This window comes from Paraburkholderia sp. GAS32, assembly GCF_050434225.1.
Taxonomy (GTDB): domain Bacteria; phylum Pseudomonadota; class Gammaproteobacteria; order Burkholderiales; family Burkholderiaceae; genus Paraburkholderia; species Paraburkholderia madseniana.
The window spans coordinates 170839-228509 of sequence record NZ_JBNPVS010000009.1 but is presented as its reverse complement, the minus strand read 5'-3'; the positions used below and the strand labels follow the sequence as shown (position 1 = coordinate 228509).

The following is a 57671-nucleotide window of genomic DNA, read 5'->3' as shown; positions in this document are numbered from 1 at the left end:
CCCAACAAAATCCATGAGCACCACCGCCCGGCCCACGCGCCGCACCCTGGATAGCTTCGCCATCCTGCTGATGATCGGCTTGTGCGCGATCTGGGGACTCCAGCAAGTCGCGATCAAGAGCACCAACGCGGCACTGCCACCGGTATTCCAGGCGGGTTTGCGCTCGGCAATCGCGACTGTGCTCGTATGGGGCTGGGCGCGCTCGCGCGGTACGCCGCTCTTTCGCGACGACGGCACATTGGGCGCCGGCTTGCTCGCGGGCGTGCTGTTCGCGGGCGAGTTCGTGTGCATTTTCCTTGGCCTGACGCTGACCAGCGCTTCGCGTATGGCGGTCTTTCTGTACACCGCACCGTGCTTTACGGCGCTCGGGCTGCACTGGTTCGTCGACGGCGAGCGGATCCGGCGCATTCAGTGGCTCGGCATCCTGGTGGCGTTTGCGGGTATGGCGCTGGCGTTCGCCGACGGCTTCCCGCATGGCCACGGGGCGCAGGGCTCGACGCTGAAGGGCGTCGCCGGCGACGCGCTCGGCGTGCTGGGCGGGATCACATGGGCCGCGACGACCGTGGTGGTGCGCGCCACGCGTCTCGCTTACACGAGCGCGAGCAAGACGCTGTTCTATCAATTGGCGGTGTCGGCGGTAGTGCTGCTCGCGCTCGCGCTGGGGCTCGGGCAGGCACGTGTGGAAACCGTCACGCCGCTGGCGGTGATGAGCCTCGCCTACCAGGCGGTGATCGTGGCGTTCGTCAGCTATCTGCTGTGGTTCTGGCTGTTGACGCGTTACATCGCGTCGCGCCTGTCGGTGTTCTCGTTCCTGACGCCGTTGTTCGGCGTGACCTTCGGCGTGCTGTTGCTGGGCGAGTCGTTCAGCCTGCGCTTTCTGATGGCCGCGGCGCTGGTGCTGGCCGGCATCGCGCTGGTCAATCTGCCGGCGAAGCGGGTCGCCGCTTAAGACGTGGGATGTTTCACGCGCGCTGCAGGACGCAGCGCGCTTCCTTCAAGACCGTGCAACGCAACTCAGGCGTCGTCATTCCCGGTTTCCGCGGCCGCGGCGCCGCGCGCAGGCGAAGCCGCCACGATCTGCGCGACGCGCACATATTCGGCCACCGGTACATCTTCAGCGCGGCGTTGCAGATCGAAGCCCAGCGCCTCGAAATCCACCGAGTCACGAAACGCGGCCAGCGTATTACGCAACATCTTGCGGCGCTGCGAGAAAGCCGCCGTCACCACTTCGCCGAGCACACGCTCGTCCACGGCCGGCAGTTCATGCAGTTCGTACGGGATCATCCGCACGATCGCCGAATCGACCTTCGGCGGCGGGTTGAATGCATCAGGCGGCACGTCGAGTTGCTTGTCGATCACGTAGCGGTATTGCAGCATCACCGAGAGGCGGCTGAACGCCTTGGTGCCCGGTTCCGCCACCATCCGCTCGACGACTTCGTTCTGCAGCATGAAGTGCTGATCGATCACGCGATGCGCGAATGCGGTCAGATGAAACAGCAGCGGGCTCGAAATGTTGTACGGCAGATTGCCGACAATACGCAGCGACGCCTTCTCGCCAGGTGCGGCCAGCGTGCCGAAGTCGAACGCGAGTGCATCGCCCGCATGCAGCTCGAGCAGGTCGCCGAATTTTGTCTTGAGGCGGCCGATCAGATCGCGATCCAGCTCGACGGCGTGCAACGGCGCTTCGGGCGTCGCCAGACGCTCGATCAGCGGCTCGGTGAGCGCGCCGAGCCCCGGCCCAATCTCGACCATGCGCTCGCCGCGCTGCGGCCGGATCACGTCGACGATCGAATCGATCACGCCCATATCGACCAGAAAATTCTGTCCGAAACGCTTGCGCGCGATATGGCCTTGGTGCCGGCCCGGTTGCTGTCTGCTGGTGGACATCGAAGAAACGCTAAAAAAAGAACTGCCTAAGAATTGGAACAAACCAGGAATACACGCAACGAATGCGCAACGATCGCGCAAACGTCAAGCACCCGGAAGACCCTGGGAAGCGCGGACGAAACCGCGCCGCGATCGCTGGCTCAGCCCGCGCGGCGGTGTTGTGCCATCGAAACCGCCGTATCGATCGCGGCGATCAGACTGCCCGAGTCGGCACGGCCGGTGCCGGCCAGATCGAGCGCGGTGCCGTGATCGACCGAAGTGCGGATGATCGGCAAGCCGAGCGTGATGTTGATGCCTTCGCCAAACGTTGCGTACTTCAACACCGGCAGGCCCTGGTCGTGGAACATCGCCAGCACGCAGTCGGCCTGCTCCAGATAACGCGGCTGGAACAAGGTGTCCGCCGGATAGGGGCCAGGCGCGTCGATGCCCTGCTCGTTCGCGAGCTTCAGAGCGGGAGAAATCACCTCGATTTCCTCGCGGCCCAGATAACCGTTTTCGCCCGCATGCGGGTTCAACCCCGTCACGAGGATGCGCGGCGCAGGCAGACCAAAGTGGTGGCGCAGATCGTGATCGACGATGCGCAGCGTCTCGACGATACCTTCGATCGTCAGCGCGGCGGACACGTCTTTGAGTGGCAGATGCGTGGTAGCGAGGGCAACGCGCAACGGACGCTTGCCGGTGCCGGCCAGCATCATCACCACGCGCGGCGTGTGCGTACGTTCGGCGAGATATTCCGTGTGGCCGGTGAACGGCACACCGGCATCGTTGATGGTGCTTTTTTGCAGCGGCGCTGTAACGATGGCGTCGAACGTGCCGGCCATGGCGCCATCGATCGCGCTGTCGAGCAGATCGAGCACGTAGCGGCCGTTGGCGGCGTCCAGCTTGCCGGCCAGCGAGGGTGCGCCGAGCGGCCGATGCTGCACCCGCACGCGCTTGCCGTCCGCCACCAGAAGAGCCCAATCGACACCTACCGCACGCGCGCGGTCAGCCAGCAAATCCGCATCGCCCAGCACGGTGAACTCCGCACCGGGCCAATGCGTCGCCGCGCCCGCCAGCGCCTGCGCGGTCAGCTCGGGACCGACGCCGGCAGGCTCGCCGGTCGTGATCGCGATCTGCAACGGAAGGCTGGTGGACTGCGCGGCGGTTGTCATGACGTTTATTGCGTGCTCGTCAGCTGCGGCTTCACTTCCACATAGGCGGTGTCGCGCAGTTCGCGCAACCAGTCGGCGTAGGCCTGTTCCGCCTTGCGCTGGCCGATTGCCTGACGCGCCAGATCCATCTGCTGCGAAACCGAGCCTTCCGATTCGCGACGGCTCAGCACCTGAATCAGGTGATAGCCGTATTCGCTGCGCACCGGGTCGCTGATCTGACCGTCCTGCAGGTTGTTCATGGCGCGCTCGAATTCCGGCACCGTCTCGCCCGGGCTGATCCAGCCGAGGTCGCCGCCTTGCGACGACGAACCGTCTTGCGAGTAGGTGTGGGCGAACTTCGCGAAGTCGCCGCCTGCGGCGATCTGGTTCTTGATTTCGAGCAGCTTCTGACGCGCTTGCGGCTCGGACATGCCGTCGCCGACGCGCAGCAGAATGTGGCGAACGTGCGTCTGTACGAGCTTCGGTGCGTCGGAGCTGGCACCCTGGCCCGTGCGACGATCGACGAGGCGCACGATTTCGAAGCCGTCGTTGGTACGGATCAGATCCGGGCTGACCTCGCCCGGACGCAGCGCCGAGGCGGCCTTGACGAACTCAGGCGGCAGCTTGGACGGCGTCACGAAACCCGTATCGCCGCCTTTCGACGCGTCCGGCGCTTGCGAATTCGACTTCGCCAGCTTTTCGAAGTTGCCGCCACCCTTGGCTTCGGTGAGCAGGGCCTGAGCCTTTTTCTGCGCGGCTTCGATGTCGGTTTCCGAGGCGTTCAGCGGCGCCTTCACGAAGATGTGCTGAAGGTGCAGATCGCTCGTCAGACCGGCGTTCGGTCCGCGCTGGCTGGCGATGTAGTTCGCGACCTCGGCGTCCGACACCGTGACCTTGCTGTCCACTTCCTTCTCACGCAGACGCGAGAGCGTGAGTTCGGTGCGTGCGTCGCTCGTGAAAGTGGCCCAAGGCACGCCTTGCGCCTCGATACGGGCACGGTAGGTGTCGAGTGTCAGGTTGTTCGCCTGCGCGAGCCGCTCGAGCGTTTTTTGCACAGCGGCGTCGTCGATGTTGATGCCGTCTTCTTTCGCCTTCTGCAACTGGATGCGTTCCAGCACCATCTGGTTGAGCACCTGCTGGCGCAACTGGTCCATCGGCGGGACCGGCGCGTTCTGCTGGTTCAGCCGGCGGGTGATCAGGCCGATGCGGTCGTCGAGCTCGCGCCGCGTGATGACACCGTTGTTGACCACTGCGGCGATGGTATCGACCGTCCGGCCGCTATTGCCGGACAGCGCCTGCGCCTGAACCGGCGCAACCGACAGGAAAGACGCCGCGGCGACAAGACCGGCCGCAAGCGTTGCCAAGCGAAGCTTTTTCATGATTGCCACAGATACTCCAATGATGTCGGGCGCGCCTGGCCCGTCTTTTCGCATTCTATAAATGATCGGGCGAGCGTCATTCGTAATTGGTGAAACGCGCTTCCGGCGGCGGCGGCGGGGGCAACGGCGTATAGCCCGCCACGCTGCTGCGGAACGCGGAAATCAGCCCGTTGTCGACGCTCGACAAGCCCTTGAACGTCAACTGCGCGAGAAACCGCGTGCTCGACTGATTCTGCCCCGACGTATTCAGACCGTTCGCATAACGCTGGATCCCGGCGCCGAGCGTCCAGCAGTCGGCGTCGTATTGCAGGCCGACCAGACCGTCGACGATCCGGTGCCCGCCCAGGTCGTAATTGAAACGGCCTACCCCGTACACACGGTGCGTCAGCGGCCACTGCCCCGAAATCAGCACCTGGTTGATCGGCTGGTTGTCCAGCGTGGTGTTCGCGCGGGTGTAGCGATACGCGACATTGATCACCTTGCCGCTGGCCGGACTGAACCCGAAGCCGATGCTCGTCTTCGTCAACTGGTTGTTGTCGGCATTATATTGGAACGCCGTTTCCGAAGCGAAACCGGCCCCGAGCTTGAGCGACGCACCCGCGATCAGGTCCGAATGCGTGGCCTGCGTGCTGGTCTGCGTAGGCAGCAGCGTGACGCGCTGGTCCCGAAAGTAATACTGCTGCGCGATCACGAAACGCGCGCGTTCGTCGCCCGTGGCCGGGTTGATGAAGCGCGTGGTAAGCGCCGCGGTCAGACGGTTCGCGTCGGCGATCCGGTCGTTACCGACGAACGTGTTCGGCGTGAAGATTTCCGCCAGTCCGAAGTCGGAGTCGGCCGTATCGAACAGCGGCGCGTTTTCCTGGTTGCGGTACGGCGTGTAGACGTAGTAGAGCCGCGGCTCCAGCGTCTGGATGTAATCCTCGCCGAAGATCCGCACCGAACGGTCGAAAATCAGCCCGGTGTCGAAGGAGAGCGTCGGGATCGACTCGGTGAAATTCTTCGGCGTACCGGGTGTGGCGATATTGTTCAGGTTGTACGACGCAAAGTGCCACTGCACCTTCGGCGTAACGAAGTAACCCGGCCCGACCACCGAATACGACAGGTATGGGTTGAACATCACCCGCTGGCCCTGGGTCGTGTCCGCGGTGGTGATGCGGAAATTCGTGTAGTCGGCTTCCGCGCCGTAGTCGAAGCCGCCGACGTTGTACTTCGCGTACTTCACGTTCAACTGCGGCTCGCGGCCGTACGGCGCCGTGGAAGGCGTCAGCGTCTGCCAGTGCTGTTCACGGGCGAGCACGGACCACGGGCCGTTGTTATAGGTCACCCCGGCTTCCTGTTGATACAGAAGCTGGGTGCCGTTCTGGAACTGACTGACCGACGACGACAGGTCTTCCGGATACGTGTTGTCCGAAACCTTGTTGTAGTAGATGTAACCGCCGAACCCGTTGCCGAAGTTCTGGTTGTGCTGGATGTACAGCGCGTAGCGGTTGGTCTTCGTCAGTCGGTCGTTCGGCAGGTATTCACCGGTGATCGAGCCCGAATAGGTGGGCGACAGATAACGGAAGGTCGACTGCAACTGCACGCCGCGCTTCGAGATCAGCCGCGGCGTCACTGTCAGGTCGCGATTCGGCGCAATGTTGAAGTAGTACGGTACCGACAGTTCGAAGCCGTTCGACGAACTGATCGAGAACGTGGGCGGCAGAATGCCGCTGCGCCGATCGCCCGACAACGGGAACGACAGCCACGGCGAAGCGAATACCGGCACGCCCTGGAAGAACAGCACGCTGTTGTACGCGACGCCTTCGTCCGCGCCGGTGTCGAAATCGAACTCGCTGCCCTTGAGATACCAGCCTGGATTGTCCGTGCACGAGCAAGCCGTGTACGTGCCCTTCGTGAACACCGAGCGCTCGCTGTCGAGCAGATCGACGCGCTCCGCGCTGCCCGAGCCCCCCGTCACATTGAAGTGGTACTTCGGCGCGGACATGAAGCCTTCACTCGAGTCCACCCGCATATGCGCTTCCGGGCCGGCGAACGTGGCGCCGTTGTTGTTCAGGTGAACCTGGCCGTATGCGTCGGCCATGTCCGTGTCCTGATCGTAGTGCAGCGCGTCGGCCTTGATCACGAAGGTATTGCGCCGCACCTCGGCCGAGCCTTTCGCGGCCATGTCCTGGTCGGTGGTGCCGCTCGTCGTGTCGCCGAGCACGAAGGTGGCCGCCTTCTGGCCTTCCGGCAATGGATGTTCTTCGAGCTGCGGGGCGAGCTGCATGCCCCATGGCGCGTCGATAGGCTGCGGCTGCGCGGCCTCCCCCACCAACTGGGCGTGCGCAAGCGCGGGCATCAGGCCCGGAACGGCGATCAACGCCGCGACGAGCCGCCTTTTGCGCGGCACTACAGCACAAGAGGGAGTCGTTTGGGAAAGCTGTCTAGGCGGCATGTATCGTTTGGCGAATCGGCCCGTCCGTCAGCTTTTGTAGTCACGATCCACCGCCTGCACATCCCGACCGTGACAGTCGGCTGCACATCAATATTTACAATCTGTCGAACGATGAGGCGGGCGGTAAAGCGGAACACGCGAAAGCTGGCGTGAGTCGCGTCAAAAAAGTCGTGGGGTATTATATGGCAAGACGTTGCCCCTCTGAATTTGCCGCCGGTTTTCATGACGCTGCCCCCTGCCAAAAACGCTACCCAAGATTCCTCCGACAGCCGCCTTGAACTGCTCAAGGCCTGGCTGAACGCCCACGCAGCGCGCTATGCGCTCGATCTCGACACGCTTCTCCCGGCTTCGTCCGACGCCAGTTTTCGCCGCTATTTCCGGCTTGCCGGTAAGGCGGCGGAAGGCGAAAGCGCCGGCACCCTGATCGCCGTCGATGCCCCGCCGCCCGAAAAGTGCCGCGAATTTGTGCAAATCGCACAATTGCTCGAGGCCGCCAACGTGCATGTGCCGCGCGTGCTGGAGGTCGATTTCGACGCCGGCTTCATGCTCGTCACCGATCTGGGCACCGATTCGTACCTCGGCGCGCTCACCGGGGCGCAAAGCGGCGATGACCCGCGCCGTGCCCGCACCTTGATGCGCGACGCGCTCGACGCGCTGATCCGCTGGCAGCTCACCTCGCGCGAAGACGTGCTGCCGCCGTTCGACGAAGCCTTCCTGCGCCGCGAGATGGAGTTGCTGCCTGAGTGGTTCATCGGCCGCCATCTGGGCCGCGAGGTCGACGACAAGACCCGTGCGCTGCTCGATCGCACCTTCGCGCTGCTGATCGCGAGCGCCCGTGCGCAACCGCAGGTGTTCATGCTGCGTGATTTTATGCCGCGCAATCTGATGGTCGCCGCGGCCCCCAACCCGGTGAATCCCGGCGTGCTGGACTTCCAGGACGCGGTGTACGGCCCGATCACTTACGACGTCGCCTCGTTGCTGCGCGATGCCTTCCTCGGCTGGGACGAAGAATTCGAACTGGATTGCTTCGTGTACTACTGGGAGCGCGCGAAAAAAGCCGGCCTGCCGGTCGATCCGGATTTCGGCGAGTTCTACCGCCAGCTCGAATGGATGGGCCTGCAACGGCACATCAAGGTGCTGGGGCTGTTCTGCCGGATCAACTACCGTGACAGCAAACCGCATTACATGAAGGATCTGCCGCGTTTCATCGGCCATGCCCGCAAGGTCGCGGAACGCTATGCGCCGCTGCGTCCGTTCGCCAAGCTGCTCGACGAGCTCGAAGGCCGCGCGAATGAAGTCGGCTACACGTTCTGACCGATGACGATGTCTCTGAAGAAAGCGATGATTTTCGCCGCCGGGCGCGGCGAGCGCATGCGTCCGTTGACCGACACGTGCCCGAAGCCTTTGCTCGTAGTGGGCGGCAAGCCGTTGATCGTGTGGCAGATCGAACGCCTCGCGCGCGCCGGTTTTCAAACCATTGTGATCAATCACGCGTGGCTCGGCGAGCAGATCGAGGCCGCGCTCGGCGACGGTTCGCGCTGGGGCGTGCAATTGCGTTATTCGGCCGAGCATGAAGCATTGGAAACTGCCGGAGGGGTCGTGCAGGCGTTGCCGCTGCTCGAAGATGACGGAGCTAGCGAAGTGTTCGTCGCGGTAAGCGGTGACGTATACGCGGATTTCGATTACGCCGCGCTGAATGCTCGCGCTGAGACGCTGGCGGCGTTGCGCGAACCCGGCATGCATCTGGTGATGGTGCCGAACCCGGCGTTTCATCCGAACGGCGACTTTGGTCTGGTCGACGGCGTGCTGTCGCTCGAGGCGCAACCGCGCTTCACGTTCGGCAATATCGGTCTGTACGACACGCGCATGTTTCGCGATCTGCCGCGCGGCACGCGGCGCGCGCTAACGCCTTACTATCGCGAGACGATTGCAAACGGTCTCGCGAGCGGCGAGTTGTATGAAGGCTTGTGGGAAAACGTCGGTACGCCCGCGCAACTGCAGACTTTGGATCAGCGTGTGAGCGCGCGCTGAGTACAGCAGGGTGTCGAGCGGCACCGTGCGGTATCGTGCGATAACGCGGCGCCAACGCCGCCGCAAGACTCACCGCCCACCATCCCCCGCCCCGATCGTTTCAGCCGACTCCGGCGCCTCCGCAGCACGTTGCTGCTGCAACGCCCACATCTGCGCGAACAACCCGTTCGCATGCAGCAACTCGGCGTGCGTCCCACGCTCGACGATCCGTCCTTTGTCCATCACGATGATCTGCTGCGCGTGCACGACCGTCGAAAGCCGGTGGGCGATGATCAGCGTCGTGCGCTCGCGGGCGATCTGGTCGAGCTCGTGCTGGATCGCGCGCTCCGAACGCGAATCGAGCGCCGACGTCGCCTCGTCGAACAGCAGGATCGGCGGATTCTTGAGGATGGTCCGCGCAATCGCCACACGCTGCTTCTCTCCGCCGGACAACTTCAGGCCACGCTCGCCGACCGGCGTCTCGTACCCCTTCGGCAGCCCTTCGATGAAGTCGTGAATATGCGCCGCGCGCGCCGCCGCGATCACTTCCTCGCGCATGGCCGACGGACGTCCGTAAGCGATGTTGTAGTAGATCGAATCGTTGAACAGCACCGTATCCTGCGGCACGATGCCGATCGAAGCACGCAGCGAATCCTGCGTGACATCGCGAATATCCTGACCGTCGATGGTGATCGCGCCGCCCGTCGCGCGGTCCAGATCGTAGAAGCGGAACATCAGCCGCGCGAGCGTCGATTTGCCCGAACCGCTATGGCCGACCACCGCTGTGGTACCGCCCGCCGGAATCGTGAAGCTGACGTCGTGCAGAATCTGCCGCGCCGGCTCATACGAGAAGTTCACATGCTCGAAGCGCACCTGCGCACCGCTCACCCGCAACTCGGGCGCGTCCGGCAGATCGGGCACTTCCTGGGCCGCGCCAAGCAGCGTGAACATGCGATCCATGTCGGTAAGGCTTTGCTTCAGTTCCCGATATACGACGCCGAGAAAATTCAGCGGAATATAGAGCTGCAACATGAAGGTGTTGATCAGCACCAGGTCGCCGAGCGTGAGGCGGCCGGCCATCACGCCTTCGGTCGCGCGCCACAGAATGAACACGAGCCCCGTGCCGATGATCGCCTGCTGCCCGAAGTTCAGGGCCGACAAGGAGCGCTGCGATTTGATCGCTGCTGTGCGATAGCGTTTGAGGTTTTCGTCGTAACGGTGCGCTTCCCACTCTTCATTGCCGAAGTACTTCACTGTCTCGTAGTTGAGCAGCGAATCGATCGCGCGCGAATTCGCCTTTGAATCGAGGTCGTTCATCGTGCGGCGAAAATGTGTACGCCATTCGGTGACTTTCACGGTGAACGTGATGTACACGGCGAGCGCAATGAACGTGACGATCGCGTAATACGCCTCGTATTTGACGACGAAAAAACCCAGCACGAGGCCGACTTCGACCAGTGTCGGCAAGATGCTGTACAGCGAATACGAAATCAGTTGCGTGATGCCGCGTGTGCCGCGTTCGATATCGCGCGACATGCCGCCCGTCTGCCGATCGAGATGGAACCGCAAAGACAGTGCATGCAGGTGGCGGAACACTTTCAGCGCAAGTTGCCGCACCGCGCTTTCGGTCACCTTCGAAAACAGGATTTCGCGCAGTTCGGTGAAGAGCGAAGTGGACAACCTCACCACCGCATAGGCGACCACCAGCAAACCGACGCCGCCCAGCAGCACGATGGCCGGCGAATCGTGCGCGCGGCCGAGCGCGGTGAGATGCTGCACCGACGCGAGGCTGTCGACGATCCGTTTCATCACGATCGGCACGCCGAGATTGGCGACCTTCGCGCCGATCAGGCAGCTCAGCGCGAAGCCGACGCGCCATTTATAGGTGGCGAGGTAGGGCAGCAGCGACAGGATCGTTTGCCAGTCGTTGCGCGGCTGGGTCGAGATCGGGGAAGGTTCGGACGAGGGCGTACGGCGCATGGGATCGGCTGGGGAGAGTGTGGAAGCGACGGAGTTCGCAGCGGCGCGCCGACCGGCAGCGTGCCAACCTGGCATCCTGCTTTATGTCGCGCGACCCGGCTGGGCGCTTTCCCGTACAATTCCTGATCTTTCTATTGTCGCAGAAGCTGGCTGGCGCCGCTTTTCATCCCCATGACCGATCTCCTTCAACTTCCGCAAAAGCATTGCGCGCTGCGCGTCGTACCGCAACCGTCGGACGCGAATGTCCACGGCGACGTGTTCGGTGGCTGGATCATGGCGCAAGTGGATATCGCCGGTTCGATTCCGGCAAGCCGCCGCGCCAACGGGCGGGTGGCGACCATCGCGGTCAATTCGTTTGTCTTCAAGCAGCCGGTGTTCGTCGGCGATCTGCTGAGCTTCTACGCGGATATCGTCAAGACGGGCACCACGTCGGTGACGGTGGCGGTCGAGGTTTACGCGCAGCGCATGAGCCTGACCGAAGACCTCGTGAAAGTGACCGAGGCGACCCTGACCTACGTCGCGACCGACAGCGACCGGCGCCCGCGCGCGTTGCCGGTGCTGGATTGAGCGGCAGACTTTGAACGAAAAAAGAGGCGCCTGGGCGCCTCTTTTAGCTTCATACGTCGTACTTTGCCAGGATCCCCAGCACAAGCACGACCGGACCGGCAACCTCCATCCGGCCCGCAGCCGCTTACTGGCTCGCCGCCGCGGCGGCCGCCGCCTTCTTCTGCGCGTTCTGGAGATCCGTCGGATAGTTTGGATCGTTGCGCGCCGGGTTATACCCGTTGCTTTCCAGTTGCTTCAACTCGGCATTTTTCTTCGCCCGCGCCTGCTTGCGGGCAGCCTTACGTTGCGCCTTGGCGGCTGCCTTGGACGCGGCCGATGGCGTGGCGGCAGCGGCTTCATCGGCCGCCGGAGCACTACCGCCGCTTTGCGCGAACGCCGGTGCAACCGAAGCCACACTCAGTACAACCGATGCGAACAGCACAGCCCATTTCTTTGCAGGTGAAGACGTCATTTTTCTCTCCAGTCGGATTGGCAGATATTCGACGGCGAAGCGCCCATGACCCAGGTGCGAGCAGCGAAAACCGGGCGCAACGCCACGTGAATCGATGCTTTGTGGTTCCCAGCGAAGTCAGAGATGGGAATCCCGAATATATACGACTGACCCTCGCGCGCAAACCGGTAATCCCCCGCGAGCGGCAACCTGCACGCGCCAATCGGCACCGAATCTCACCCGCCGCTACGCAAATAGACGTCGACCTGCGCTTCGATCCACTGCGCAAAATGCGCCTGCTTCGCGTTCAGGATTTCGCGTTGCTGCCACACCAGCCAGTACGGGTACCGGTACGGCACGCGGATATCGGTGATCTGTACCAGATCGCCGCGCGCCAACGCATGCGCGACCAGACTGCGCCGTTCGAGCGCGATGCCCTGCCCCAGCAAAACCGCGCCCAGCACGATGTTCGAATCGTTTGCAGACAGCACGACCGCCTCGGCGGCCGGCTCCGCCACCTGCGCCGCCTGGCACCAGTCGGCCCACGGCGTGTTGGGGCTGGAGATCAACGGACACGCGATCACGTCCTCGGCGGTGACGGGAAGGCGGCCGCCCGGCGCGAGCGTGAAGTGCGGCGCCGCGACTACCAGCACTTCGTCGTCGAACAGTTTCTGCTGCGCAACGTCGGGCCAATGCCCTTGCCCCATGCGAATGCCGATGTCGCTCACGCCCTGGCGCAAATCCTCGACCTGCAGACTCGTCAGCAGACGGATTCGATAGTACGGATGTGTCTCGCGGAAACTCGCGAGACGCGGCACGAGCCAATGCTGCGCAAACGACGGCACGGTCGCGATGACCAGCTCGCTTTCGTGTGGGCGCGCCTGCGCGCGGCGCGTCGCCCGCGTAATGTCGCGCAACGCCGACCGTATTTCCAGCGCGTAGAGCCGGCCTTCCTCAGTAGGCCGCAGGCCGCGCGCTTCGCGCACGAACAGCGCAACGCCCATCGAATCTTCCAGCACCTTGATCTGCTGGCTCACCGCAGAGTGCGTGACATGCAATTCGCGCGCGGCCTGAGTCACACCGCCCAGGCGGGCGACGGCTTCGAAGCAGCGCAGAGCAGTGAGGGGCGGGATCGGCTTCATGTAAGAAATTCTGACGTAAACCGTCGATTAATGTCGCTTATTTTGACTTGTCGAGCGCTTTAATCTATTAGTCTGATGCATCACAAGCACCGTCTGGCAAGCGAACAGCCGGCTCTTCGCCCGCTCAGGCCAACCATATAGATCTTCTAACGGAAATGAGATGAAACTGATCGGAATGCTGGATTCGCCCTACGTGCGCCGCGTCGCTATCTGCATGAAGTTGCTGAAGCTCGACTTCGAGCACCAGTCGATTTCCGTGTTCAGCACGTATGAGGCGTTCGCGAAGATCAACCCGGTTGTGAAAGCGCCGACCCTGATCCTCGACAACGGTCAGAGCGTGATGGACTCAACGGTGATCCTGCAGTATCTCGCCACGCTCGCCGCGCCGGATCAGCGGATCTTCCCGTCACAGCCGGAGCACTGCCTGCGCGCCGCGCGCCTAACGGGTCTGGCGCTCGCCGCTTGTGAAAAGACCGTGCAGATCGTCTACGAACGCAATCTGCGTCCGGAGGAGAAACAGCATGAGCCGTGGGTCGCCCGCGTGACCGAGCAATTGCATGCCGCTTACCGCGAACTCGAAGAGGACCTCGCGGCGGCGCCGCTGCCGATCGAGCCAGGCCATTTCGGCGCGGCGGACGTGGCGGTGGCCGTCGCGTGGAATTTCACGCAAATGTACTTTTCGGAAATCATCACCAAAGCGGCGAATCCCCACTTGCAGGCATTTTCCGAGGTCGCCGAACAACTACCGGTGTTCCTCGATACGCCTTCCGTCTGAGTCACGCGCAGCGGGGAGCGGGACGCCGAACTACACCGTCTCCGCTTCCCGCCCCACTCCCCCCTGAAACAACGCCGATATCGCGTCCGTCGACAGCGGCTTCGCAAAGTAGAAGCCCTGCATCTCGTCGCACGCACGCTCCTTCAGAAAGTCGAGCTGCGCCGACGTCTCCACGCCTTCAGCGATCACCTGCAATTTCAGCGAATGCGCGAGCGCGATGATCGCCGAGGTGATCGTTTCATCGTCGCCCGACACGCCGATATCCGACACGAACGAGCGGTCGATCTTCAACCGGTCCACCGGGAAGCGCTTCAGATAGCTGAGACTCGAATAGCCGGTGCCGAAGTCGTCGATGGCTAGGCCGATGCCGAGCGCGTGCAGCTCGTTGAGCATCAACACCGCCTCCTCGGCATTGCGCATGATGGTGCTTTCGGTGAGTTCGAGTTCGAGATACTGCGGTTCGAGCCCCGTCTCGGCCAGCACCTGCATGACGAGCTTCGCGATATCGCGCTGCTGAAAAACGCGCGCCGACAGATTCACCGACACTCGCGCCGGCGGCAATCCTTCGTCCTGCCAGGCCTTGTTCTGGCGGCACGCCTCGCGCAAGACCCATTCCGACAGCGGCCCGATCAGCCCGCTCTCTTCTGCCACCGGAATGAACAACGACGGCAGCACCAAGCCGACTTCCGGATCGCACCAGCGCACCAGCGCCTCGGTGCCGACGATCTGCCCGCTCACGATATCCACCTGCGGCTGGTAGTGCAGCAGGAATTCGTTGTCACGCAAGGCGCGGCGCAAGCGCCGTTCGAGATTCATGCGCGCGCCGGCGCTCGCATTCATTTCCGGCTGATAGAACTGGAACGTATTGCGGCCCATGTCCTTCGCGCGATACATCGCGAGGTCGGCCTTTTTCATCAGCGTTTCTGCGTCTTCGCCGTCCTGCGGGAAGAGGCTCGCGCCCATGCTGCAGCCGACATACAGCTCGGTGCCGTCGAGCCAGACCGGTTCGGAGATCGATGCGCGCACCCGCTCCATCCATGCGATCAACGACTGCTCGTCGACGGTATCGGTCATCACGATCACGAACTCGTCGCCGCCGTGCCGCGCGACCGTGTCGCTGGTCCGCGTGCAACGGGCGAGCCGTTCGGCGACCACGCTCAGCAAGCGGTCGCCGACGCTATGGCCGAGGCTGTCGTTGACGTTCTTGAAGCCGTCCAGATCGATGAACACGACAGCGACGCCCTTGTGATGCCGCTGCGCCACGATCAACGCATGCTGCAGACGATCGCGCAGCAGGTTGCGGTTCGGCAGCCGCGTGAGACTGTCGTAGTTGGCCTGATATTCAAGCTGTTCCTGATAGCGGATCAGATCCGTCACATCATTGATCACGCCGACGTGGTGCGTAATCACGCCCTCCGCATTCGGCACGGGTGCAATGAACAGTTGATTCCAGAACAGCGCGCCGTCCTTGCGATAGTTGCGCACCACGGCGCTTACCTCGCGGTTCGCGGTGAGCGCCTGGCGGATCAACGCGACGCCTTCCTGATCGCGGTCGTCGCGCTGCAACACGCGGCAATCGTGACCGATCACTTCGGCGGGATCGTAGCCGGTGATCCGCATGAACGCGGGGTTCACGTATTCGATCAGATTGCCCGCCGGCGACGGCGCGGTAATCAGAATCGCGTTGACGCTCGCGTCCAGCGCGCGGCTTTGCAGACGCAAAGCCAGATCGGCGCGCTTGCGCTCGGTGATGTCCGTGTAGGAACCGAGCACGCCGATCACGCGCCCGTCGCCGTCGGTGAACGGCAGCTTGCTCGTGACCGTGGTGCGATGAACGCCGTCGATCACCAGGTCGACCTCGAAATTCATTTTCGGCACGCCGGTGGTCACCACCTCCTTGTCGTGCTCGTTCAGCAGGTCGGCGAAGGCGCGCCACGGCATGTCGCTATCGCTCTTGCCCACCACCTGTTCAGGGTAAGAAAGCCCCGCATCGCGCGCGAACGCCATATTGCATCCGAGATAACGCGACTCGTGATCCTTCCAGAAAATGCGCTGCGGGATGTTGTCCATCACCGTTTCGAGCATCTGGTTCGAACGCTGCGCTTCGGCTTCGGTGTTGATCTGTTCGGTGACGTCGTCGGCCAGCACGAAGAAGGCGGCATGGCCCATGAAGTTGAGCGCGTGATACGAAATGTCGGCGCTGATCATCGAGCCGTCCTTGCGCCGGTGATGCCAGACACCCGCCATCGTGCGGCCGTGTTGCGCGGTGTCGCTGCGCTGCATGTGCGATTCGAGGCGCGAGATTTCGCCATTCGGCCGGATCGCGCGAATCGTCATGCCGAGGAATTCGCTTTCCGAGTAACCGTATTGCTGAATCGCGGCCGCATTGACGGCGAGAAAGCGCAACGTCTCGCGATCGACAATGTACATCGGCACCGGATGGTCGTCGAACAGACCGCGGAAGCGCTCGTCGTTGCGGCCGAGCGCACGCACGGTGCGCAGTTTCTCGCGCGCGCTGCTTTCGCGGGCTCCGAACGTGAAGATCAGAAGCGCGCTGCCGGCCAGCATCGTCACGATCAGCAGAAACATGGCGCGTTGGGTTTCGTTCGCGGAACTCGCGAGCGACGCCTGCAACGCCACATTCTCCTGCTTGCGCAACGCCGCCAGACCGTATTCCACACGGCCGAGACCCAGCCCGAGATGCGTATAGGTCGACGCCGCCCAGGCGCGCGACTCGTTCGGCGTGGCGCCGGCACTCTTCAGGAGCGCATCGTCGATATCGTGTTGCAGCGCGTGACTGTCCATGCTCAGCCTTGCGAGCGTGTCGAGCATGGCCGGTTCGCCGGCGAACTCTTTGCGCAACTCGCGCTCCAGAGCTGCCAGCGAAGCCGCCATGGCGGCGGCCTCGTTGACAGGCGCGGCCTCGCCCGTTGCTTCGAAACGGCCGAGCGCGGCCAGCCCGCCGTCGAGCGCCGTATGGTAGGCGTCGAGGTTCTGACGCACGCTCGTCGAACGCAGCATGCGCGCGTCGGCGTCGCGCTGGCCGCAAATCTGCGTATAGGCGACGAACGCGTTCGCGCCGACCGCCGCGGCGACGACCGCCAGATTGATCAGCAGCCGCTTCGATAAAAAAGGAGTCATGGGTTCCGAACGTCAATCGTTCTGAGGGCGGGAGCGCGGGGTCGCTTTCGGTGCGTCGGGTCGCACCGGGTCGAGTCTTTTTACGCGCCAACCCATGGATAACGGCAGGGTTCGGAACAGATTGAGGGGGCGAGGAGAAATAATTCGCACCTAGCCGGCCGCGCCTAGCCGGCCGCGCCAAACTCCTTCATCGCGGGGACGAAGTCGTGGTTGCTTTCCGGCTTGCGCGACAATTTGGCGAGTACGTAGCGCTCGAACGGCTCGAGTTCGGCCCACTGAGCGACACGCGGCGTGGGCAGGCCGGCCAGCCCCGCCTGATGCACTACACCGTCCGGCACGGCATCCGTGCGGCGCCAGGCAGGCGCTTCCTCGGGCGTGAACCACTCCGGCTCGATATTCGCGTGCGTGCGCAACATCTCGAACAGAGCGTGGTCGAAATTCGGCTCGATTTCTGCGTCTTCTTCGACCGGAAATCGCGCCAGCAGCTTGCGGTCTTCGAGCGGCAGCATTTGCCACTGCTCAAGGGTGATGCGCAGCCCGAAGCGATCGAGATTGAAGCGCACCGACATCGGGATGTAGGTGAAATTCTCCGAGGACGCGACTTCGAAGTTGAACAGAAGCGGTGCTTCGTTGAGTCCCATGACAGTATTCCCCTTTGGTGGCGGGCAACGCGCAAGCCCAGCTTGAGGTATTTTAGAACCTTATTCGCGCGATAGCGGCGTGGTCTGGCGCTGCTTCGCGCCGCCGGGCAAGGCTGCAGGCCGTAGAAACGCGCGCAGCACGAAAGGAGTGAAGTCGCTTGAACGAACTGGACACAGACGGGCAGACGGGCGCCGTGGAGCGCCAGGTGCACCGGCATCGCGGCGCAGCGGTCGAAACTGTCACCGATCACGTCGGTCAGGAATGGCCCGTGGCGCTCGTCTTTAATGGCATCTCGCACGCGGTGATGATGTGCACGCCGCGCGATCTGGAAGCGTTCGCGGTCGGTTTCGCGATTTCGGAAGGGATCGTGGAGCGCGGCAGCGACATTCAGGACATCGAGGTCGAGCTGCACGACGATGACGAATTGCCGCACGCCGAAGTGCAATTGAAGGTGGTGCAGCAGGCTTTCGTCGCGCTGAAGGAAAAGCGCCGCGCGCTCGCCGGGCGCACCGGCTGCGGCGTATGCGGGATCGAAAGCATCGATCTGCTGGATCTGAAACCGGAACGGGTGCCGGACACCGGCTTTTTGGAGCGGCTTGCGCCGGATGCGATCGCTCGCGCCGCGCGCGAGTTGCCCGAACACCAGGCGCTGACGCGTCTGACCGGCGGCCTGCACGCCGCCGCATGGTGCGATGCGGCAGGCGCGATCCGTTACGCCTTCGAAGACGTCGGCCGTCACAACGCGCTCGACAAGCTGATCGGCCAACTGGTGCTCGACCGCGCGGATACCCGGGAAGGTTTTGTGTTTCTGTCGAGCCGCGCCAGCTATGAGCTGGTGCGCAAGGCGGCGCGTGTCGACGTGCCGATGGTCGCCACGATTTCGGCGCCGTCTTCTCTGGCGATTGCGATTGCCCGTAAAGCGGGCGTACGGCTTGTCAGCTTCTGCCGGGAAACCAGCTACGTCGACTACGATACCTTGCAGCCGACGCAACCTTGAGCGTCTGAAACATTCTCAAGCGCCTGAGGCATTTTCAGGCACCCTCGAGGAGCGCCTGAACGCAGCCAATCAGTCGAACTGCCGGAAGTCCGGCTTGCGCTTCTCGAAGAAAGCCTTGAACGCCTCGCGCGCTTCCGGCGCGATCAGCATCTTGGCGAAGTGCACCGCTTCCTCGCTCATCTGCGTTCGCAGTTCATGCTGGCTCGCGCGCTTCATCAGACTCTTCGTCACCCGCAGCGACGACGCCGGCAGCGCCGCCAGCTTCGCCGCTTGCGCGGCTGCAAACGCATCGACTTCAGCCGCGGGCAGCACGCGATTCACGAAACCCATACGGTGCGCTTCGGCAGCGTCGAACGCTTCGCCGAGCAGCAGCTTTTCCGCTGCGGCCTGATAGCCGGCCACGCGCTGCAACAGCAAGCTCGACGCCGCTTCCGGACACAACCCAAGTTGCGTGAACGGCAGCGAAAAGCTCGCCGTATTGGCTGCGTAGACCAGATCGCAGTGCAACAGGAGCGTTGTGCCGATGCCGACTGCCGGGCCCGCCACCGACGCCACCACCGGCTTTTCCGCCGAACTGAGCGCACGCAGGAACTGGAATACCGGTGCGTCTTCGCCGCCTGGCGGCTTCTTCATGAAGTCTTCGAGATCGTTGCCGGCGCTGAAAATGCCGGCGCTGCCGCGAATCAGAATCGCGCGGATCGATGTATCGCCATGCGCTTCGACCAATGCGTCGGCCATCGTCTGATACATCGCGGCGGTGATCGCGTTTTTCCTTTCGGGCCGGTTGAAGGCAATCGTTAGCAAGCCGTCGGCGCGCTCGATCAGAATATCCATTGTCATCTCCTCGTACTCCTCGCTACTGCTGAATGAAAAAACGGTTCGCAAGCCTGGCGGCCTGCGAACCGTTTATGCGGTTCCTAAGGGATCACTGCGGGGATCACAGCGGAGACCACTGCGGGAATCACCGCAGCGATCGCGACAAGGATCACCGACGGAACCTGAGCGAACATGATTACAGGCGTTCGATGATGCCCGCCGCGCCCATGCCGGTGCCGACGCACATCGTCACCATGCCGTACTTGAAGTTGCGGCGGCGCAGGCCGTGCACAACCGTCGACGCACGAATCGCACCCGTCGCACCCAGCGGGTGGCCGAGAGCGATCGCGCCGCCGAGCGGGTTGATCTTCGACGGATCGAGACCGAGGTCCTGGATGACCGCCAGCGATTGTGCGGCGAACGCTTCGTTCAGCTCGATCCAGTCCATGTCTTCGATCTTCAGGCCGGCCGCCTTCAGTGCGGCCGGAATCGCTTCCTTCGGACCGATACCCATGATTTCCGGCGGCACGCCGCGCACGGCGAAGCTGACGAAACGAGCGAGCGGTGTCAGGTTGAATTCCTTCAGCATCTTTTCCGACACGACGATCAGCGCGCCCGCGCCGTCCGACGTCTGCGAGCTGTTGCCGGCCGTCACCGAACCCTTGTTCGCGAACACCGCGCGCAGTTTCGCCAGACCTTCCAGCGACGTTTCCGCACGCGGGCCTTCGTCGAGCGCGACTTCACGCGTCTTGATACGCACTTCGCCGGTGGCGAGGTCCGGGAAACGCTCGGTGATCGTGTACGCGGCTATTTCATCGTTGAACTCACCGGCTTGCTGCGCGGCGATGGCGCGGCGATGCGATTCGACCGAGAACGCGTCTTGCGCTTCGCGGCTGATCTTCCAGCGCTCGGCGACCTTCTCCGCGGTCAGGCCCATGCCGTAGGCGATGCCGATGTCTTCATTGCGATCGAAGATATGCGGCGACATCGACGGCTTGTTGCCCATCATCGGCACCATGCTCATCGATTCGCAGCCGCCCGCGATCATCGCGTCCGATTCGCCGACGCGGATACGGTCAGCCGCCATAGCCAGCGCGGTGAGGCCCGAAGCACAGAAGCGGTTCACCGTGACGCCGCCCACCGTGTTCGGCAGGCCGGCCAGAAGTGCGCCCATGCGCGCGACGTTCAGGCCTTGTTCCGCTTCCGGAATCGCACAGCCGATGATGGCGTCTTCGATGACCTTGGTGTCGAGGCCGGGCACTTGCGCCACAGCCGATTTGATCGCGTGCACCAGCAGTTCGTCGGGGCGCGTGTTCTTGAACATCCCGCGCGGCGCCTTGCCGATCGGCGTGCGGCTCGCGGCGACGATGTATGCGTCTTGCAATTGCTTTGTCATTTGAGGCTCCTCGCTTAGTTGCGCACCGGCTTGCCGGTTTGCAGCATGCCCATGATCCGTTCCTGCGTCTTTTGCGTGCCGAGCAGTTCGACGAACGCTTGACGCTCGAGTTTGAGCAGCCATTCTTCGTCGACGAGGCTGCCGGCTTCGACGTCACCGCCGCACACCGCTTCCGCGATACGGCTGGCGATCAGGTAGTCGTGCTCGCTGATGAAACGGCCGTCGCGCATGTTGACAAGCGATGCCTTGATGGTTGCGATCACCGAGCGGCCGGCCACCGGCACTTGCGTGACACGCAGCGGCGGACGGTATCCCGCGGCGGACAGCGCGCGCGCTTCCTTCTTCGCGATGTCGAGCAGTTCGAACACGTTGAAGACGATCGTGTCGGACGGCTTCAGATAGCCCATTGCGCGGGCGTCGAGTGCGGAGGCCGAGACCTTCGCCATTGCCGCGTTTTCGAACGACTTCTGCACGAACTTCAGCAGGTCGTTGGTCGCGCCGGCTGCTGTCGCGGCTTCCGCCGCGCGCAGTGCCGCTTCCTTCAGACCGCCGCCCGCCGGCACCAGACCCACGCCGACTTCCACCAGGCCGATATAGCTTTCGATGTGCGCGACACGCTTCGCGCTATGCAGCGCCAGCTCGCAGCCGCCGCCGAGCGCGATGCCCGACACAGCCGAGATGACCGGCACGTTCGCGTACTTCACGCGCAGCATGCCTTGCTGGAATTTCTTCACGAACGGCTCGATGCCCTTCGCGCCGCCCATCATGAACGCGGGCATGGCTTCTTCGAGGTTCGCACCTGCGGAGAACGGGCCACCCGGCGTGCCGAGTTTCAGCGACGTCGGCTGCCACACGACCAGACCCTTGTAGTCCTTCTCGGCCAGTTCGATGGCTTGCGTCAGACCGTCGATCACCGACGGTCCGATCGTGTTCATCTTGCTCTTGAACGACACGATCAGGACGTCGTTCTCGCCGGCACGGTCGTCGACCCACGCGCGCACGGCGTCGGTTTCGAACAGCGTCTTGCCGTAGGTCTTCGGATCAGCCGACGTTTCGCCAACCAGCGGTGCGCGGAACACCTGCTTGTCGTAGACCGACAGCGACGAACGCGGCACAAAAGTCTTCGAAGCCGGCGACCACGAACCTTCGTTCGTATGCACGCCGCCCTTTTCAGCAACCGGACCTTCCAGCACCCACGACGGCAGCGGCGCGTTCGACAACGCCTTGCCTGCCGCAATGTCTTCCTGCACCCATTCGGCGACCTGCTTCCAGCCGGCCGTCTGCCAGCCTTCGAACGGACCTTCGTTCCAGCCGAAGCCCCAGCGGATGGCCAGATCGACGTCACGCGCGTTGTCAGCGATCGATTCGAGATGCACGCCAATGTAGTGATACACGTCGCGGAAAATCGACCACAGGAATTGCGCTTGCGGATGCTCCGATTCGCGCAGAAGCTTCAGACGCTCTGCCGGCGGGCGCTTCAGAATGCGGCCCACCAGTTCGTCGGCTTTCGCGCCGCCGTCGACGTACGCACCCGTTTTCGGGTCGAGCACCTTGATGGCTTTGCCTTCCTTCTTGTAGAAGCCGCCGCCGGTCTTCTGACCGAGCGCGCCCTTCTTCACCAGTTCAGCCAGCACGGCCGGCGTTTCGTAGACCGGGAAGAACGGGTCGTCCTTCAACGTGTCCTGCATCGTCTTGATGACGTGCGCCATCGTGTCGAGGCCGACCACGTCAGCCGTGCGGAACGTTGCCGACTTCGCGCGGCCCAGACGTGAGCCGGTCAGGTCGTCCACTTCGTCGAAACGCAGACCGAACTTTGCGGCTTCGGTAATCACGGCGAGGATCGAGAAAATACCGACGCGGTTGGCGATAAAGTTCGGTGTGTCTTTCGCGCGCACGACGCCCTTGCCGACCACGCTCGTCAGGAACGATTCGAGTTGGTCGAGGATTTCCGGACGCGTCGTTGCGGTCGGGATCAGTTCGACCAGGTGCATGTAGCGCGGCGGATTGAAGAAGTGCACGCCGCAGAAACGCGCCTTCAGTTCATCCGAGAAACCGTTCGACAGTTCCGTGATCGACAGACCCGACGTATTGGTCGCGAAGATCGCATTCGGTGCGATATGCGGCGACACCTTCTTGTACAGGTCGTGCTTCCAGTCCATGCGTTCGGCGATCGCTTCGATCACGAGGTCGCACTCGGCGAGCTTCTCGATGTCGTCGTCGTAATTCGCGGGCTGGATGTATTGCGCGTCGTCCTTCACGCCGAACGGCGCGGGCGACAGCTTCTTCAGATTCTCGATCGCCTTCAGGGCAATCGCGTTCTTCGGGCCTTCTTTGGCAGGCAGGTCGAACAGCAGCACGGGCACCTTGGCGTTGATCAGGTGCGCTGCGATCTGCGCGCCCATCACGCCGGCGCCGAGCACGGCTACCTTGCGAATGATCAGATTGCTCACGTCGTTCCTCCGGGGAGTTATGCGGTGTCGCGAAGGTGTCTCTTATGTTTCGCGATGTGTGACTTGTGGCGGTGGAAGGCGCCACGCCTCTTGAGGGCGTGGCGCTTGCCGTGAAGTGTGTGTCTTAGAACAGCGACTCTTCGACGTCCATCATCGACTTCGAACCGGCGCGCGCCTGACGGATCGTCATCGCCGTTTCCGGCAGCAGCTTCGCGAAGTAGAAGCGTGCGGTCGCGAGCTTGCCCTTGTAGAACGGATCGCCCGATGCTTCGTTGTCCAGCGCGATACGTGCCATGCGCGCCCAGAAGTACGAGAACACCAGGTGGCCGACGGTGCGCAGATACGGCACGGCGGCAGCGCCGACTTCGTCCGGGTTCTGCATGGCCTTCATGCCGATTTCCATCGTCAGCTTCTGCACCTTGTCGCCGATATCGGCGAGCGGGTTGATGAACTCCTGCATTTCCGGCTTCACGCCTTCGGCTTCGACGAAGTCCGACACCAGCTTGCCGAACTTCTTCATCTTCGCGCCCATGTCGCCGAGAATCTTGCGGCCCAGCAGGTCGAGCGCCTGAATCGCGTTGGTGCCTTCGTAGATCATGTTGATACGCGCGTCGCGCACGTATTGCTCCATGCCCCACTCGGCGATAAAGCCGTGGCCGCCGTAAATCTGCATGGCGTGGTTGGTGCTCTCGAACGCGTTGTCCGAGAGGAATGCCTTCAGGATCGGCGTGAGCAGCGCGACCAGATCCGCGGCTTCCTTGCGCACCGATTCGTCGGCGTGCGACAGTTCCTTGTCGATGTGCAGCGCGGACCAGTACGAGAACGCGCGCGCGCCTTCGGCGTAGGCCTTCTGCGTGAGCAGCATGCGGCGCACATCCGGATGCACGATGATCGGGTCAGCGGCTTTTTCCGGCGCCTTCGGGCCGGTCAGCGAGCGCATTTGCAGACGCTCTTTCGCGTACACCAGCGAGTTCTGATAGCCGATTTCGGTCAGGCCCAGGCTCTGCATGCCGACGCCCAGACGCGCGGCGTTCATCATCACGAACATCGCGTTCAAGCCCTTGTTCGGCTCACCGACCAGCCAGCCCTTCGCGTTGTCCAGATTGATCACCGCGGTCGCATTGCCGTGAATGCCCATCTTGTGTTCGATGGAACCGCACTTCACGCCGTTGCGCTCGCCCGGTTCGCCCGCTTCGTTCGGCACGAACTTCGGCACGACAAAGAGCGAGATGCCCTTGGTGCCCTTCGGCGCATCCGGCAGACGCGCCAGCACCAGGTGAACGATGTTCTCCGCGAGATCGTGTTCGCCGCTGGAGATGAAAATCTTCGTGCCGCTGATCGCGTACGAGCCGTCGCTGTTCGGTTCGGCCTTGGTGCGCAGGATGCCGAGGTCGGTGCCGCAGTGCGGCTCGGTCAGACACATCGTGCCGGTCCAGACGCCCGCAACCAGCTTCGGCAGATAACGTTGCTGCAGTTCCGGCGTGCCGTGCGCATGCAGACATTCGTACGCGCCGTGCGACAGGCCCGGGTACATCGTCCACGCCTGGTTCGCCGAATTCAGCATTTCATACAGCGCGTTGTTGACGAATGCGGGCAGCCCCTGGCCGCCGTAGTCCGGATCGCAGCCGAGCGCCGGCCAGCCGGCTTCCACGTATTGCTTGTAGGCTTCCTTGAAGCCCTTCGGCGTGGTCACGACGCCGTCGCCGACGTACGTGCAGCCTTCCTGGTCGCCGCTGTGATTGAGCGGGAACAGCACTTCGGAGCAGAACTTGCCGGCCTCTTCGAGCACGGCGTTGATCGTGTCCGCATCGAGATCCGCGTGCTTCGGCATCTGCTTGATCTCGGCTTCGACGTTAAGCAGCTCGTGCAACACGAATTGCATGTCGCGCAGCGGCGCGGCGTACTGTCCCATGACTCTCTCCCAAGTTTGACAAGGAGCGAGGCCGTTAGCTGAGTCCGTGGATCGGATCTTTCAGCGCCGCTGAATCCGCTTGATTTCGGCGGCTCTGCTAACGGCTTTCGCTCTGATATGAAACAATCAATTTTTCCAGCGCGGCCCACGTCAGACGCACTGCGTCCGGCAGATGCAGGAAGCGCGCGTCGTGATGCAGGCCGAGCGTGAAGCTGTACAGTTCGAACAGCATCAGCTGCGGATCGGTATCAGCGCGCAGATGCCCTTCTTCCATCGCCTGCGAAATTGCGCGAGTGAGCGCCGCACGCCAGATCGTCACGCTCGACACCAGTTGTTCACGCACCGGGTTGTCTCCGCGGTCGTCGTACTCGACGGCGCCGCTGATGTAGATGCACCCCGTGGTGACTTCCTGAATGCGTTTCTCGATCCAGCGGGAAATCATCGCGCGCAAGCGCGGCAATCCACGAGGCTCACGCAAACTCGGGAAAAACACCTCGTCTTCGAAACGACGGTGGTATTCGCGCACGACTTCGACCTGCAAATCCTCGCGCGACCCGAAATGCGCGAACACGCCGCTTTTGCTCATCTGCATGCGCTCGGCCAGCAACCCAATCGTCAGACCTTCCAGTCCGTCGCGGCTTGCCAGATCAAGTGCTGCTTCGAGAATCGCGACTCGTGTTTGTTCGCCTTTTCGCATAGCTTTTTACCGTTCTAATGTGACCGAAAGAAAATCGAACGGCCGTACTATTATTGTGTGCGACCGTCCGCGAAACAAGGACTTTATTAGAAACCGGTTTCTAACCCGGCTTCAATTCTGCGGCATCCGTCAATCAGAGGAAGGAGATTTTTTAGAGGCGTTTGCCTTCTTTTTGTCCCTTTCATTGACGCTGCGCCCTTGCCGTTATGTGCGAGGTGTCGATGAGCTAGTCATAGCCACCCACCGTTAATAGCTTCATTACCGCCCGATAGGTCGTGTAGGCAAGCCAGTTGAGCAAGCGCTCGCCCGCCGGACGGGCATCATAGCGCGCCTCGTCGATCCGGCGCGATTCCTTGAACGCGGCGACGATCGCTTCGCGCAGCGCGCCGATCGACGGGTCGTTCACCAGCACCACGTTGGCTTCGTTGTTGAGCATCAGGCTCAACGCGTCGAGGTTCGACGAGCCGACCGTCCCCCAGTTCGAATCCACCACCGCGACCTTGCCGTGCAGCATGGTTTTCTCGTACTCGGCGATCTGCACGCCGGCTTTGAGCAGCGCACGATACAGGAACGGCACGGCGTAATCGAGCGCCTTGAACTCCTTGCGCCCGATGATGAGCTTCACGTCGACGCCGCGCCGCGCCGCGAACACCAGCGCGCGCCGCAGCTTGCGGCCCGGCATAAAGTACGGGTTGGCCAGCAAGACTTCGCTGCGGGCCTGGCCGATCGCGGTCAGATACGCCTTTTCGATGGCGCGGCGGTTGATCAGGTTGTCGCGCGCGACGAAGGCCACGCATGGCAGCCCGCCGGCCCAGAGCGCCTCGTTGCGATTGCGGCGCCGGCGGCGCAGCGTGCCGAGCGACGCCATGGTCTTCGGCCCGAGATCAGGCCCGAGCGAATCCAGGGGCCGATGCCCGAGATGGATCCGCCGCCATTGCACCTCGAACGCCTGGCGGATATCGGCGACCACCGGCCCCTGCAATTCCACCGTGAAATCCCAGCGCCGGTAAGGCAGCTTCTCGCCGTTGTTCTCGTAATCGTCGACGATGTTGATGCCGCCGCAGTAGCCGAACTGATCGTCCACCACCGCGATCTTGCGGTGCGTACGCGAGAAGCCGAAACGCCCGAACAGATGCGGGTTGTAGATACGATGGTCGACGCCGGCGAGCGGCCATTCGTTGAACATCGGCAGGCGCTCGGTGCCGATGCCGTCGGTAATCACGCGCACCTTCACGCCGCGCGAGGCTGCGCGCAGCAAAGCCGCGCTGACGGCCCGGCCCGCGCTGTCGTCACAGAAAATATAGGTTTCGAGAACCACGTCGCTTTGCGCCGCGTCGATGCGCTCGATCAGCGTGGCGAAGTACTCTTCGCCGGAACGCAGCAGCTTGACCTCGTTGCCGCTGGTGAAGCGGTAGCGCTGCCAGTAGCGGCGGCCGAGCAGCGCTTGCCGGAGTCGCGCGAAACGGCGCGCGCCGCCGACGCTCACCGGGCACGCTCCTCGGGCTGGCCATTCAGGCGCCCAGCGAGCCGTTTCGGCAATTGCAGGATCGCGTCGGCATTCGACGACGAAAAGCAGCGCGAGGCCGCCTCTTCATAGGGCAGCCACAGGAACGCGGTGTGCTCGCGTGGCGCGAGCGTCACTTCGAGCTGCTCGGGCACTTCCAGACTGAACCAGTGCTCGGTGTTGTGGATCACGCCCTCGGCATAGCGATGCCGGAACTGAGGGTAGATCTCATAGTCGATCGAGTACTGCCAGTCGAACAACGCACTGTGCGGCACGAGCGTACTGCCGATCACGATGCCGGTTTCCTCCGCCACTTCGCGCGTCGCCGTCTCGACGAAGGGTTCATCGATCTGGTCTTTCGAGCCGGTCACCGATTGCCAGAAATCTGCATGATCGGCACGCCGGATCAACAGCACGTCGAGCGCGGGCGTATGGATGACGACGAGTACGGATTGCGGGATCTTCGGCGGTTTCGGCATGGCGTAAAGACTGGGCGCAACGCTTGCGCGGTACATGTCGGCGAGTGGTCCAATAAGCGGTCGAGACCGGTTGCTGCGACTGTAACGCAAAAAACGAAAAAGGCGCATCACGCGCCTTTTTCGTTTCGCTTTTTCGTCACCTCACGCTGTCGTTTTCAGACAGCTCTAGTTTGATCCAGCTTAGACCTTCGGTTCCGGCTGACGCAGACGGATGTGCAACTCGCGCAACTGGCGCTCGTCCACTTCGCTCGGCGCCTGCGTGAGCAGACACTGCGCGCGTTGTGTCTTCGGGAACGCGATCACGTCGCGAATCGAATCGGCGCCGGCCATCATCGTGATGATGCGGTCCAGACCGAATGCGATACCGCCGTGCGGCGGCGCGCCGTATTGCAGCGCGTCGAGCAGGAAGCCGAACTTGGCTTGCGCTTCTTCCGCGCCAATCTTCAGCGCGCGGAACACCTGGCTCTGCACTTCTTCACGGTGGATACGCACCGAACCGCCGCCGATTTCCCAGCCGTTCAGCACCATGTCGTAGGCCTTGGCGAGGCAGCGCGCCGGATCCGTTTCCAGATACTCGAGGTGCTCGTCCTTCGGGCTCGTGAACGGGTGATGCGCGGCGACGTAGCGGTTGTCTTCCTCGTCGTACTCGAACATCGGGAAGTCGATCACCCACAGCGGCTTCCAGCCGGATTCGACCAGGCCGTTGGCTTTACCGAATTCCGAATGACCGATCTTCAGACGCAGCGCGCCCAGGCTGTCGTTCACCACCTTCGAGCGATCCGCCGCGAAGAAAATGATGTCGCCGTCTTGCGCGCCAGTGCGCTCGATAATCGCCTTGACCGCTTCGTCGTGCAGGTTCTTGACGATCGGGCTTTGCAGACCGTCACGGCCCTTCGCCACTTCGTTGACCTTGATCCACGCGAGGCCCTTCGCGCCGTAGATGCGCACGAATTCCGTGTAGCTGTCGATGTCGCCACGCGAGAGCTCGCCGCCCTTCGGCACGCGGATCGCCGCGACGCGACCGTCTTTCGTGTTGGCCGGCGTGCTGAACACCTTGAAGTCGACGTCTTTAACCGCGTCCGTCAGGTCGGTGAATTCGAGCTTCACGCGCAGATCCGGCTTGTCCGAACCGAAACGGCGCATCGCTTCCGAATACTCCATGACCGGGAATTTCTCGGCCAGTTCGACGCCGATCGTTTCCTTGAACACGTGACGGATCATCGCTTCGAACAGATCGCGGATTTCCTGTTCCGACAGGAACGAGGTTTCACAGTCGATCTGCGTGAATTCCGGCTGACGGTCAGCGCGCAGGTCCTCGTCGCGGAAGCACTTGACGATCTGGTAGTAGCGATCGAAGTTAGCGACCATCAGCAGTTGCTTGAACAACTGCGGCGATTGCGGCAATGCGAAGAACTGACCCGGGTTGGTACGCGACGGCACGAGGTAATCGCGCGCGCCTTCCGGCGTGCTCTTGGTGAGCATCGGCGTTTCGATGTCGATGAAGCCCAGCGAGTCCAGATACTTGCGCACTTCGATCGCGACGCGGTAACGCAGACGCAGGTTGTGCTGCATCTGCGGACGGCGCAGGTCGAGCACACGGTGCGTGAGGCGCGTGGTTTCCGACAGGTTGTCGTCGTCGAGCTGGAACGGCGGCGTGATCGACGGGTTCAGCACGATCAGCTCGTGGCACAGCACTTCGATCTTGCCGCTCTTCAGCGAGGCGTTCGTGGTGCCTTCCGGGCGGGCGCGAACCACGCCCTTGATCTGCAGGCAGAACTCGTTCCGGACGCCTTCGGCAGTCTTGAACATTTCCGCGCGATCCGGATCGCAGACGACCTGAACGAGGCCTTCGCGGTCACGCAGGTCGATGAAGATGACGCCGCCATGGTCACGGCGGCGGCTTACCCAACCGCACAGCGAGACGGGTTGGCCCAGCAGTTCTTCGGTCACCAGACCGCAGTATTCAGATCTCATCGACATGATGTTTGTCTTTCGTTTTGCATTGGTTGGACGGCGCGCGGCGATAAACGCTGCGCGCCGGCATTACAGCGGAGGCTCGACTGTCGTGCGGCGCACCGGCGCCGGCGGCGCGGACGGCGCCACGACGCCCATCGAGACGATGTACTTGAGCGCAGCGTCGACCGTCATGTCGAGTTCGATCACTTCGCTCTTGGGCACCATCAGGAAGAAGCCGGACGTTGGGTTCGGCGTAGTCGGCACATACACGCTGACGTAATCTTCTTTCAGGTGATTGACCACGTCGCCGCCCGGAATGCCGGTCAGAAACGCAATCGTATAGGAACCGCGGCGCGGGTACTCGATCAGGAGCGCCTTGCGAAACGCATTGCCGCTGCTCGACAACAAGGTGTCCGACACCTGTTTGACGCTGGTGTAGAGCGGGCCGACCACCGGAATGTGAGCGACCACGACTTCCCACCACTTCACGAGCTTCTGCCCGATGAAGTTTTGCGTCAACAGCCCGACGACAAAGATGAACGCCAGCGTCAGCACCGCGCCGAGACCCGGCAAACGGAAGCCGAGCGCGCGCTCCGGCTGCCATGAGGTCGGCAGCAACAATAGCGTCTGGTCCATCGTGCCGATGATCAGGCCGAGCACCCACAGTGTGATAGCCAGAGGCACCAGCACCAGCAGGCCAGTCAGGAACACCGATTTGAGCGTCGTTTTTTTCGTCGTCATGTGTACCGCCAGAAAGCCGCGCGAGCCGATACCCGACGCGCGGCGTGTGCGCCGCCCATAAGGGCGGCCATGCTACTAGGCGCTGCCGGAACCGCTCGAACTGGCCGAAGCGGCGGGTGCGGCAGCAGGCGTGGCGGCTGCGGCAGGCGTTGCGGCGGCGGCCGTGCCGTTGGCCGGAGCCGTGTCGGAATTCGCCGCGCCGCCGTTCCCGGCTGCAGCGTTTTCGCCCGAATTCGCATTCGAGCCGCCGTTCGCGTCGGGCTTGGCCGGCGCGCTCGCGCCGCCGTTACCGCCGCGGAAATCGGTCACATACCAGCCGGAGCCCTTCAACTGGAAACCGGCTGCTGTCACCTGCTTGCGAAAGGTGTCTTTCCCGCACTCGGGACACTGCGTCAACTGGGGGTCGCTCATCTTCTGAAGCACGTCCTTCCCGAAGCCGCATGACTCGCAACGATAAGCGTAGATCGGCATGAACTTTTCCCTACTGAAATCTTGTAAACGCTTGCAAAGCCTTGAATTATAGCCGCATATGGCTAGTCACCCGCGATTTTCGGGGACAAACGCCAGGCGCAGCCGCCGTTCACGTAAATGGGGGCGGCCGCTATCGAATCAAGTGCGGCCCGAGCCGCCGTCAAACGCGGCGGCGACGCGCTCAGGCACGACGGCGCCAGGTCATCCAGCGCTCATGGCCAGCAAAGACGGGAATCGAGTCGTTCACGGCTTCATCTTCGATCAGATCGAAGTGCGGCATGAGCAACGCGTCGAGTTCAGCGCGCTCGATGCCGAACGGCGGCCCCTTCGGCGTCGCGCCGATGAAAAAGAAACCCGCCAGCAACGCACCGGCCGGCAACAACTCGGCCATCCGTTGCGCGTAGTCTGCACGGCGCTCCGCCGGCAACGCACAAAAGAACGCGCGCTCGTAGATCCATGTCGGCGTGAACGGCGGTTCGTACGTGAAGAAGTCAGCCTGTTCGACCAGTTGCTCATGCTGCGCACCCAATTGCTTGTGCGCTGCCGCCACGGCAGCCGGCGAGAAATCGATCGCCCGGACTGGATTGCCTTGCTGCGCCAGCCAGAGCGCCTCGTAGGCACTGCCGCAGCCGGGAATCAGTACGGCGGCGCCGCTGTGCCGGCCAGCGAATGACTGGAACGCCGACGGCACGCCCGCCTGATCCCACGGCGTGAAATGGCGTTCGAAGCGTTCGTCCCAGAACTCGGGCGAGTTGGGATCGCGGGTCGCGAAGTCGGGTGCGGAAGGCGGGTTCGGGTCGCTCATGAGATGCCTCGTAGGAATCAGGTTCGGGATCACCCGCCGTAGGCGAACGCCAGAAACGCCCGTGCCAGCACCGCGCCGACACCCACCGCCACGCCGAATAGCAGCAAGCCTTGCAGCAGCCGGTTGGTACGCTTCTGCTCGAGCAGAATCTGGCGAATCATGTCGTCGTTCACGCCGCGCGTGTGGTCGTGACGCTGAGCCAGCACGTGATGAATCAGGCGCGGCAACTGCGGCAGTGTCTTGCTCCACTGCGGGGCTTCGATCTTCAGCCGCTCGTACCAGCCGCGTAGACCGATCTGCTCGTTCATCCAGCGTTCGAGATAGGGCTTGGCGGTCTTCCACAAGTCCAGCTCAGGATCGAGCGAACGGCCGAGCCCTTCCACGTTCAGCATGGTTTTTTGCAGCAGCACCAGTTGCGGCTGGATTTCCACGTTGAAGCGGCGCGAAGTCGAGAACAGGCGCATCAGCACCTGGCCGAGCGAAATATCCTTCAACGCGCGGTCGAAATAGGGCTCGCAAACTGCGCGGATCGCGCTTTCCAGTTCCTCGACCCGAGTCGTAGGCGGTACCCAGCCGGACTCCAGATGCAGCGTGGCGACACGGTGGTAGTCACGCTTGAAGAAAGCGAGGAAGTTCTGCGCGAGGTAGTTCTTATCGAAGTCCGACAGTGCGCCGATGATGCCGAAGTCGAGCGCGATATAGCGGCCGAAGTGCGCCGGATCGAGGCTCACCTGAATGTTGCCCGGGTGCATGTCGGCGTGGAAAAAACCATCGCGGAACACCTGGGTGAAGAAAATCTCGACGCCTTCGCGCGCCAGTTTCGGAATATCGACGCCGGCCGCGCGCAGCGTCTCCACCTGGCTGATCGGCACACCGACCATGCGCTCCATCACCAGCACGGTGGGCGTGCAGAACTCCCAGTACATCTCCGGCACCAGCAGCAGATCGAGCCCGGCGAAGTTGCGGCGCAGTTGACTGCCGTTCGCCGCCTCCCGCATCAGATCGAGTTCGTCGTGCAGATACTTGTCGAATTCGGCGACCACCTCGCGCGGCTTCAGGCGCTTGCCGTCGGCCCATAAACGCTCGGCCCAGACGGCGATGTCGCGCAGCAAGGCCAGGTCGGAATCGATCACCGGCAACATGTTCGGTCGCAGCACCTTCACGGCGACCGACTTGCCCGCGTGCTGCCCTGCTTTCACCTTGGCAAAGTGAACCTGCGCGATCGACGCGCTCGCCACCGGCACCCGCTCGAAATCGTCGAACAGCACGTCGACCGGTGCGCCGAGCGACTTCTCGACCAGCCCGATCGCCACCGCCGAATCGAACGGCGGCACTTGATCCTGCAGCTTGGCCAGCTCATTGGCGATATCGACCGGCAGCAGATCGCGCCGCGTGGACAGCACCTGGCCGAACTTGACGAAGATCGGCCCGAGGCTTTCGAGCGCGAGCCGCAAACGCACACCCGGCGGCGCGTCGAACTTGCGGCCGATGGTAGTGATACGCAGCAGCAGACGCACACGCCGGTCGTTGACGCGGCTGAGCATCATCTCATCGAGACCGAAGCGGATGACCGTAAAGAAAATCTTGAGGAAACGCAGAAAACGCATAGTTGTGCCCGATGACTAGCGCGTGCCGCGCAACGTGGCGGCGCCGCCCGGCGCATCTGCGCCGCGGGCTTCGACCCTCTGTTCAAGACGCTCGATGCGCTTTTCCACGCGCGCCAAAGCATCGCGGGCGCGGGCCAGTTCGACGTTGAAGTCTTCCAGCGCGGCACGCCGCACCAGTTGCGGGTTTTCGTCGAGCAGATACTCGGCGGCAGTGTCGAGCAGATTGCGCCCGGTGCGCCGCGCATGTTCGCCGACCGTACGCACGACCGATGCCACCCGCCACGCCGGACCGTCGCCGATCAGCTTTGCCAGATCCTCTTCCGGCTCCCAGCGCAGATGCTCGGCGAGCTTGGCGATCACGGTCGCAAACTCGGCGTCGCCTTCGATCTTCACGTGCTTCATCACGGCGGCCTGGCCGCCTTGCATGAAGGCAGGCAGCGCATCGGACGGTACCGAGATGGTCACATCGAACTGTTGCGCATCGGCTTCGTCGACCGCGCCAAGGTAGCCGTCGGGTTGCACCAGCAGCATCAGCACGACTGGCGGACAGGACAGTCTGGCGGTCTTGCCCGCGTAAGGGGCGAGGCGCTCACGAGCCCACGATTCGCGGGCGAGCAGATGATTGACAGCAGCAGCGAAGGGCTTGGCGGCGAGGGTCATTGAAAGTGGCAAGAAAAAACCCGCGCGGGCGAGGTGCCCGCGCGGGTTCCTATTGTAACGTCCGTTCGCTTCGCGGCTTGCTATGCCGAACGGCCAATGCTTTGTGCAAAATCAGGGCAAGCAGGGCTGTCCCGGGCCTGCCCTGCTGCTGGCTCAGTGCTGTGCCACCTGCTGAATGCCGGCCAGCAGCCAGCCTTCGCCAGGGCGGTTCGCCTTCGTCAGGTTCCAGACCTCGACGAACGGCTCTGCCGCCGCACCCGCCGATTCGCGGATCAAACCGGAGAAGCGCACGCTGGCGAAGTATTCGGTTGCACGTTCTTCAACACCCAGCAGCTCCGCGTTCAGTTGCACCACGTCGGTCTGATTGGACTCGGCACCGCGCGAGGTCAGATCGACCTTCACTTCCGCGAACATTTCCGGCGTGGTGAATTCGCGGATGTCTTCCGTGTTGCCGACGTCCCATGCGGCTTGCAGGCGTACGAAGTACACCTTCGCGTTGCGCAGGAACGCTTCCGAATCGAAGCCGGCCGGCACTGCCGGGGCAGCGTTGATCGACGGCGTGGTCAGCGGGTTGCCTTGCGGTTCGAGGTACGCGCCGGTGGGCGGAGCGTTGTAACGCGGCTCCTGCGTATAGCCGGTGCCGCCCGCATTCAGAGACGGTGCGCCGCCCGCGTACGCCGGTTGCGACGTATCGCGCTTGCGCCCCATGAAGCGGCGGATCAACCAGATGCCGATCATCGCAATCACCGCGATCACGATGATGTTGGCCATGGCGCCGGCGAACGCGCCGCCCAGACCGAAGTGCGACAACAGGGCCGCGATACCAAGACCAGCGGCAAGACCGGCGATCGGGCCAAGCCAGCGCGAGCGGTTAGGCGCTGCGGCCGGAGTCGGCGCGGGCGCCGGTGCCGGCTGCGCGCGCTGCTGCATGGCCTGATTGCTTTGGGAAGGTTGCGACGGGGTCGACTGTTGCTGAACCGTGTTCGACTGACGGCCGATGCTACGGCCGCCGCCCATGCGGCGGGCTTCCGCATCGAGCGAGGCGAGAGAGCCGGCCATGATCAGACCGACCACCGCGATCAGTCCGATTCTTCTCACCAACGACCTCGAAACCTTACGAGGAGATGACACACCTGAATCGGACATTTTCGTACTTTCCTTTAAAAATCGATGGGTTAGGGACCCTAGTATTTGGTCCCCACATGTAAAGCTACCACGCCAGCTGACAAATTGTAATATTTGACGCCGTCCAGGCCCGCTTGTTCCATCATTGTTTTTAAAGTTTCCTGATCCGGATGCATCCGGATCGATTCCGCGAGGTAGCGGTAGCTCTCGGCGTCTTTCGCAAAGCGGTCGCCGAGCCACGGCAACACCTTAAAAGAATAGACGTCGTAGACCTTTTTTAGCGGATCCCACACCTTCGAGAACTCCAGCACCAGCAGACGGCCTGCCGGCTTCAACACCCGCCGCATCTCCGCGAGCGCCACATCCTTGTGCGTCATGTTGCGCAAGCCGAAGGCCACGGTCACCACGTCGAAGTAATTGTCCGGAAAAGGGATCTTTTCGGCGTCGCAGAGCAGCGCCGGGGTGATCACGCCCTTGTCCAGCAGGCGGTCACGGCCCACGCGCAGCATCGATTCGTTGATGTCGGTGTGCCAGACTTCGCCGGTGTCGCCCGCCTGTTTGGCGAACGCCTTCGACAGATCGCCCGTGCCGCCCGCGATATCGAGCACCTTGAAGCCCGGCCGGACGTTGGCCTGGGCGATCGTGAACATCTTCCACGCCCGGTGCAACCCGCCCGACATCAGGTCGTTCATCAAGTCGTAGTTGGAGGCGACCGAGTGGAACACGCCCGCCACCTTCTGCGCTTTTTCCTGTTCGTCGACCGATTGAAAGCCGAAGTGGGTTTTGCTCATCGCGCTCGTCCTTTCGCGTATTCTGAAATGTTGCGCCGCATCAGCGCGGCGACCAGGGCGAATCGTATCAGTGACAGTGCCCGTGCGCAGCACCGGCTGGCGCCATTGGGGCATCGCGGTCGACGCCGGCCGCTGCCAGTTTGGCGAGATAGTCGCGCCAGAGTTCATCCTGACGGACGGCCATGTCGTACAGCAGGTCCCAGGAATAGATGCCGGTGGCGTGTCCGTCGGAGAAAGTCGGCTGCACCGCATAGTTGCCGACGCCTTCGATCATCGTGATCGTGACGTCGCGTTTACCGGTTTGCAAAGTTTCCTGGCCGGGCCCGTGGCCCATCACTTCCGCCGACGGCGAATACACGCGCAGCAATTCGAACGGCAGGCGATACGTTTCGCCGTTTGCGTACTGCAATTCGAGCACGCGCGATTTGGAATGCACGACCACGCCGGTCGGCACCGGGGTATCGGGAGTCAATCCACTCATGATGACCTCATAACAAAAAGCAGAGCAGCCCCAAGTTTTCCGCTCCGAGGTCCCTTGGGGGATTGGCCCGTCGGGGCGCTGGCGCGAAGCGGCTGGTTCGGCGGCGCTCAGCCAAATGCCCGTTCGATTTCTTGCCGCACCGCTTCACGCAGCAGGGTAGCTTGCGCGCGGCGCGACGACAGCATAGCTTCGGACACCGTGCGTTGGCGCGGCGCCCAGATCGGCAGCGGGAAATGAGCGTCGTTCGAAAAACGCGGTATCACGTGCCAATGCACGTGTGGCACCTGGTTGCCGAGGCTCGCCAGGTTGACCTTCACCGGCTGGAGAATGCGCCGGATCGCACGCTCGACCGCATACACGGCCCGCATCACGCGATCACGGTCGGTCTCGGCGAGATCGGAAAACTCTGCGACATGCTTGTTCCAGATCACCCGGCAAAAGCCCGGGTAGTCGTGTTCGTCGGCGAGGACGACACGCAGGGTGTCGTCCTGCCACAGCACATCGCCGCCATCTTCACGGCAAAAAACGCAGTCCATCGTCGTCCTCAGGCAAAAATCGTCAGTCGTGCCATTAAACCAGCACGCGCTCGATTCCGCCATTGTTCGCCCGCTGGACGTAGTCCGCCATCCAGTCTTCACCCAGCACGTGACGTGCCATCTCGACGACGATGTAGTCCGCCTCGGTGCCCGCGTCCTCGTTGTAGCGCGACAGGCCTTGCAGGCAGGATGGGCAGCTCGTCAGGATCTTCACCTCCGTGGCGCCGTTCGGTTGCGGCCCGTCGCCCGCCTTGAGCACGGAGCCGTTCGGCGCACCCGCCGCGCCGGTCGACGCATTGGCCGCGTTGATCCCATTCGCCCCCGCCTCAGCTACGAGAGGAATACCACGGAGCTTCGCTGCGCCCTTGCGCATTTCCTCTTCCTTGCGGAAACGGACTTGCGTCGAAATGTCCGGGCGCGTCACCGCGAGTGTGCCGGATTCGCCACAGCAGCGATCGTTCTTCTCGATCTTGTAGCCGTCGTTCTCCGACCCCATCAGCTGATTGACGAGCTTGACCGGGTCCATCGTCTTGATCGGGGAGTGGCACGGGTCGTGATACATGTAGCGCACGCCGTTCACGCCTTCGAGCTTGATCCCCTTCTCGAGCAGGAACTCGTGGATGTCGATGATCCGGCAGCCCGGGAAGATCTTCTCGAATTCGTAGCCGGCGAGCTGGTCGTAGCACGTACCGCACGACACCACCACCGTCTTGATGTCGAGATAGTTCAGCGTATTCGCGACGCGGTGGAACAGCACACGGTTATCCGTGACGATCTGCTCGGCCTTGTCGAACTGGCCCGAGCCGCGCTGCGGGTAGCCGCAGCACAGGTAGCCCGGCGGCAGTACCGTTTGCACGCCCGCTTCCCACAGCATGGCTTGCGTGGCCAGACCGACTTGCGAGAACAGCCGCTCGGAGCCGCAGCCCGGGAAGTAGAACACCGCTTCAGTGTCGGCGGTGGTCGTCTTCGGATTGCGGATGATCGGGACGATCTTGTTGTCCTCGATATCGAGCAAGGCACGCGCTGTTTTCTTCGGCAGATTGCCCGGCATCTTCTTGTTCATGAAGTGGATCACCTGCTGCGTGACCGGCGGCTTGCCGACCGTTGCCGGCGGGTGCGCCGTCTGCTTCTTCGCGAACTTCTTCAGCACGTCGTTGCCGAGACGCTGCGCCTTGTAGCCGATGCCCATCATCGCGGTGCGCGCGAGGTTGATGGTCTGCGGGTTGGTGGCGTTCAGGAAGAACATGCCGGCCGCGTTGCCCGGATTGAACTTCTTCTTGCCCATCTTGCGCAGCAGGTTGCGCATGTTCATCGTCACGTCGCCGAAGTCGATCTTCACCGGGCACGGCGTCACGCATTTGTGACAGACGGTGCAGTGATCGGCGACGTCGTTGAACTCGTCCCAGTGCTTGATCGACACGCCGCGGCGGGTCTGCTCTTCGTACAGGAACGCCTCGACCAGCAAGGAGGTGGCGAGAATCTTGTTGCGCGGGCTGTACAGCAGGTTCGCGCGCGGCACGTGAGTCGCGCACACCGGCTTGCACTTGCCGCAACGCAAACAGTCCTTGATCGACTCGGAAATCGCACCGATATCGGACTGCTGCATGATCAGCGATTCATAACCCATCAGGCCGAAGCTCGGCGTGTAGGCGTTGCGCAAATCGGCGCCTTCGAGCAGCTTGCCTGCGTTGAAGCGGCCATGCGGATCGACGCGCTGCTTATACGCACGGAATTCGCCGATCTCTTCGTCGGTCAGGAATTCGAGCTTGGTAATGCCGATGCCGTGCTCGCCGGAGATCACGCCGTCGAGCGAACGCGCCAGCTTCATGATGCGCGCGACGGCCGTGTGGGCGTCCTGCAGCATCTCGTAGTTGTCGGAGTTGACCGGCAGGTTCGTATGGACGTTGCCGTCGCCCGCGTGCATGTGCAGCGCGACGAACACGCGGCCACGCAGGACCTGCTTGTGGATCGCCTGGGCTTCTTCGAGGATTGGCTTGAATTCGCCGCCGTTGAAGATCTGACGCAACTCGGCCCGGATCTCCGCCTTCCACGACACGCGCACCGTACGGTCTTGCGTGATATGGAACACGGTCGCATCCGGCTGCGCGTCGGCGCGATCGGCAAACTTCTCCGCCAGCCCTTCGTAGCCGAGGCCGACCAGATAGTGCTGCGCCTCGCGCAAGGACAGATCGAGCTTGTCGCGCAGGAATTCCCAGCGCGTGCGCACCTTCTTCAGCATATCGAGCGCCTGCTGCACGCGATCTTCGAGCAACTCCGCGCTCGGGATCTCGTTGGCGTCGTCGCTCTTGCCGAGCGGCAGCTTGCCGCCTTTGAAGAACGCTTCGAGCGCGTCGACCAGTTGCAGCTTGTTTTTGATCGACAGCTCGATATTGATGCGTTCGATGCCGTCGGTGTACTCGCCCATCCGGTTGAGCGGGATCACCACGTCTTCGTTGATCTTGAACGCGTTGGTGTGCTTGGCAATCGCGGCGGTACGGCTGCGGTCGAGCCAGAAACGCTTGCGTGCTTCGGCGTTGACGGCGACGAAACCTTCGCCGCTCTTGCCGTTGGCCATGCGCACGACTTCCGAGGTCGCTTGCGCCACCGCGTCCGCATCGTCGCCGACGATGTCGCCGATCAGCACCATCTTCGGAAACGCGTTGCGCTTGCTCTTGGTCGCATAACCGACCGCGCGCAGATAGCGCTCGTCCAGATGCTCGAGGCCGGCGAGAATCGCGCCGCCCTGCTTCGACGTTTCGAACAGATAGTCTTTGATCTCGACGATGCTCGGAATCGCTTCACGGGCCTGACCGAAGAACTCGAGGCAGACCGTGCGCGTATGCGCCGGCATCTTGTGCAGCACCCAGCGCGCCGACGTGATCAGGCCGTCGCAGCCTTCCTTCTGCACGCCCGGCAGACCGGCCAGGAATTTGTCGGTCACGTCCTTGCCGAGACCTTCCTTACGGAATACGCGGCCCTTGATGTTGAGCGCTTCCGTACGCAGCAGTTTTTCGCCCGGCGCGTGGTTGCCGTCGAACCACTTCAGCTCGAAACGCGCGACTTCGATATCGTGAATCTTGCCGAGGTTGTGGTCCAGACGCGTGACTTCGAGCCAGTTCCCTTCCGGGTCGACCATGCGCCACCAGGCGAGGTTGTCGAGCGCCGTGCCCCACAGCACCGCTTTCTTGCCGCCCGCGTTCATCGCGACGTTGCCGCCGACGCAGGATGCATCCAGCGAAGTCGGATCGACGGCGAACACGAAGCCGGCCTGCTCGGCCGCTTCGGTCACGCGGCGTGTGACCACGCCCGCGCCGGAGAAAATCGTCGCCACCTTGCGCTCGACGCCCGGCAGTTCGGTCATCTCGACCGCGCCAAGTTGTTCGAGCTTTTCGGTGTTGATGACGGCCGAGAACGGCGTGAGCGGCACCGCGCCGCCTGTGTAGCCCGTGCCGCCTCCGCGCGGAATCACGGTCAGACCGAGCTCGAAACACGCCTTGATCATGCCGGCGATCTCGGCTTCGGTATCCGGCGTCAGCACGACGAACGGGTACTCGACGCGCCAGTCGGTCGCGTCCGTCACGTGCGAGACGCGGGACAAGCCGTCGAACTTGATGTTGTCTTTTTCCGTGACCTTGCCCAGCACCTTGGTCGTGCGACGGCGCAGATCGAAGGTCTTCTGGAATTCGCTCTCGAAATCGTCGACGGCACGGCGTGCAGCCGCCACCAGCGTTTCAACGCGAGCGGCCCGATCAATGCCCGCTTCGTCGCCGTGCTGGACCAGATCGGCGCGACGGCGCTTCTCGATCTCGCTCAGACGGTGATGGAGCGCCTCGATCAGCAGCGCGCGGCGCTTCGGATTGTCGAGCAGGTCGTCTTGCAGGTAAGGATTGCGGCGTACGACCCAGATGTCGCCGAGCACTTCGTACAGCATCCGTGCCGAGCGGCCGGTGCGGCGTTCCGCGCGCAGTTCGGCCAGGGCCGCCCAGGCTTCGTCGCCGAGCAGACGGATAACGATTTCGCGGTCGGAAAACGACGTGTAGTTATAGGGAATTTCGCGCAGACGCGCTTCGGGATCGGCGGCCACCGCAGTGGCGGCCCCGTGCGGATCGAAAACTTGAGGTGCGTTCATGTTTGGACGACTCGGTGGGTCAACCGGGCGCGCTCATCTCTGTGAGGCGTCGGCGGACGGTGCGCGTGGGGCGCAATGCTGGAAATCTTCTAGGGGAGCGAAGCGCAACCGACGGCCTACCCACATCAGTCGCTTCACGGCGCTCAGAGACAGCTACACGATCGCGCGTGGCGGACGTGACGCTCCGCCGCGGGGCAAGACTCACGCGGGACGGGCATCAAGTGGGCGATCCGAGGCTGCCAGTGCATCTTCCGATCCTTATTCCAAAATGGAATTCTACCCCATGATCCCGCCACGCGTTGACGCCTGAAATCAGGGTTGTGGCAGGACTTTTGGCGTTTTTGTGCTGAACGGCGCCCGTGAGCGCATACGAACGATTCTCCGACCGGACGGTCGGGTTGGACTTTGCCGGCGGCGCGCCGGGATACGGCCAAGGTTCACAGAGGGCCAGCGTGCACACCGTTGGCGCTATCATTGACCCTTTCCCGTCTCGCAAAGCGCACCGCGCCACCCGCATGGCTTCCCACGACTACCTGAAAAAAACCCTGACCGCGCGCGTCTACGACGTGGCCCGCGAGACCGAACTCGAACGCGCGCCGAATCTGTCGGCACGGCTGCGTAACCCGGTTTATCTGAAGCGTGAGGACAACCAGCCGGTGTTCTCGTTCAAGGTGCGCGGCGCGTACAACAAGATGGCGCATATTCCGGCGGACGCGCTGGAGCGGGGTGTGATTACTGCGTCAGCGGGCAATCACGCGCAGGGTGTGGCGTTGTCGGCGGCCAGGATGGGCGTGAAGGCGATCATCGTGGTGCCCGTGACGACCCCGCAGGTGAAGGTCGATGCGGTACGCGCGCATGGCGGAGCGACCGTCGAAGTCGTGCAGTTCGGCGAGTCGTACAGCGACGCCTACGGACATGCCGTGAAACTGCAGGAAGAACGCGGCCTGACGTTCGTCCACCCGTTCGACGATCCGTACGTGATCGCCGGCCAGGGCACGGTCGCGATGGAGATTCTGAGCCAGCATCAGGGCCCGATTCACGCGATCTTCGTGCCGATCGGCGGTGGTGGACTCGCCGCGGGCGTAGCTGCGTACGTGAAATCGGTGCGCCCGGAGATCAAGGTGATCGGCGTACAGACTGACGACTCGTGCGCGATGGCCGCTTCCTTGAAAGCCGGCGAACGGGTGACGTTGAATGAAGTGGGTCTGTTCTCGGACGGTACGGCAGTGAAACTGGTAGGCGAGGAAACCTTCCGCCTGTGCCGCGAATATCTCGACGACGTGCTGCTCGTGAACACCGATGCGCTGTGCGCCGCGATCAAGGACGTGTTCCAGGACACCCGCAGCGTGCTGGAACCGGCCGGCGCACTGGCCGTGGCCGGTGCCAAACAGTATGCCGAGCGAGAAGGCATCGAGGACCAGACGTTGATTGCAATCACGTCCGGCGCGAACATGAACTTCGACCGCATGCGTTTCGTGGCGGAGCGTGCTGAGGTGGGTGAAGCACGTGAAGCGGTGTTCGCCGTGACGATCCCGGAGGAGCGCGGCAGTTTCCGCCGCTTCTGCGAACTGGTGGGCACGCGCAGCGTCACCGAGTTCAACTACCGCATTGCGGACGCGAATTCAGCCCATATCTTTGTCGGCGTGCAGATCCGCAATCGCAGCGAATCGGCGCAGATCGCGGGCGCATTTGAAGCACACGGCTTCGCCACTGTCGATCTGACTTTCGATGAACTGTCGAAGCAGCACATCCGTTATATGGTCGGCGGCCGTTCGCCGCTGGCCCACGACGAACGTCTGTTCCGCTTCGAGTTTCCGGAGCGGCCGGGCGCGCTGATGAAGTTTTTGTCGTCAATGGCGCCGAACTGGAATATCAGCCTGTTCCACTATCGCAACCAGGGTGCGGACTACAGTTCGATTCTGGTCGGCATCCAGGTGCCGGAAAGCGAGAACAGCGAGTTTGAACGTTTTATCACGACGCTTGGCTATCCGTGCTGGGAAGAGACGCAGAATCCCGTGTACCGATTGTTCCTCGCTTGATCTTATTGGACTGAAACGCGCAGATGGCTCTTTCGCTTGTCGACAAACTGGTGGTGGCAATCTCGTCGCGCGCGCTGTTCGACTTCGAGGAAGAGAACTGCGTGTACGAGAAGGGCAACCTGCAAGCGTATGAAGCATTGCAGCGTGAGCGGCTAGCTGTGCCCGCCAAACCGGGTGTCGCGTTCCCGCTGATCCGCAAGCTGCTGGCCTTGAATGCCGGTGGCCATCGGGTCGAAGTGGTGATCCTGTCGCGCAGCGATCCGATCAGTGGATTGCGCGCATTTCATTCGTGCAGGGAGTATGGGCTGGCGATCGAGCGTGGCGTGTTCACACGTGGGCGCGCGCCATTTGGTTATCTGAAACCGTTGAACGCCTCGCTGTTTTTGTCTGCGAATCAGGACGACGTGCGCGATGCATTGGCTGCCGGATTTCCGGCCGCGCGCGTCTTGCCCGAATCGGCGAAAATGGCGAGCAAGTACCCGGACGAAATCCGGATTGCCTTCGACGGCGACGCCGTGCTGTTTTCCGACGAAGCCGAGCGCATCTTTCAGAAAGATGGCTTGCGGGCGTTCGTCGGCCATGAGATTCACAACAAGGATTTGCCGCTTGCGGATGGGCCTTTGAAGCCGTTGCTCGAAGCGCTGCACCGCCTGCAGAAACTCGCGGACGAAGCCGCACCGATGCATATTCGTACGGCATTGGTGACGGCGCGCTCGGCCCCGGCGCATGAGCGCGCGATCCGCACATTGATGGCGTGGAACATCGAAATCGACGAAGCGATGTTCCTCGGCGGCCTCGACAAGAGCGCGTTTTTGCGCGAGTTCGAGCCGGACTTTTTCTTCGACGACCAAATTGGCCACTGCGAATCGGCCCGCGTCGTGACGGCGACGGGGCACGTGCTGAGTGGCATCGTGAACGCATCATGACACCCGAACAATCACCGCTGGGTAAGGCTTCCACTTACACCGAACAATATGACGCTTCGCTGCTCTTTCCGATTGCCCGGAAAAATGCGCGCGAGGCGATTGGGATTGGCGCGCAGTTGCCGTTTTTCGGCACGGACATCTGGAATGCTTACGAGCTTTCCTGGCTGAACGCGCGCGGCAAGCCGCAGATTGCGGTGGCGACTTTCTTTGTGCCGGCTGATTCGCCGAATATCGTCGAGTCGAAGTCGTTCAAACTTTATCTGGGGTCGTTTGCGCAGACGGCTTTTGAGTCGATGGAAGTTGTACGCGACACGATCAAGCGGGATGTTTCCGCTTCATGCGGCGCGACGGTGTCTGTTCATCTGGCGGCGCCCTATGAGTTCGGCAAATTGCAGATGGAAGAGTTTGATGGGTTGTCGCTGGACCGGCTCGATCTCGATACCGATGTTTATCACCCTGACGCTTCGTTGCTGAAGGCTGCGTTCGACGAGTCGCCTGTCGAGGAGACGTTGGTTTCCAACTTGCTAAAGTCGAATTGTCCCGTGACGGGGCAGCCTGATTGGGGCAGTGTGCAGATTCATTATGTTGGGCCGCAGATCGATCATGCGGGCTTGCTGAGATACATCATTTCCTATCGGAATCACACCGGGTTTCATGAGCAGTGCGTCGAGAGGATTTTTATCGATGTGCTTAAGGCCTGCCGGCCGGTGAAGCTTGCTGTTTATGCGCGGTATACCCGCCGCGGCGGGCTGGATATTAATCCGTTCCGGACGAATTTTAATTTGCCTATGCCGGATAATTTGCGGTTAGCGCGGCAATAGGGATGCCTGGTTTTTTTGTGTCTGCGCGGCGCTTGTTGTCAGTGTTCTTAGGGCGTTGGCCTTTCCTTGTTTTGTTAGTGGTCTATTAGCGTTGCCCCTGTGCGGGGCGGCACCTACTTTTCTTTGCATGCCGCAAAGAAAAGTAGGCAAAAGAAAGCGGCTCAAACCGCTACTGCTAAGTGGGCACCGTGGTCTGCTGCGGGTAGTGGTGCATCTGGAATCTGTGTTCGTGCACCGGCATGCGCCAGTGACAAGGGCGTCATTCTTCCGGCGACGCTGCGCGCGCCGAAGAGTACTTCTTAAAACCTCCCGCTTCGTTTTGACGCTCGCGTCTCGCCACCGAACCGTGGCTCGTCATGGCGCCACCATCGCGATTGCGATTGGAACGGCAACCGCGGCTGTGATCGTGATCGGGACGGTGATTCAGCACACCGACATATCATTGAGGCGGGGTTCCCGGGGAAGTGCAGGAGCGCCTCGCCGAGGCGAAGCCGACGACCCCCACGGACCTCAACCGAAGCCCGTGGTTTCCCATGCATACCCGTCCGCGACGCACGTAGTGCGAAGTGGGAGCTGATGAGTCCTTTGTCACTAACGCGGAATGTGCGAGAACACGGATTCCAGATGCACCACTACCCGCAGCAAACCACGGTGCCCACTTAGCATTAGCGGTTTGAGCTGCTTTCTCTTGCCTACTTCTCTTTGCAGCCGGCAAAGAGAAGTAGGTGCCGCCCCGCACAGGGGCAACGCTAATAGACCACTAACAAAACAAGGAGAGGCCAAAGCCCCAGGCACACAGACAAACAAGCGCCGAGCAGGCAACCAAACCCAAATCAGCGCCTGCGGCGAACAAAAAAGACCATCAAGCCGAAGGCTTCTTATACGCCACGCAATCAACCTCAACCCGACAATCAATCACCATCGAAGAAACCACACACGCCCGCGCAGGCGGATTCTCCCCAAAATACTCCCGAAACACCTTATTAAACGAAGCAAAGTCACGCGGATCATCCAGCCACACACCACAGCGGACAACATGCTCCGCCCCATACCCAGCTTCCTTCAAAATAGCGAAAACATTCTGAATCGCCTTGTGCGATTGCTCAACGATCCCACCATTGATCACCTCGCCATTTTCCATCGGCGTCTGCCCGGAAACGAACAACCAGCCATCCGCTTCGACCGCCCGTGCAAAGGGCATATGTTGACCACCAGTACCCTTGCCACCCTCAACGCCATATCGCTTCATCATCCAACTCCTTAAAAAGTCAGGCACACGGCGCGAGCAACGCCACAACCGCTTGCCATGGAGGGTCAATCAGAAAACAAAAATCAAAACGCGCCGTGCGCATCACCCTTCGACGCCGCACCACGCGCCACAAAGTGCCCTGCCCGTTCGCCAGTCACCGCACCATCGCGGTAAGCCAACACGCCGTTCACCCACACCGCGTCGATTCCATCGGCCGCCTGTTGCGGCTTCTCGAACGTCGCCGCGTCGCGCACTTTGGCCGGGTCGAACAACACCAGATCCGCGTGATAACCGACGTGCACCTCGCCGCGCTGCGCCAAGCCAAACCGGCGCGCCGACAAACTGGTCATCTTGCGCACAGCCTCTTCAAGCGGCAGCAAACCGGCGTCACGCACATAGTGCCCAAGCACGCGTGGAAACGCGCCCCACAACCGCGGATGCGGCAACGGATCGTTCGGCAATCCATCCGAGCCGACCATCGTCGCGGGATGCGACAGAATGCGCCGCACGTCGTCCTCGGACATGTTGTGATACACCGCGCCCGCCGGCTGCAAACGCTTGCCGGCCTCCTGCTGCGTGACGCCCCACTCGGCAGCAATCTCCCTGATCAGCTTGCCCGCCATCTCGGGATGCGGCTCCGACCACGTAATCGTGATGTCGATGTCGCCCGTCACCTGCTTCACGTCGAGCGTCGACGAACTGCGGTTATACGGATAGCAATCGCAACCGATCGGTTGCAAACGACGCGCGCCTTCCAGCGACTTCAGCACCTCCTCGCTACGCCCCCAGTTCGATGGCCCCGCGCACTTCAGATGCGAAATCACCACCGGCACATGCGCGTGACGGCCCACCCGATACGCTTCGTCCATCGCGTCGAGAATCGCGTCGAACTCGGTGCGCATATGCGTCGTGTAAAGCGCGCCGGCGGCGGCGAGCGGCTCGGCCAGCGCCATCACTTCTTCGGTCGGCGCGGAGAAGGCGGAGCCGTACGCGAGCCCTGAGCTCAAGCCCAACGCCCCGTTCGACAACGCCTCTTCGAGTTGCGCGCGCATGCCGTCGATTTCCGCCGCGGTCGCCGCGCGATCGAGCCGGTCCATCTGATTGCTGCGCAACGCCGTGTGCCCAATCAACGCGCCGACATTCACTGCCGGACGCGCCGCGTTCACCGCTTCGACGTACGCAGCGAAAGTCGGGTACTGGAACGCATCGCGCTCGCCAAGCAGATTCATCGGATCAGGCGGATCGCCCTTCAACGACACTGGCGACGCACTGATCCCGCAATTGCCGACGATCACCGTCGTCACGCCCTGCGTGATCTTCGGCAGCATTTGCGGCGAACGGATCACGTGCGTGTCGTCATGCGTATGAACGTCGATGAAGCCGGGCGCCAGCGCGCGGCCGTTGGCCTCGATCACCTCTTCGGCAAGCCAGTTCGACAGATTGCCGATCGCGACGATGCGGCCGTCGCGGATCGCGACGTCGCGTTCGACCGGTGGCGCGCCCGTGCCGTCGTACAGTTGTGCGCCGACGATCAGCGTGTCGGCGGCTTCGGGATGCGAATGCATGGATCAGTCTCCTAACGGTTGTCGATCGCCGCCGCCACGGTGCGCGTCGAGCGCGTGCTTCATGCGGCGCAGCAATTCGCGGCTCTCGTCACCCTGACTCACGGCAAGTTCAGTGACGAGCACATCGAGCGCCATCATCATCGCGTAGCGCGACGACGACGGTTTGTAAATGAAATCGGTTTCGAAGGCGACGATCGGGATCACCCAATCGGCCAGTTTGGCCAACGGCGAAGCCGGCGCGGTCAGAGCGATCACGGTCGCCCCGTAGCTGCGCGCGATCTTGCAGTTCTCGACCATCTCGGGCACGCGCCCCGTAGTGGACAGCGCGATCACGACGCACTCGCGCGACACGGTGCTCGCCACCATGCGCTGCAACAAGCCGTCCTGATAGGTCGCAACCGGCCGGCCAAGCCGCACGAGCCTGAAGCGCATCTCGTCGGCCAATGCGGTCGAGCCGCCGCCCATGCCGAACACATAGATCATGCGCGCGGCGCGCAACGCGGCTGCCGCGTCGGCCAAAGGCGCCTGACGAAGAAGTTGGTGGTTATGTGCTAGCGCGGTCTGCAGTTCGTCGAATACGCGGGTGGCGATCGGCTCGGGCGCGTCGGTGGGTCCGCTCGCCTGCAGAAAGCGCTGACCGACAGCGGCCGCCTGCGCGAGCCGCAGTTTCAACTCCCGCACGTCGCGGCAACCGACCGCCTTGGCAAAGCGCGTCACGGTCGCGACACTCACCTCCGCCTGCTGGGCGAGTGCGCCAATGCTGGCGCGCGATGCGCCGGTCAGATCGTCGAGAATCAGCGCCGCTACCTTCCGTTCGGCCGAACGCAGTTCCGGCGCGCATTCGGCGATGCGCGCGACGATATCGAAGGCCAGCGGTTCGGCGGTCAGGTTCATTGCAGGCTGTGGGGTGTCTCGCGAACGCTTACAAAGCGCTTCCGGAAAACCGTGGTACTAAATAACATTCCTCCAACCATCGTACTTTCGGTAACATGGTAAAGTCAACTTTGATTCGATTTAACTGGACGATGGAGCAGGGAGACATGAAAGTTACAAACTATCAGGGCGCAACGATTGATCCTTATAGCAAGGGCTTGGGCATGGTTCCGGGCACCAGCATCCAACTCATGGATGCCGCGCGCCTCGAGTGGAACCTGCTGAACGAAGACGTGAGCCTGCCCGCCGCCGTGCTGTACGCGGATCGTGTGGAACACAACCTGAAGTGGATGCAAGCGTTCGTCGCGGAATACGGCGTCAAGCTCGCGCCGCACGGCAAAACCACCATGGCGCCGCAACTGTTTCGCCGTCAGCTCGAAACCGGCGCATGGGGCATCACGCTCGCCACCGCGCATCAGGTGCGCGCGGCGTATCACGGCGGTGTTTCGCGGATCCTGATGGCCAACCAACTGGTCGGCCGCCGCAACATGATGATGATCGCCGAGTTGCTGAGCGACCCTGATTTCGAGTTCTTCTGCCTCGTCGATTCGGTCGAAGGCGTCGAGCAACTGGGCCAGTTTTTTACGTCGGTACGCAAGCCGCTGCAAGTATTGCTCGAACTCGGCGTGCCGGGCGGCCGCACCGGCGTGCGCGACGAAGCGCAGCGCAACGCGGTGCTTGAAGCGATCGCGCGCTATCCGGATGTGTTGAAGCTGGCGGGCGTCGAGTTGTATGAAGGTGTTCTGAAAGAAGAACACGAAGTGCGCGAGTTCCTGCAGAGCGCGGTCGCTGTGACGCGCGCGCTTGTCGACGAAGGACGTTTTGCCCGCACGCCGGCCGTACTGTCAGGCGCCGGCTCGGCCTGGTACGACGTGGTCGCGGAAGAATTCGTGAAGGCCTCGGAGACCGGCAAGGTCGAAGTCGTGCTGCGGCCCGGCTGCTATCTAACGCATGACGTCGGCGTGTACCGCAAGGCGCAGACGGACATCTTCGCGCGCAATCCGGTCGCGAAGAAAATGGGCGAAGGCTTGCTGCCGGCGCTGCAACTGTGGGCGTATGTGCAGTCGATTCCGGAACCGGATCGCGCGATCATCGGCCTCGGCAAGCGCGATTCCGCTTTCGACGCAGGCATGCCGGAGCCGTCACGCCACTATCGTCCGGGCACCGAAGCGCCACGCGATATCGCGGCGAGCGAAGGCTGGGAGATTTTTGGCCTGATGGATCAGCACGCGTATCTGCGGATTCCCGCGGGCGCCGATCTGAAGGTAGGCGACATGATCGCGTTCGACATTTCGCATCCGTGCCTGACGTTCGACAAGTGGCGTCAGGTGCTGGTGGTCGATCCGTCGTATCGCGTCACGGAAGTGATCGAAACGTTCTTCTGATCGTGATAGAACCGGCGCGTTTCACCGCGAGGTGGCGCGCCGTTTGTTGCGGCCTTCCCGCTCAATCGGCAGGTTCGATCCTCGCTGGATCTCGGCCGGCGGGCGCGTCTCCAGTGAGCCGCAGTTTGAATGGCATCCGTGCCGGGTACTTCGGCAGTCGCCGCGGCTTTGAGTCGGGCTTAAGCTTAGCGAGCTGGGTCAGCCTCCGCCGTGTCGGACACCTGGGCGGCCGACGCGGCTGCCGCGCCAGTCGTAGCAGCCACTTCGCCGATCCGCACTTCCAGCATCTTCAACGCCCCCGACAACGCGCTCAGCGCTTCGTCCGGCAACGCCGCCATCGTGTCGTGCAAAAAGGCGTTACGGCGCGGCAGGCTGGCTTCGGTCGCCAACCGTCCCGCTTCGGTCAAACGCACATTGGTCACGCGGTTGTCGCGCGTATCCATGCTGCGAGCAATCCAGCCTAAACCCTCCAGCGTTTTCAACTGCCGCGTCAGCGCACCCGGATCGACGCGCAAGCGCTCGACCAGCCGCTTCTGCGACGACTCGCCGGCCTGTTCGTGCAGCGCGAGCAGAATGCGCCAGCGCGGCAACGGATGGCCCACGTGAGCCTCGAACGCCGACATGAACGCCCGATAAGTGCGGCCGAATTGTTGCATGACGGCGACGCGGTCCTGTTCTTCCATGATCTGTCAGTAAAACGGTAAGGCTAAAAAATCAATCCGCGTGAATCACCGGCTCGAGCTTGCGCTGGAGCTTGACCGGCGGCACACGGCGGCTTTGCCACACGGACACGACGGCGATGATCGCCGCGAGCGCGAGACCCAGATGAATTGCTGAAACGAGCGCCTCGCGTGCACTCTCGAGCAGCATCGCGCCGTTGTGACCCGCATGCGTCAACTCTCCGAGCAACGTGGTTTGCGCATCGCGATTGATCAGGATTTGCGGGTCGCCGAGATCGGCAAACCACTGCGACGCGTGATCGTTTTCCAGCGCGCTGCGCACGCCGCTCGCGTACATATGGCTGATCAGCGTGCCGGTCAGCGCCGTGCCGATCATCCCGCCGATCATCCGCAGCGACTGCAGCAACGCGGTGGCGATACCGAGGTGTTCGCGGCCGGCTGTCTGCTGCGCGAAGATCGTCAGATTCGGCATCACGAAACCGAGACCGAGACCGCCGAGCACCATGAACGACATCAGCAGCCATTGCGGCATGGCACGCGTCGCGACGACCACGCCGAGGCACGACAGCGCCACCAGCGCGAAGCCAACGTACAGCATCAGATTCGGATTGCGCACGCGCGAGACGATGCGTCCGTTGGCGATACTGCCGATCGTGATGAATACGACGAGCGGCGTAATGACGAGCCCCGCCTCTTTCGGCGACATCCCGAAGCCGCCCTGAAATAGCAACGGTGCGTAGAACAGCAACGAGAACATCGTGAAGCCGCCCAGCACGGCGAGCGTGAAGAGCGCGGCCAGACTGCGATTACGAAACATATCCACCGGCAGAATCGCCGTCGGGCAGCGCTTTTCCCACTGCCACAAGCCGTATGCCGAGGCGACGCTCAGGGCAAGCAGCGCGAAGGCGCCCAAGGTGACGCCGTGCTTCGGCAACAACTCGACGAACAACTGCAGCGAGCCGAGCGCCACCGCGATCAACAACGCACCCGGCCAATCGAGCCGCATCTTGCCTTCGTGCTCGATGTGCCGCAGATGCGGCAGGAAGCGCCAGACGAAAAATAGCGACAGCAAGCCGACCGGCAGATTCACATAGAACACTGAGCGCCAGCCGTAGTACTGCGTGAGAAAACCGCCGAGCGACGGCCCCACCGCGTTCGCAATCCCGAACGCCGAACTCATCAGCACCTGCCAGCGCAGTCGCACGACCGAGTCGGGAAATAGATCAGGAATGCACGCGAAGGCTGTGCCGACCAGCATGCCGCCGCCGATGCCCTGCAAGCCGCGCGCGAGCACGAGGAACAGCATGTTGTTGGCAGCGCCGCAGAGCACCGAAGCCGCCGTGAACACGACGATCGATGCGATCACAAATGGCTTGCGCCCGTAGTAATCGCCGAGGCGGCCGAAGATCGGCACGGTGATCACCGATGTCAGCAAATACAACGTGCCGACCCACGCGTAGAGCTCGAAACCCTTCAGCTCCGCGACGATCGTGGGCAACGCGGTGCCGACCACGGTCTGGTCTAGTGCGACCAGCATCGAAACGAAGGAAACGCCGAGCATCGCCAGCAGCGACTCACGGAACGGTAAAACTTGCCCACTCGAGTGGTGGGCCGCGGTATGGACAGCCATTTTTGATGGGGCAACAGTTGACTCGTCAAACGATTGGGAATCATACCATGAGGTGATGCTCTAAGCTGGAACGCGCCGGTGCGGCTCACCGCATCGGCAATCGACTGAAGAATGGACAATACATGACGCCAGGGAGGCACATGGAGCCGAGTTCGCTCGCAGCACAATCCTTATCGGACGACGACCTGAGCGCGCTGCGACGCGCGAAACACGAACTGGAGAGCCCCGCGCTGGCGATGAAACTGGCGAGCATCGTCGGCTCGCCGCTCGAGAAGCTGCTCGCGCGCATGCCGGCTTTTGCCAACGAAAAGGTCACGGATGCGACGGAACTGGCATTGCGCAAGTGCCTCTCGATCGCGCTGCGCACGCTGGGGCGGCAGGCTGGCGCCTCGCCCCTCGTGGTGCCCGACAAGCCGAGCAACCTGCTGCACAAGTTCGCCGTGGCGACCACCGGCGCGGCCGGCGGCGCATTCGGTCTGTTCGCGCTGCCAGTGGAGTTGCCGGTCACGACCACGCTGATGTTTCGCTCGATCTGCGACATCGCGCGCAGCGAGGGCGAGGATCTGTCGTCGATCGACACGCAACTGCAATGCCTGACGGTGCTCGGCATGGGCGGCACCTCGAAAGCCGACGACGACGCCGACTTCGGCTACTTCATCATGCGCGGTGCGCTGGCACAGGCGGTATCGAAGGCTTCATCCGAAATCGCGACGAAAGGCTTCACCGCGCATGGCTCGGCGGCCTTGTTACGCTTACTCAACACGATTGCCGCGCGCTTTTCGGTGCAGGTGAGCGAGCAGATCGCCGCCAAGTCGATTCCGGCGATCGGGGCGGTGCTTGGCGCGATGGTCAATACGGTATTCATCGACCACTTCCAGCAGGTCGCGCACGGCCACTTCACCGTGCGGCGGCTGGAGCGGCAATACGGCCAGGAAACGGTCGAAGCCGCCTATCAGGCGATCGACGTCACCCTGGCTGGCTGAGCGGCCGTGTCACGCCCGCTCGTTGCACTCGTCACGCGCCGCACGAAGGCCGCGGCGCGGTCGAGCGCGCGGCCGCCCTCCGGGATGAACGGCGTGAACAAGGGCCAGACGTGCGGCATCTTCTTCCACACCTCAAGTTCGCAATCGACGCCCGCCGCGCGCGCCTTGTCGGCAACGCGTTGCGAGTCGTCTAGCAATACCTCGGTGCTGCCCGCCATGATGAAGAGCGGCGGCAAGCCGTTCAGGTCGGCATAGACCGGCGAAGCGTAGGGATGCGTGGCGGACGTGTCGCCGAGATAAACCTGCGCGGCCCGCGCGATCGCGGGACCGCTGAACATCGGATCGAGACCGTCGTTGGTGCGAATGGTGGCGCCGGCAGCGGCCAGATCGGTCCACGGCGAGAACAGCAGGCAGCCTGCCGGTAGCGGATCGCCGGCGTCGCGCAAGGCGACTACGGTAGCGAGTGCAAGGCCGCCGCCCGCTGAATCCCCCGCGATCACAATCGACTCGGGCGGCGTGCCGTCCGCGACCAACTGACGGTAGGCCGCGGTTGCATCGTCGAGCGCGGCCGGGAAGCGATGCTCGGGCGCGAGACGGTAGTCGAGGGAAAAGATCGGTGCGTTCGCACGCGTGGCGAGGTCGAATACGAGCGAGCGATGCGTACGTGGCGAACAGAAATAGTAGCCACCACCGTGGCAATACAGCACGATCGGGCCGCTCCCGGAAGTGGACACGCCGTCAGCCGGCTCGATCCACTCACCCTGCAGTGGCCAATTGTCCGGCCCGTACGATTCGCGCAGACGCCAACCGCCCGGCACACGCGGCGACCAGGCGCGCTTGGCCGTCAGCGCACGCGCCTTCTCGACATTGATACTCGGCTTGAGGGTTTGCGGTCGAAACTGCTTACGCAGATACCAGCACGCGAGTGCACTTTGCCAGCTCATCAGGACACGCTCCTTCGATAGTGTCCCACATGGTACGTGCAGTCGCCGCCGCGCCGGTGGACGGCGGCTTCTAATCCCGAAAAGGCGCCCGCGCCACCGGGCAAGGTCTTCCTCGTTTTCCTCTGGCCTAGTTCGCCGGCAAAACCTGTCCGCGAATCTCGCCCGTCGGATTCTGCTCAGTATGGACGTTGAAGTACCACTGTCCCGCCATCAGGTCCGTCACCTGCTGTTCGGTGAGCGCCGCCGATCCTTTGATCGGGCTCGCGAGCGCGTCCTTCCCGATCGGCACCTGGACCTTGGCGTTCTGCCCGACCGGCGCAGGACCGTGGAAGTGCGCGGCGGTTGCCGGACCACTCAGCCCTTCATAGGTGATCGTCCATTGCAGGGACTTGGTCGACGTATCGAACGTGGCGTTCAACATGCCGTGCCCGTGACTCACGCGCGGCGGCACTTCGCTCGACGGCTCGAGATCGGCCTTCAACGCCACCGTATCCGCAAAGGCGACGCCCGACGCCAATGCCCACACCACCACAGCAAGATTCAGTTTTCGAAGCGCAATCATGGTCTTCTCCGGACTTTGATGCACCGCCGCACCGACATTTCGGTCACGCGCAGAGCCACCACATACTAGTGCAAATCCGTTGTAGCTGTTTGCGTCGGGGTCAAATGACATCGCGGCGATCTGCGCGACGCCTTCTTCGATATTTACAAACAGTTAATTGCGCAATTTGTACTGAATCTTTTGCGTCATCCCGACTATGCTTCCGGTTGCGAGAAGTGACTCCTTCATCGAGGGATGTCTCCAAATCTTTAACGCGGCTTCGGCCGCGTTTTTTTTCGTCCTCTCGATTCGACGCGTGGATTTACTCACGAGCGCGCGCCAATGCGATCGCCCAAGCGAGGCGCTACAGCCTCGCTTCCGTGCGGTGCGGTGCGGTGCGGTGCGGTGCGGTGCGGTGCGGTGCGAAGCAGCGTCACGCAAGTAATGCAGCCTGCTCCTCGATTCCATCGAGCATCGCATTGCACTTGCGCGCCAATGCCAGCCCGTCGCTGCGCAAGCGTTCCGGCGTCTTGACGGTGATATCCCGGCGGTAGTCTTCCAACGCGTTGAGCAGCGGCGGGTATTGCAACACGCTCGCCGCGCCTGCCACGCGATGATGCCACTCGCGCAGACGCTCGACCTCGATGCGTTCGAGTAGCGGTGACAATGCCTGCACGTCTTCGCGCACCGATGAAACGAATGAATCGAGCAACGCCTTAACGGTCGATTCGCTCCCCCACAACTGCGTCATGTGACTCAGGTCGACCGGGACAAATGGCTCTGCGCCGCCATGCGCATCCGGCCCGGAAACCGGCGGTGCGTTGACCGCTTCAGCAGGAGCAGCTTGCCATGCGCTGTCAGTGCCGAACCAACGGCTCAGGTACTCGCGTAGCGTAGCAAGTCGCGTCGGCTTGACGAGGCAGTCGTCCATGCCGGCGTCACGACATAGCTTCAGGTCCTCCGGCGCGGTGTTCGCGGCAGATCGATAGGCCACGCACGAACATTCTTATAACTTCTGCCTTTCTGGGGGACAATCGCGATACAGGCGGCAACTCGCTCGCGTCGTCTCGAGGCTGGCAAGCGCTTCGATGATGGAGCGGCCGACGTACACCTCACCCCTCCTGCTCGCCTCTATCGCTTGCTTCCGGCATCGTCAGGTCGGTGACGAGCACATCGCATGGCGTGCTCTCCAACAGCGTGATCAATGAAGTGGGCGTAGCCGCTTCGCCGACAATGGCGACACCGGCGCGCATTTCCAGCGCGGCCCGAACGCCAAGCAGAACGAAAGGATGATCGTCCGCAAGAATGACTCGAACGTTCGTCATGATTTGTCTCCGTTGTTGTAGGCATACTCAGCAAACGTATAGGGAAATACCGCTCGCTTCACGTGTGCTCTGATGGCCCAGTGGCGTTGGATGCCACACTAGGGGCGGCCATGAAACCACTGCTACAAACCGGAGAAAATCGGAGCGCTCTGAAACCCGCCAACAATTTGATAGTCCATTGCGAAACTATCAAAGCAGGAATGCGCAATTATGCAAATCGAATATGCGAGAATTTTTCCGTCGCTGTTTGTTTGCTTCTGAAAAGCAACGTAGCGACGAGAGCGCGCGCCGCCGCTCCCATCGCGTGGAAAACTGCGATGCGACCGGCAGCAGCATGACACCACCGGCCACCAATACTTCATCATGTGGCATCACAAGCGCGTGCCGCCGTCAGCTTGCTAACGCAAGCAGTGCGCGGAAATACCGGTAACGCGATCAAGGCGCACACGCTGGCTACCGCCCACACCATCGGCCACGAACCCACCGACAACAGCAGCGGAATCGCGAGCGGCGTCAGGAACAACGTGAGAAAGACGCAGGTATTGCCGATCGCGAGTGCGGTGCCTGCACGGCTCGTCCCCGCGAGGGTCGCGAGTTCCGTGAAGGCAACGCCGTGCCATGCGGATGCGCTTATGCCACCCAGCACGATCATCAGTGCGACCACCGCCGTCATCGCCGCATGGTGCATGCCGGCCAGACCTGTCACCAGGGCGAGCGATGCGAACAGCACCGCGGTCAGCACACTGCAGGCGCGCATGTAAGCGCGTCGATTGCCGCGCCGGTCGGTCCACGCACCGCTCCAGACCCGCGCAATCGCAGCGCCCGTTTGCACGGCCGCCATTGTCAAACTGATCGCCAGCACGCCGGCGCGGTCGAAGTCATGCAGGAAGACGGTCCCGAATGTCACGATGGCAATCTGCGGCACACACAACGCGCCGGCGCCGAGCGCCACACGCCAGATGCCGATGTCGCGTAGCGGCGAAACCTTCATCGGCGCCGCACCTGCACCTGCTCCGGCAACCGCAGCGTTGCGAGCCGTACCCGCACCATTGCCTTCGACGTGCGAAGGCTCGTGCAACCACCGCCATGCGAACACCGCAGTAATCGCGCACGCAAGCGCCAGCACGGTGTACGCGCTCGCAAAGCCGAATCTCGAGGCAAGCGCCGGCAAGATCAGCGCACCCAGGCCTCCGCCGGCCGGCACCGCGGTCTGCCGAATGCTCATCGCGAGGCCGCGCTCACCTTCGCGAAACCAGGCCATCACCGCACGGCCACTCGAACCGTTGACGCTGCCGCCGAGTAGGCCGACCAGCAACAAGCCGAGCGCGAGCGTCGCCACGCCCGGCACATGCGCGCCGGACGGCACCACGAACAATGCCAGCCCGGCGAGCGCCGCGGCAGTCGAAAGAAGTCCGAGCAACAGCACACGGCGATCGCCCCAACGGTCGGTCAGGAGGCCCCACGGCAACTCGCTGACCGCGATGCCCAAACCGAGCATGCCGAGCACCAGCCCGAGCCCGTCGTTGCCGAGGTGATAACCCGAACGCAAAAACACGGCCGTGGTCGGAATCCCTGAGAAA

At 62.6% G+C, this 57671-nt stretch carries 47 protein-coding genes and 1 pseudogene (1 of these 48 running past the window's edge); 11 read left to right on the top strand and 37 right to left on the bottom strand.

Annotated features, from left to right (window positions below):
• Positions 1 to 13 precede the first annotated feature (13 nt).
• Entirely contained in the window at positions 14 to 949 is a 936-nt protein-coding gene (locus P3T25_RS14200; RefSeq protein ID WP_429358264.1) for a DMT family transporter, read from the top strand.
• Positions 950 to 1014: 65 nt separating this feature from the next.
• On the opposite strand, the gene rsmA is transcribed toward P3T25_RS14200, so the two are convergent.
• The 4 genes from rsmA to P3T25_RS14180 form a co-directional block, all read right to left on the bottom strand.
• Complete coding sequence (gene rsmA / locus P3T25_RS14195) at positions 1015 to 1887, bottom strand: 16S rRNA (adenine(1518)-N(6)/adenine(1519)-N(6))-dimethyltransferase RsmA (protein WP_154560539.1); 873 nt, start codon at positions 1885 to 1887, stop codon at positions 1015 to 1017.
• Between the two features lie 140 nt (positions 1888 to 2027).
• The gene (gene pdxA / locus P3T25_RS14190; RefSeq protein WP_154560538.1) at positions 2028 to 3038 is read right to left on the bottom strand and encodes a 4-hydroxythreonine-4-phosphate dehydrogenase PdxA; all 1011 of its coding nucleotides are present in this window, start codon (positions 3036 to 3038) and stop codon (positions 2028 to 2030) included.
• A gap of 5 nt (positions 3039 to 3043) precedes the next feature.
• Complete coding sequence (locus tag P3T25_RS14185) at positions 3044 to 4405, bottom strand: peptidylprolyl isomerase (protein ID WP_174825289.1); 1362 nt, start codon at positions 4403 to 4405, stop codon at positions 3044 to 3046.
• A gap of 67 nt (positions 4406 to 4472) precedes the next feature.
• Entirely contained in the window at positions 4473 to 6830 is a 2358-nt protein-coding gene (locus P3T25_RS14180; protein WP_154560536.1) for an LPS-assembly protein LptD, read from the bottom strand.
• Positions 6831 to 7052: 222 nt separating this feature from the next.
• On the opposite strand from P3T25_RS14180, the gene P3T25_RS14175 reads away from it, so the two are divergent.
• Complete coding sequence (locus tag P3T25_RS14175; RefSeq protein WP_429358263.1) at positions 7053 to 8144, top strand: aminoglycoside phosphotransferase family protein; 1092 nt, start codon at positions 7053 to 7055, stop codon at positions 8142 to 8144.
• A 3-nt stretch (positions 8145 to 8147) separates the two neighbouring features.
• Positions 8148 to 8861, top strand: a complete 714-nt coding sequence (murU, locus tag P3T25_RS14170; RefSeq protein WP_429358262.1) for an N-acetylmuramate alpha-1-phosphate uridylyltransferase MurU — start codon at positions 8148 to 8150, stop codon at positions 8859 to 8861.
• 69 nt (positions 8862 to 8930) lie between these two features.
• Here murU and P3T25_RS14165 read toward each other — a convergent pair whose 3' ends face one another.
• Positions 8931 to 10820 (bottom strand): ABCB family ABC transporter ATP-binding protein/permease, encoded by a 1890-nt coding sequence (locus P3T25_RS14165; RefSeq protein ID WP_429358261.1) that lies wholly within the window; start codon positions 10818 to 10820, stop codon positions 8931 to 8933.
• 171 nt (positions 10821 to 10991) lie between these two features.
• On the opposite strand from P3T25_RS14165, the gene P3T25_RS14160 reads away from it, so the two are divergent.
• Positions 10992 to 11387, top strand: coding sequence for an acyl-CoA thioesterase (locus tag P3T25_RS14160; RefSeq protein ID WP_154560532.1), 396 nt, complete (start codon positions 10992 to 10994; stop codon positions 11385 to 11387).
• 124 nt (positions 11388 to 11511) lie between these two features.
• On the opposite strand, the gene P3T25_RS14155 is transcribed toward P3T25_RS14160, so the two are convergent.
• Complete coding sequence (locus tag P3T25_RS14155; RefSeq protein ID WP_154560531.1) at positions 11512 to 11838, bottom strand: DUF4148 domain-containing protein; 327 nt, start codon at positions 11836 to 11838, stop codon at positions 11512 to 11514.
• A gap of 215 nt (positions 11839 to 12053) precedes the next feature.
• Positions 12054 to 12959: a LysR substrate-binding domain-containing protein gene (locus tag P3T25_RS14150; RefSeq protein ID WP_266238481.1), complete on the bottom strand. Its 906-nt coding sequence runs from the start codon at positions 12957 to 12959 to the stop codon at positions 12054 to 12056.
• Between the two features lie 160 nt (positions 12960 to 13119).
• On the opposite strand from P3T25_RS14150, the gene P3T25_RS14145 reads away from it, so the two are divergent.
• Positions 13120 to 13734 (top strand): glutathione S-transferase family protein, encoded by a 615-nt coding sequence (locus P3T25_RS14145; protein WP_429358260.1) that lies wholly within the window; start codon positions 13120 to 13122, stop codon positions 13732 to 13734.
• 30 nt (positions 13735 to 13764) lie between these two features.
• On the opposite strand, the gene P3T25_RS14140 is transcribed toward P3T25_RS14145, so the two are convergent.
• Positions 13765 to 16875 carry a sensor domain-containing protein gene (locus P3T25_RS14140; RefSeq protein WP_429358259.1) on the bottom strand — a complete coding sequence of 1037 codons (3111 nt, stop codon included), beginning with the start codon at positions 16873 to 16875 and terminating at the stop codon, positions 13765 to 13767.
• 164 nt (positions 16876 to 17039) lie between these two features.
• Positions 17040 to 17516 (bottom strand): nitrate reductase associated protein, encoded by a 477-nt coding sequence (locus tag P3T25_RS14135; RefSeq protein ID WP_154560527.1) that lies wholly within the window; start codon positions 17514 to 17516, stop codon positions 17040 to 17042.
• A gap of 158 nt (positions 17517 to 17674) precedes the next feature.
• Here P3T25_RS14135 and fdhD point away from each other — a divergent pair, with 158 nt between their 5' ends.
• Positions 17675 to 18514, top strand: a complete 840-nt coding sequence (gene fdhD, locus P3T25_RS14130) for a formate dehydrogenase accessory sulfurtransferase FdhD (RefSeq protein WP_429358258.1) — start codon at positions 17675 to 17677, stop codon at positions 18512 to 18514.
• A gap of 69 nt (positions 18515 to 18583) precedes the next feature.
• Here fdhD and P3T25_RS14125 read toward each other — a convergent pair whose 3' ends face one another.
• The 18 genes from P3T25_RS14125 to P3T25_RS14040 all read right to left on the bottom strand — a co-directional run bounded on the left by P3T25_RS14125 (position 18584) and on the right by P3T25_RS14040 (position 41070).
• Complete coding sequence (locus P3T25_RS14125; protein ID WP_429358257.1) at positions 18584 to 19354, bottom strand: enoyl-CoA hydratase; 771 nt, start codon at positions 19352 to 19354, stop codon at positions 18584 to 18586.
• Positions 19355 to 19526: 172 nt separating this feature from the next.
• A complete protein-coding gene (locus P3T25_RS14120; protein WP_120347548.1) occupies positions 19527 to 20726 on the bottom strand; it encodes an acetyl-CoA C-acyltransferase in 1200 nt (399 codons plus the stop codon).
• 14 nt (positions 20727 to 20740) lie between these two features.
• Positions 20741 to 23176 carry a 3-hydroxyacyl-CoA dehydrogenase/enoyl-CoA hydratase family protein gene (locus tag P3T25_RS14115; RefSeq protein WP_429358256.1) on the bottom strand — a complete coding sequence of 812 codons (2436 nt, stop codon included), beginning with the start codon at positions 23174 to 23176 and terminating at the stop codon, positions 20741 to 20743.
• A gap of 124 nt (positions 23177 to 23300) precedes the next feature.
• On the bottom strand, positions 23301 to 25088 hold the full coding sequence (locus tag P3T25_RS14110) for an acyl-CoA dehydrogenase C-terminal domain-containing protein (RefSeq protein WP_429358255.1): 1788 nt from the start codon (positions 25086 to 25088) through the stop codon (positions 23301 to 23303).
• Between the two features lie 97 nt (positions 25089 to 25185).
• Positions 25186 to 25785, bottom strand: a complete 600-nt coding sequence (locus P3T25_RS14105) for a TetR/AcrR family transcriptional regulator (RefSeq protein ID WP_046566835.1) — start codon at positions 25783 to 25785, stop codon at positions 25186 to 25188.
• Positions 25786 to 26011: 226 nt separating this feature from the next.
• Positions 26012 to 27271: a cardiolipin synthase ClsB gene (clsB, locus tag P3T25_RS14100; RefSeq protein ID WP_429358254.1), complete on the bottom strand. Its 1260-nt coding sequence runs from the start codon at positions 27269 to 27271 to the stop codon at positions 26012 to 26014.
• Complete coding sequence (gene nudB, locus P3T25_RS14095; protein ID WP_154560591.1) at positions 27268 to 27768, bottom strand: dihydroneopterin triphosphate diphosphatase; 501 nt, start codon at positions 27766 to 27768, stop codon at positions 27268 to 27270. Before nudB ends, clsB begins: the two co-directional genes overlap by 4 nt.
• A gap of 180 nt (positions 27769 to 27948) precedes the next feature.
• Entirely contained in the window at positions 27949 to 29748 is a 1800-nt protein-coding gene (gene aspS / locus P3T25_RS14090; protein WP_429358253.1) for an aspartate--tRNA ligase, read from the bottom strand.
• Between the two features lie 63 nt (positions 29749 to 29811).
• Positions 29812 to 30465, bottom strand: coding sequence for a DUF502 domain-containing protein (locus P3T25_RS14085; protein WP_093646478.1), 654 nt, complete (start codon positions 30463 to 30465; stop codon positions 29812 to 29814).
• A 75-nt stretch (positions 30466 to 30540) separates the two neighbouring features.
• The gene (locus P3T25_RS14080; RefSeq protein WP_266238492.1) at positions 30541 to 30936 is read right to left on the bottom strand and encodes an FmdB family zinc ribbon protein; all 396 of its coding nucleotides are present in this window, start codon (positions 30934 to 30936) and stop codon (positions 30541 to 30543) included.
• Between the two features lie 181 nt (positions 30937 to 31117).
• Entirely contained in the window at positions 31118 to 31741 is a 624-nt protein-coding gene (locus P3T25_RS14075) for a methyltransferase domain-containing protein (RefSeq protein ID WP_429358252.1), read from the bottom strand.
• Between the two features lie 29 nt (positions 31742 to 31770).
• Entirely contained in the window at positions 31771 to 33348 is a 1578-nt protein-coding gene (ubiB, locus tag P3T25_RS14070) for a ubiquinone biosynthesis regulatory protein kinase UbiB (protein ID WP_429358251.1), read from the bottom strand.
• 15 nt (positions 33349 to 33363) lie between these two features.
• Entirely contained in the window at positions 33364 to 34008 is a 645-nt protein-coding gene (locus P3T25_RS14065) for a ubiquinone biosynthesis accessory factor UbiJ (RefSeq protein WP_429358250.1), read from the bottom strand.
• A 153-nt stretch (positions 34009 to 34161) separates the two neighbouring features.
• A complete protein-coding gene (locus tag P3T25_RS14060) occupies positions 34162 to 35154 on the bottom strand; it encodes a Tim44 domain-containing protein (RefSeq protein WP_429358249.1) in 993 nt (330 codons plus the stop codon).
• A 38-nt stretch (positions 35155 to 35192) separates the two neighbouring features.
• On the bottom strand, positions 35193 to 35924 hold the full coding sequence (ubiE, locus tag P3T25_RS14055) for a bifunctional demethylmenaquinone methyltransferase/2-methoxy-6-polyprenyl-1,4-benzoquinol methylase UbiE (protein WP_093646467.1): 732 nt from the start codon (positions 35922 to 35924) through the stop codon (positions 35193 to 35195).
• A 67-nt stretch (positions 35925 to 35991) separates the two neighbouring features.
• Positions 35992 to 36405 (bottom strand): gamma-butyrobetaine hydroxylase-like domain-containing protein, encoded by a 414-nt coding sequence (locus tag P3T25_RS14050; RefSeq protein WP_171926264.1) that lies wholly within the window; start codon positions 36403 to 36405, stop codon positions 35992 to 35994.
• Positions 36406 to 36512: 107 nt separating this feature from the next.
• Positions 36513 to 36941: an HIT family protein gene (locus tag P3T25_RS14045; protein ID WP_429358248.1), complete on the bottom strand. Its 429-nt coding sequence runs from the start codon at positions 36939 to 36941 to the stop codon at positions 36513 to 36515.
• Between the two features lie 34 nt (positions 36942 to 36975).
• Positions 36976 to 41070 carry a DUF3683 domain-containing protein gene (locus P3T25_RS14040; protein WP_429358247.1) on the bottom strand — a complete coding sequence of 1365 codons (4095 nt, stop codon included), beginning with the start codon at positions 41068 to 41070 and terminating at the stop codon, positions 36976 to 36978.
• Positions 41071 to 41585: 515 nt separating this feature from the next.
• Between P3T25_RS14040 and ilvA the strand changes: the two genes are divergently transcribed.
• The 3 genes from ilvA to queF are packed head-to-tail and all read left to right on the top strand — an operon-like array spanning position 41586 to position 44856.
• Positions 41586 to 43109, top strand: a complete 1524-nt coding sequence (ilvA, locus tag P3T25_RS14035) for a threonine ammonia-lyase, biosynthetic (RefSeq protein ID WP_429358246.1) — start codon at positions 41586 to 41588, stop codon at positions 43107 to 43109.
• A gap of 23 nt (positions 43110 to 43132) precedes the next feature.
• Entirely contained in the window at positions 43133 to 44035 is a 903-nt protein-coding gene (locus tag P3T25_RS14030; protein WP_154565585.1) for a 5'-nucleotidase, read from the top strand.
• Entirely contained in the window at positions 44032 to 44856 is an 825-nt protein-coding gene (queF, locus tag P3T25_RS14025) for an NADPH-dependent 7-cyano-7-deazaguanine reductase QueF (RefSeq protein ID WP_054037665.1), read from the top strand. The genes P3T25_RS14030 and queF overlap by 4 nt, the downstream gene beginning before the upstream one ends.
• Before the next feature lie 862 nt (positions 44857 to 45718).
• Here queF and P3T25_RS14020 read toward each other — a convergent pair.
• From P3T25_RS14020 to P3T25_RS14010, 3 genes are all read right to left on the bottom strand, one after another.
• Entirely contained in the window at positions 45719 to 46105 is a 387-nt protein-coding gene (locus P3T25_RS14020; protein WP_028200605.1) for a RidA family protein, read from the bottom strand.
• 83 nt (positions 46106 to 46188) lie between these two features.
• Positions 46189 to 47670 carry an N-acyl-D-amino-acid deacylase family protein gene (locus P3T25_RS14015; protein WP_429358245.1) on the bottom strand — a complete coding sequence of 494 codons (1482 nt, stop codon included), beginning with the start codon at positions 47668 to 47670 and terminating at the stop codon, positions 46189 to 46191.
• Between the two features lie 3 nt (positions 47671 to 47673).
• Positions 47674 to 48564: a MurR/RpiR family transcriptional regulator gene (locus P3T25_RS14010; protein ID WP_429358244.1), complete on the bottom strand. Its 891-nt coding sequence runs from the start codon at positions 48562 to 48564 to the stop codon at positions 47674 to 47676.
• A gap of 146 nt (positions 48565 to 48710) precedes the next feature.
• Between P3T25_RS14010 and P3T25_RS14005 the strand changes: the two genes are divergently transcribed.
• Entirely contained in the window at positions 48711 to 49988 is a 1278-nt protein-coding gene (locus tag P3T25_RS14005; RefSeq protein ID WP_429358243.1) for an amino acid deaminase, read from the top strand.
• A 185-nt stretch (positions 49989 to 50173) separates the two neighbouring features.
• On the opposite strand, the gene P3T25_RS14000 is transcribed toward P3T25_RS14005, so the two are convergent.
• Both P3T25_RS14000 and P3T25_RS13995 read right to left on the bottom strand, forming a co-directional pair.
• A complete protein-coding gene (locus P3T25_RS14000; protein WP_429358242.1) occupies positions 50174 to 50671 on the bottom strand; it encodes a MarR family winged helix-turn-helix transcriptional regulator in 498 nt (165 codons plus the stop codon).
• 31 nt (positions 50672 to 50702) lie between these two features.
• On the bottom strand, positions 50703 to 52298 hold the full coding sequence (locus P3T25_RS13995; protein WP_429358241.1) for an MDR family MFS transporter: 1596 nt from the start codon (positions 52296 to 52298) through the stop codon (positions 50703 to 50705).
• Between the two features lie 140 nt (positions 52299 to 52438).
• On the opposite strand from P3T25_RS13995, the gene P3T25_RS13990 reads away from it, so the two are divergent.
• Positions 52439 to 53281, top strand: a complete 843-nt coding sequence (locus P3T25_RS13990) for an EcsC family protein (protein ID WP_154565590.1) — start codon at positions 52439 to 52441, stop codon at positions 53279 to 53281.
• Here the strand turns inward: P3T25_RS13990 and P3T25_RS13985 are convergent.
• The 5 genes and pseudogenes from P3T25_RS13985 to P3T25_RS13965 all read right to left on the bottom strand — a co-directional run.
• Positions 53251 to 54225: an alpha/beta hydrolase gene (locus P3T25_RS13985; RefSeq protein WP_266261243.1), complete on the bottom strand. Its 975-nt coding sequence runs from the start codon at positions 54223 to 54225 to the stop codon at positions 53251 to 53253. The genes P3T25_RS13990 and P3T25_RS13985 overlap by 31 nt on opposite strands.
• A gap of 127 nt (positions 54226 to 54352) precedes the next feature.
• Positions 54353 to 54787 carry a CHRD domain-containing protein gene (locus P3T25_RS13980; protein ID WP_097391266.1) on the bottom strand — a complete coding sequence of 145 codons (435 nt, stop codon included), beginning with the start codon at positions 54785 to 54787 and terminating at the stop codon, positions 54353 to 54355.
• 412 nt (positions 54788 to 55199) lie between these two features.
• Positions 55200 to 55742, bottom strand: a pseudogene (locus P3T25_RS13975) (ATP-binding protein); the annotation flags it as partial.
• A 136-nt stretch (positions 55743 to 55878) separates the two neighbouring features.
• Positions 55879 to 56091, bottom strand: coding sequence for a response regulator (locus P3T25_RS13970; protein ID WP_233465045.1), 213 nt, complete (start codon positions 56089 to 56091; stop codon positions 55879 to 55881).
• A 361-nt stretch (positions 56092 to 56452) separates the two neighbouring features.
• Positions 56453 to 57671, bottom strand: partial view of an MFS transporter gene (locus P3T25_RS13965; protein WP_429358240.1) — the 3' portion only. Its footprint extends 110 nt past the window's final position; only the last 1219 of its 1329 coding nucleotides appear in the window; its start codon lies beyond the right edge, outside the window; its stop codon occupies positions 56453 to 56455.

Excerpts from the sequence above, each read along its gene's own strand:
- P3T25_RS14200 (WP_429358264.1), top strand. The coding sequence starts at position 14 with ATGAGCACCACCGCCCGGCCCACGCGCCGCACCCTGGATAGCTTCGCC.
- rsmA (WP_154560539.1), bottom strand. The coding sequence starts at position 1,887 with ATGTCCACCAGCAGACAGCAACCGGGCCGGCACCAAGGCCATATCGCG.
- pdxA (WP_154560538.1), bottom strand. The coding sequence starts at position 3,038 with ATGACAACCGCCGCGCAGTCCACCAGCCTTCCGTTGCAGATCGCGATC.
- P3T25_RS14180 (WP_154560536.1), bottom strand. The coding sequence starts at position 6,830 with ATGCCGCCTAGACAGCTTTCCCAAACGACTCCCTCTTGTGCTGTAGTG.
- P3T25_RS14175 (WP_429358263.1), top strand. The coding sequence starts at position 7,053 with ATGACGCTGCCCCCTGCCAAAAACGCTACCCAAGATTCCTCCGACAGC.
- murU (WP_429358262.1), top strand. The coding sequence starts at position 8,148 with ATGACGATGTCTCTGAAGAAAGCGATGATTTTCGCCGCCGGGCGCGGC.
- P3T25_RS14165 (WP_429358261.1), bottom strand. The coding sequence starts at position 10,820 with ATGCGCCGTACGCCCTCGTCCGAACCTTCCCCGATCTCGACCCAGCCG.
- P3T25_RS14160 (WP_154560532.1), top strand. The coding sequence starts at position 10,992 with ATGACCGATCTCCTTCAACTTCCGCAAAAGCATTGCGCGCTGCGCGTC.
- P3T25_RS14155 (WP_154560531.1), bottom strand. The coding sequence starts at position 11,838 with ATGACGTCTTCACCTGCAAAGAAATGGGCTGTGCTGTTCGCATCGGTT.
- P3T25_RS14150 (WP_266238481.1), bottom strand. The coding sequence starts at position 12,959 with ATGAAGCCGATCCCGCCCCTCACTGCTCTGCGCTGCTTCGAAGCCGTC.
- P3T25_RS14145 (WP_429358260.1), top strand. The coding sequence starts at position 13,120 with ATGAAACTGATCGGAATGCTGGATTCGCCCTACGTGCGCCGCGTCGCT.
- P3T25_RS14140 (WP_429358259.1), bottom strand. The coding sequence starts at position 16,875 with ATGACTCCTTTTTTATCGAAGCGGCTGCTGATCAATCTGGCGGTCGTC.
- P3T25_RS14135 (WP_154560527.1), bottom strand. The coding sequence starts at position 17,516 with ATGGGACTCAACGAAGCACCGCTTCTGTTCAACTTCGAAGTCGCGTCC.
- P3T25_RS14125 (WP_429358257.1), bottom strand. The coding sequence starts at position 19,354 with ATGACAATGGATATTCTGATCGAGCGCGCCGACGGCTTGCTAACGATT.
- P3T25_RS14120 (WP_120347548.1), bottom strand. The coding sequence starts at position 20,726 with ATGACAAAGCAATTGCAAGACGCATACATCGTCGCCGCGAGCCGCACG.
- P3T25_RS14110 (WP_429358255.1), bottom strand. The coding sequence starts at position 25,088 with ATGGGACAGTACGCCGCGCCGCTGCGCGACATGCAATTCGTGTTGCAC.
- P3T25_RS14105 (WP_046566835.1), bottom strand. The coding sequence starts at position 25,785 with ATGCGAAAAGGCGAACAAACACGAGTCGCGATTCTCGAAGCAGCACTT.
- nudB (WP_154560591.1), bottom strand. The coding sequence starts at position 27,768 with ATGCCGAAACCGCCGAAGATCCCGCAATCCGTACTCGTCGTCATCCAT.
- aspS (WP_429358253.1), bottom strand. The coding sequence starts at position 29,748 with ATGTCGATGAGATCTGAATACTGCGGTCTGGTGACCGAAGAACTGCTG.
- P3T25_RS14085 (WP_093646478.1), bottom strand. The coding sequence starts at position 30,465 with ATGACGACGAAAAAAACGACGCTCAAATCGGTGTTCCTGACTGGCCTG.
- P3T25_RS14080 (WP_266238492.1), bottom strand. The coding sequence starts at position 30,936 with ATGCCGATCTACGCTTATCGTTGCGAGTCATGCGGCTTCGGGAAGGAC.
- P3T25_RS14075 (WP_429358252.1), bottom strand. The coding sequence starts at position 31,741 with ATGAGCGACCCGAACCCGCCTTCCGCACCCGACTTCGCGACCCGCGAT.
- ubiB (WP_429358251.1), bottom strand. The coding sequence starts at position 33,348 with ATGCGTTTTCTGCGTTTCCTCAAGATTTTCTTTACGGTCATCCGCTTC.
- P3T25_RS14065 (WP_429358250.1), bottom strand. The coding sequence starts at position 34,008 with ATGACCCTCGCCGCCAAGCCCTTCGCTGCTGCTGTCAATCATCTGCTC.
- P3T25_RS14060 (WP_429358249.1), bottom strand. The coding sequence starts at position 35,154 with ATGTCCGATTCAGGTGTGTCATCTCCTCGTAAGGTTTCGAGGTCGTTG.
- ubiE (WP_093646467.1), bottom strand. The coding sequence starts at position 35,924 with ATGAGCAAAACCCACTTCGGCTTTCAATCGGTCGACGAACAGGAAAAA.
- P3T25_RS14050 (WP_171926264.1), bottom strand. The coding sequence starts at position 36,405 with ATGAGTGGATTGACTCCCGATACCCCGGTGCCGACCGGCGTGGTCGTG.
- P3T25_RS14045 (WP_429358248.1), bottom strand. The coding sequence starts at position 36,941 with ATGGACTGCGTTTTTTGCCGTGAAGATGGCGGCGATGTGCTGTGGCAG.
- P3T25_RS14040 (WP_429358247.1), bottom strand. The coding sequence starts at position 41,070 with ATGAACGCACCTCAAGTTTTCGATCCGCACGGGGCCGCCACTGCGGTG.
- ilvA (WP_429358246.1), top strand. The coding sequence starts at position 41,586 with ATGGCTTCCCACGACTACCTGAAAAAAACCCTGACCGCGCGCGTCTAC.
- P3T25_RS14030 (WP_154565585.1), top strand. The coding sequence starts at position 43,133 with ATGGCTCTTTCGCTTGTCGACAAACTGGTGGTGGCAATCTCGTCGCGC.
- queF (WP_054037665.1), top strand. The coding sequence starts at position 44,032 with ATGACACCCGAACAATCACCGCTGGGTAAGGCTTCCACTTACACCGAA.
- P3T25_RS14020 (WP_028200605.1), bottom strand. The coding sequence starts at position 46,105 with ATGAAGCGATATGGCGTTGAGGGTGGCAAGGGTACTGGTGGTCAACAT.
- P3T25_RS14015 (WP_429358245.1), bottom strand. The coding sequence starts at position 47,670 with ATGCATTCGCATCCCGAAGCCGCCGACACGCTGATCGTCGGCGCACAA.
- P3T25_RS14010 (WP_429358244.1), bottom strand. The coding sequence starts at position 48,564 with ATGAACCTGACCGCCGAACCGCTGGCCTTCGATATCGTCGCGCGCATC.
- P3T25_RS14005 (WP_429358243.1), top strand. The coding sequence starts at position 48,711 with ATGAAAGTTACAAACTATCAGGGCGCAACGATTGATCCTTATAGCAAG.
- P3T25_RS14000 (WP_429358242.1), bottom strand. The coding sequence starts at position 50,671 with ATGGAAGAACAGGACCGCGTCGCCGTCATGCAACAATTCGGCCGCACT.
- P3T25_RS13995 (WP_429358241.1), bottom strand. The coding sequence starts at position 52,298 with ATGGCTGTCCATACCGCGGCCCACCACTCGAGTGGGCAAGTTTTACCG.
- P3T25_RS13990 (WP_154565590.1), top strand. The coding sequence starts at position 52,439 with ATGGAGCCGAGTTCGCTCGCAGCACAATCCTTATCGGACGACGACCTG.
- P3T25_RS13985 (WP_266261243.1), bottom strand. The coding sequence starts at position 54,225 with ATGAGCTGGCAAAGTGCACTCGCGTGCTGGTATCTGCGTAAGCAGTTT.
- P3T25_RS13980 (WP_097391266.1), bottom strand. The coding sequence starts at position 54,787 with ATGATTGCGCTTCGAAAACTGAATCTTGCTGTGGTGGTGTGGGCATTG.
- P3T25_RS13970 (WP_233465045.1), bottom strand. The coding sequence starts at position 56,091 with ATGACGAACGTTCGAGTCATTCTTGCGGACGATCATCCTTTCGTTCTG.